We start from the raw sequence: 49,519 nt of genomic DNA, 5'->3' as shown, positions 1-49,519 counted from the left end.
GCGAAGGCTTCTATAATTGCGATTTGAGACATGGGACAGATGCATTAATATAGAATTTGCGCTGCATCTTACCATATACTGCCTACATTTAGAATGAAATAGCCCTGGTATGTCAAGCGCATATATCAATTTGATTCGTCACTCATCGCAGTTCACCTCAACCCAGCTATCTATGTACTTCAAACCTTCAGGCATCATGCGCCCTTCCTCTTGAAATCGACGGTATATTTCTTTAGTTTTACCGTCCTTAAATCGCTCGATTACCATAAATAACATTTTGTTTCCTTGCTCACACTGTAACTAACAAAATTCAAGGAATCATCGCTACTTTAATTACTCGACGCGCTTTCATCTCATAAAAAACTTGTTCTAAATCTTTTAATGGTCGCTGTTCGCTAATAAGTAATTCAAAAGGAATTTTCCGACTTGCTATTAGTGATAAAGCCGATCGCACATACTTTGGTGTATTATGAAACACGCCTTTGAGGGTTAGTTCGCTATAGTGTAACTGTTCAGTATTTACAGTTATGCTAGTATCCCGTGGACAGCCACCGAATAAGTTTACTGTTGCACCAGGACGGGCGCAGGCGATCGCAGTTTCCCAAACACTAGGCACACCAGTGGCTTCAATCACTACATCTGCACCCCATCCTTGAGTAAACTCTTTCACTACACTGGGAATATCTGGAATTTGATGATAATTAAAGGTGTGGGCTGCACCCAATTTTTTACCAATTTCTAACCTGCGATCGTTACCTCCCCACAGCAACACCTCAGCGGTATTTGCTAAAGCAGCTACAAACATCAACCCGATCGCTCCATCTCCCAAAACCACTACTCTATCTTTTGGCTTGATATTAGAACGCGCTATACCATGCAACACACAAGCTAGGGGTTCCGTCATGGCTGCTAATTCCCAAGGCAAATCATCGGGAATCTGTAATAAGTTATGCTGTACTATCGGTGCAGGAATTTTTAAATATTGGGCGAAAGTCCCGTTATTCCAAGTTAAATTTGGACACAATGAATATTCTTTTCGTTGACAAAAAAAACACTCCATGCAGGGAGCAGAATTATTAGCGACAACGCGATCGCCTATTTGCCAATCGGTAACACCCGCTCCCAAGGCCACAATTTGCCCAGCAGCTTCATGCCCAAATAGCGTTGGCGGTTTCAACATTTTCGCATGGCCGCCACGCCGCCAGACTTTCAAATCAGTACCACAGGTTGTTGCTGTTCCCACTTGGATGACAACTTCGCCAGCTGCGGGAGTGGGGTCAGCAACTTCTTCTAGGCGTAAATTTTCTTGCCCATAAAGTAATGCTGCTAACAAAATTTTTAACCTATCAATTAGATCCACCTGATTTTACCAGTTGAACCTATTTGATAGGTCTAAACTAAAATTTGGTTTTGATTTTTTAGTAGGTTTTTATCAAACTAAAATGCTGAAAAATTAGGAATTCGCAGCTGTTTGAGGAAGGACTCCAGTATTTCGGCTTTCCGCATTCGGCAAACGAGTAACAGTTAACAGCGGTACTTCTTGTCGGCACGACAGGCAAAACCAATATAGTTCACCATGACGGATATGACGCAGGAGGGAACCACCGCAGCATGGGCAAGTGTTGGCTCTCGTACTCATACCAATGTCCTCCTTAAATAAAAGTTGTTGTTTAAGCTAAGCAAAAAAACCTGTTGATTAAAAGCGGATGTTCCCAGCATGAATGCGGCCATTCGATTCTATGCGGTCTTTAATAATTTGTCTGTAAACAGCTTCATATCCGTTAACCATTTGGCTAACACTAAAATTGTTTTCCACATATTTTCGACAGGTTTTACGATCGAGTTCCAAAACTAATGGAATCATTGCCGCCATTTCTGTATAGTTTTGGCAGATAAAACCTGTTTTACCGTGAGCAATCACTTCAGGTACGGAGCCTAAATTCATGGCAATTACTGGTGTACCAGTTGCCATTGATTCAATCATTACTAAGCCAAAAGGTTCTTGCCAAGCGATGGGGAAAAGAGTAGTAGCAGCATTGCCCAGAAGTTCAGTTTTTTGGGCGTGGTTAATTTCGCCTAGATATTCAATTTGCTGACCATCAATATGGGGGGCAATCTCTTGTTCAAAAAACTTAGAATCTCCTAAGTCAACTTTTCCAGCCATCTTTAAGCGCCAACCGGTTTGTTTAGCAATGGCGATCGCATGTTGTGGCCCTTTCTCTGGCGAAAAACGACCTAAAAATGCCAAATATGGAGGCTCTGACGGTTGGGCTACAAATGGATAATCTGTTAACTCAATTCCGTTATAAACCGTGGCAATATAATTAAGATCGATTTGACGCTGCGAGTTACTAATGCTGACGTATGGTTGCTTTTGGTGGTAGCTAAACGCGTTACGGTTGTCCTTTGTAAAATTATTGTGTAGGGTATGCACTGTAGAAGTTGTTGTTATCAAACTCGCCAAAGGTAACGCCGAAATCCCTACATGAGAATGGATAATATCGAACTCGGCAGCACGTTGATAAACTTGACTCACTTCCAGCATTTCGTACACTATATACTCTTTGACATTTGGGTCTAAGCGTAATGCACGCGGATAAACTGCTTGTAATTGAGCCATAGTTTGAGAATCGCCGGAGGCAAATAAAGTTACCTCATGACCGCGACGAACAAGTTCATCAGTCAAGCGACTTACTACCAGTTCGATTCCTCCATAACTAGGAGGTGGAACCCTTTCCCATAAGGGGGCAACTTGAGCGATTTTCATAAGTTGTTTCGGTTCAGTCTGTAAACTTGTCCCCAACATAATGAACTACCTCATTATTTTATGAGAACAAAGCATTTGTACTTACTTTTTTGAAATTTAAATTAACCTAACAGGCTACCAAAAGCACAATATTCGGTTTACCCTACCCCAACTTTTCCACCAACAAATCTCTAGACTGTGGGCAAAAGTTACCTTTGAGCCATATTTATAACCTATAACTAATCAATTACTAGTTGCATCTGTCTTCAGAATCATAATCTAGTAGAATATTTTGTAGCAGAACTTACAAAAGTGAATATTTTGTAGCTCAAAATACTAAATTCTTAAACGGGATCAAATTATTCCAGCTTGATTTAAAGGCAATGAACAAATAGCATGTAAATTATAAAGATTAAATAATTGTAGAAAAATTACATAATTTGTAATTGGTAATTTACAAAAGTTTTGATAGCCAACTCATGAAAATCGCTACTTGGAACGTCAACTCAATTCGCATTCGTCTCGAACAGGTTACTGAGTGGTTAACTCATAATGCCGTTGATGTTCTGTGCTTGCAAGAAACCAAAGTTATAGATGCCGAGTTTCCGCGATCGCCTTTTGAAGAAATGGGCTATCACCTTTATCTATCAGGACAAAAATCTTATAACGGCGTAGCTATCATTAGCCGGCAACCACTCTTAGACGTAACTAGCGGCTTTAGGGCAATTTTGCAAGATTTACCGCCAGAATGGGATGAACAAAAGCGAGTAATTACAGGTGTAATTGACGGTATTCGGATTGTGAACTTATATGTTCCCAACGGTGCGGCGGTAGGAACCGAAAAATATGAATATAAACTGCGCTGGCTAACAGTGCTACGTGAATACTTGCGATTGCTGCTGCTGTCACAACCTGATATGTGTGTGTGCGGTGACTTTAACATTGCACCGGAAGCCAAAGATATTCACGAACAAGTGAGTACAGAAAATCATATTATGGCTACAGAAACAGAGCGCCAAGCCTTACGGGATATTCTGGCACTGGGATTTGCCGATGCGTTTCGTAAATTTACTAGCGAAGGTGGAAATTATAGCTGGTGGGATTATCGCGCTGCTGCCTTCCGTCGCAACTTAGGTTGGCGGATTGACCATCATTATCTTACACCCATACTTTATGAACGCGCTAAAAGTTGCATCATCGATGCTGCACCAAGGAAATTAACCCAACCCAGCGACCATGTGCCAGTGATTGTTGAATTTTAAATTGGGCATGGGGCATGGGGCATGGGGACAAGGGGAAAGAGTTATTGTTAAGTTTTCTTCTTTGTCTCCTTGTCTCCCGCATCCCCGCGTCCCCGCTTCTCCCATCAAGCGGCTAATTCAAAATCCCAAATCTACGGCAATGCGGTGAGCGCAGGCAAACCCGGAAAAAGCTACTGCGTTCAATCCTTGGCCGGGGAAGGTGCTATCGCCAACACAATAAAGCCCTGGAATAGCGGTGCGATTAAAGGGCATTTTCAACAATCCGGGCAACTTGCGTCGGGGAATTGGGCCATAGGTGCCATCCTCACGACCCAAAAAGCGGCGATGGGTGCGGGGTGTTCCTACCTCTAAATAATCTAATCCGGCATCTAAGCCTGGAAAAATCTTCTCTAGGCGATCGATAATTCGCCAAGCCGCCTTTTCTTTCTTCGCTTCGTACTCAGTCTGAGCAAGTCCTTGCCAATCATCAATCCAGTGAGGCGTAAACGCATGAATGATATGATATCCACTTGGTGCTAAATCGGGGTCAAGCAGTGTGGGAATCGAAACAAAAATTGTCCCTTCCACCGCCATCATCTTTTCCCACTCTTCCAGCAAAATATGGTGACACTCGGTTCCTTCAGCTAAAACTGACTGTTTTACCCCCATGTGTAAACTCAAGAAGCTGGGTGATTTTTGATAATTTTGTTGCCACTTTTTCTCATTATGAGGGATTTGCTCTGCTGGTAGTAATTGTTGAAATGTATCCCAGCGTGTAGCATTAGAGACTATGCGTTTACCCCGATATACTTTGCCATTAGCCAGCTGCACGCCTACCGCTCGTCCCTGTTCCGTGAGAATTTTCGTAACTCTGGCTTGGTACTGAATCTGACCTCCAGCTTTTTCTAGTCCCTCAACCAGTTTTTGGGCAATTTGTCCGACTCCGCCTTTGGGATAGTTCACTCCGCCGTAATGCCTGTCAGAAAAGACCATACCAGCATTAATCATTGGCGTCATATCTGCTGGAACCACCGACCAGCAATAACACTCTATATCGATAAATTTCAATAATTGGGGATCTTTGATGTAGCGTCGTGCTATGTCCCCTGCATTTTTGGGTAGATACTTAACTAAACCGAGACATGCCAAAGGATGCTGGAAAAATACTCGCAGTAGATACCGAGGTTCTTCTAGCGACAGTAAATCAATGTTATTGAGGCAGTTGAATACTTTTTGGCATTCGTCATAAAAGCGACGAATCCCATGTTCTTCGTGGCGAAAATGAGCAGTAAGATTTTGCAAAAATTTTTCATAAACCCGGTCAACCTTCAGGTCTAAACCTTGGGGTAGATGATAGTGAATTTGCACTGGATCTGCGATCGCTTCTTGACTAACATTTACAGCCGACAGTGCGCGGGTGAGTAAATTAGTAGTACCATTTTGCCCCAGCCCAAAAATCATTGATGCTCCAACATCAAATCGGTAACCTTGCCGTTCAAAATAACCAGCGCTACCACCTGGAATCGAATAACGTTCCAGTACCAGCACTTTCGCTCCCTTTGCTGCTAACTGAGTCGCTGTTACTAAACCGCCAATTCCAGACCCAATAACGATCGCATCAATTGTCATTTGTCATTAGTCCTTGGGTATTGGGTATTGGGTATTGGGCATGGGGCATTGGGCATGGGGCATTGGACATTTGTTATTCTTCCCTCTCCCCATCTTCCCATCACCGATGCCCAATCACAAAAAAGAGGGACAAGCCTGCTGCCGCTGGCTAATCCCGTCTGCCGATCCTTAAAGAGAGGAGAACACTGTATAACAATATAGCCTTGATTGAGAATTGATGTCAACTGCTAATGAAAATCTTTATCAATAAAGTTGGCGAATTAATTTTAGCCGTCATCGAAGAGAATGAGGGTGCACAGGGGCAAAAAAGTATAGGAAGCACCGGAAAAAACTCACAAATACCCAATGCCCAATGCCCCATGCCCAATGCCCAATGCCCTCTCCTAGTCAGTCGGATGCAGGAAAGAGTATCATGGTTTTTCAGTTCATGTACAATAAGCGCTGACTTCTGGCTATGACGCTACAATTGCGGGTTTATGTACCACCTCATCCCTTGATACAACACTGGCTAGCAGTCGCTCGCGATGCTGGCACGCCTTCAGTGTTATTCCGCAGTGCTATGACTGAGTTGGGAAGATGGCTGACTTATGAAGCTGCACGTGACTGGTTGCCTACTCAAGAAACAGCAGTGCAGAGTCCCTTGGATATGTGTCCAGCAACTGTGATCGATCCACAAATACCAGTGGCAGTAGTACCAATTCTCCGGGCTGGGCTGGGATTACTAGAGGGAGCGCAGACTTTACTACCTTTAGCATCAATTTATCATCTCGGATTGGCACGAGATGAAGAGACACTGCAACCTCATTGTTATCTGAACAAGTTACCAGAAAAATTTGACCCCCAAACACGAGTGTTAATTACCGATCCGATGTTGGCAACGGGAGGGTCAATTATGACGGCAATGGCAGAATTGACACAGCGGGGTGTCGATCCAAGCCTAACCCGGATTGTTTGTGTGGTGGCGGCTCCACCAGCTTTGCAAAAGTTGAGTGCTAGTTATCCAGGTTTAATAGTTTACACCGCTACCATTGATGAAAAACTGAATAGTCAGGGGTATATTGTACCGGGATTGGGAGATGCTGGCGATCGCATCTTTGGGACTTAAGTTAGTATGCAGCTAGGATAGATTCATGGCATAACTACTGTAATTGCAAGATTGTTCAAGGCGGTAAATATATGAGTCAGCGAGATGGTTTTGCCAGTGGTTTTTTAGCAGGGGCATTTGTCGGTAGCATATTTGGTGGTGTCATCGGCGCGGTAATTGCTTCTCGACGCGATCCAGAATTGCTAGCAGAGGAAGAGACAGAACAAACGGATAGCCAAACCGAGGCTAAAAGAATAGCAGCAAAGCGGCGTCAAATGAAAGCCTCCGAAAGTGACAGCGTTAGCATAGAAACAGCTCGGCGATCGTTAGAAGATAAAATTGCTCAGCTAAATGCCACAATTGATGAAGTGCGAAAGCAGCTGGGAAATGTCAATGGCGGTTCAGCACAGACAGTTGGCGATCGCCCCTTCACTAAAGATTCCTAAGCTGTTTTCCAGCATGGTGAAAGTGTGGTAAGTACTAAATCCACAGACACGATGGTATGGACTAAATTAAAATCAATAGATAAGACCTCATTTGAAACTTCGTAGGAAACCACGTTATCTATGGAATTACTGATTACCACTCTTGCTACTTTTACGCAGATTTATACTTTTTTGTTGCTAATTCGGGTTCTTTTAACCTGGTTCCCAACGATCAACTGGTATGACCAACCTTTTGCCGCTTTGAGTCAGATAACTGACCCTTATCTGAATGTGTTTCGCTCATTCATTCCTCCACTGGGCGGTATAGATTTTTCGCCAATGTTAGCTATTTTACTGTTGCAATTTTTAGGCGGATTTATCAGTCGTTTGGCCTACGTTGTGTAATACAGAATTTGCTATTTGGTCGATGTTTAGCTAAACAATTTCAGGTCTGGGCTGGTTAGCCCAGACTTATGTAACTTAAAATTTATTACTTACGCACCGCAGCGCTAAATCCAGCTGCCTTGAACTGCTTCAGCTTTAATGGAGTAGGCTGATTTGCAGGCACAGAAATTCTCAATTCAAAATCGCTAACACCTGGTGGTACCTCAGCAATCGAACCAAGACGGGTACGGTTTTGCATTACTGAGTCATTGTTGGCATCATAGATGCGTCCAAAAATATCTGCATCATAAACTGTTTTATTTGTACCATTTTCTGCCTTGCCAATAACGATAAAGCAATTAGCCGCAGCACTACCGCTACTAATAACAGCTCCTTGTGCCAGTTCTGGGGGACAATCGTTATAAGAGATATCAAATAGTCTAATCTGTGTCAGCGCTAGAGCCGGGGGAGTAAGCACCCACGATAGAAAAGTAATCAAAAAGCAAATAAAAACAATCGTGAGTGAGCGCAACCGCATACAAGACTCCGTAATTTAATTCAATAATTCTGTAACTTATAACCTCAGCTTACAACGGAATTACGATTGATTGATGACGATTGATTGACGAGTTCAGAGCGTAGAAGTAAGTAGTGAAGAATTATTTTCTTTGCCCCCTGTGGTTCGTCTGCCCCCTCCCCCCCCTTGTTGGCATCTTTACTAGTTCGCCATCCACTAATTCGTAGCGGCTATCTGTGCGATCGCCATAAGCCAGAAATTCCTCAAAACTCAGGAATTTTGTTGGATGCTGAGTTTGAGTCATAGCGATTTCCGATAGAAAAATGCTAACAATTGCTCACATTTTTTTCCTGTTTTTACCTGAAAGTGTTGGCACTATCCATTACACCCTAATGATAAGTCTTTAATCAAACCTGATATAACTACAGGTTGATTGGAAACTTTAATTTAACATTTGTAATAATTAAGTAAACAAACCTACGATTGCTATTAATTTTTATGACACCAGATGAGATTGAAACAGCTATGCAAGCAGCCTTTAATAGTTGTGATGCTGTAGGCTGTCCTCTCACTGACGCGCAGAAAGAGATATTATTGCAATTCGTTGAGCAAATTCAGGAAAATTCTAACTCTGGGGCGTCAGATATTGCTAATCCCTTGGACGAACTTAGCCCAGAGGAATTAGAAACCTTTTTAGAGTTTGTGAAAACCGAGGAACAACGTAACCGTACTTGGAAAGTACAATTACTCAATGATTGGCTGTTGGAAAATGACTCTGGAACAGTACAATTTATCCGTCAACACTACGGTTTAGAGTGGCTCAACCGTGTTGAGTCGTACCATTTTGATAAGTATTGTTATTTAGAAGATGCATTGAAGTTAAAAGTAGGCGATCGCATTGAAATTTGCAATGCATTATGGGAATGGGTGCAAGAAGATGGCCCATGTAAACCGGAGTGGTTTCCTTCCATAGTGATTCAGGTTAATGAAATTAGCGATGTCTACGATGGGCTACGCCTACCCGGTAACTCCTGTACTAATTGCGTCGTCCGCTTCTTCAACGGCGCTGAGTATGAAATTCAAGGAATCTACGAATGGAATCGCTATAACTGGCGCTGGTGTCAGAGGTAGCAAATGTGGGGAGATGAGGGGGATGGGGAGTGGGGAGATGGGGAAGTGTGGGGAGTGTGGGGAGTGTGGGGAGTGTGGGGAGAGAGGGGAGTGTGGGGGGAGAGGGGAGTGTGGGGGGAAAGAGAATTAATGCTTCCCCATCCTCCCACACCTCCCACACCTCCCACACCTCCTGCTTGCCCCATACCCTATGCCCCATTCCCAATACCCAACGCCCAAGCCAAAAACCTCTCAGTATGATACAGCGCTAATTGATTGCTCACACCATTAAATACAGCATCAAAAGCGTGTTCTGCCCAAGGGATTTCTAGGAAAATCGCAGTGTTACCAGAATCATGTAAACGTTCATACATCTGTCTGCCAAATCGAGCTTGTACCAAATGGTCGCGACTTCCGTAAATTAATAAAGTTGGCGGTAAAGGATGCGTTAAGTAATTTATTGGTGAAGCTATTCGATACTGATTAGGTAATTCTTCTAAAGAACCACCAAGAAATGCTCTTAAAACAGCGCGGCTATTAATAGGATCGGGACTTGGCGGTGTTTTGTATCCTTCAGTTAAATTAACAGGCCCGTAATAGCTGACTACAGCACGGATGGGTGGTGCATCGGGTTGATAAGCCGCTAGCATTGCTAGGTGTGCACCGGCAGAACGTCCTAAAAGTACAATACGTTCTGGATCGGCTTCATATTCGGCTGCATGTTTGCGAATAAAATTTAGGGCTGTACGCACGTCATCTAACTGAGATGGAAATTGATATTTAGGTGCGTGTCGGTAAGCGATCGCAAATACTGTATATCCCTGATGAGCAATATATTGATTAAACTCAGCATTAGCGCTAGGATTGCCACGCTGCCAAGCTCCAGCATAAATTACGATCGCTGCTGGATATTTTCCCACCTCCGGCGGTTGGTAAACTTCCATTTTTAAAGGCACTCCCGCAGGATTAGCAAAAATAATATCTTTTTGATGGCGCGTTTTTCCTAATGCAATACCCCGGAAAGAATTAACTAAGTTAAAAGGATGAGTTTGCATTTTGGCGCTTAGTTGAACTGGAATTTTTTCTAGATAATTTGCTCCTAATTCTTGTTTCATCGCTTTATCCATCTGCATTTGAGTGAAAGGAATATTCACTAGCACCCATCCACAAATTAGCAATCCGATTAAACTTGCAGTGCAAGCTAAACGCCGTATTTTACGCCGACGTATGGAGAAAAAAGAAAGCAATAAACAGAGTAAATTTAATAAAAATAACCAAGGACTGACTTCTGGTGCTCCTACTGCTAGGGTGAGTAAAAACATATTTGGAGCAGGAAGTATAATCCAAGAACTAAGAAATAGGTTTGTAAAACTTGCTAATAATGCAAGCCATGATAAAAGTTTTTTTGGTTTAAAGAACATGTATGAAACAAGAATAATAATGATTCCAAAAAGTACAATCTCTCCGCCAATGCTGTGAGTTGCAATATTTACAGCTTATTTCAGGTAAATGAAGAACGCGAATAGGAGCCTAGAGCTATCATTATGTCAATTTAGGGAGTTTAAAAAGTCTTTCTTTCGGTAGCAAAACGTTCTAAATTTCCGCTTGTCCCCTTGTTTGCCTATGCCTCGCTTTAAGACGAGCTGCGATCGCATTTACAACCTTTTTCATGTATTTGAACCACGTATGTCGTAGGGGCGCAAGGCCTTACGCCTCTACTGTGTGGTCTATTTACCTGAAAATAGCTACAAATCATAGAATTCTCAACATTTTAAGTATAATTGACTACTAATTCTCCCAGACAAATTGTGTTTGAGGCAAATTGATGCAGGAACTTTTGAAAACTCTTGTTGCTTATAAACAGTTTGTTCCCCACGGACATTGCTATCTTTGGAAACCAGAGTTAGTAGGGTTGCATATTGCGTCTGACTTTTTAATTGCACTTGCTTATTATTCAATTCCCGTCACATTAGTTTATTTTGTCCGCAAGCGTCGAAATTTGCCTTTTAACTCAGTAGTTTTACTATTTGCCATATTTATCCTGACTTGTGGTACTAGCCACCTGGCGGAGATTTGGACGCTCTGGTATCCAACTTATTGGTTAAGTGGTTGTATCAAAGCTATCACTGCCTTGGTATCGCTGTATACATCTCTGATGTTAATAGAATTAATACCAACTGTACTTGCCTTACCTAGTTCTGGACAAATGGAGGCTGCAAACCGAGAACTGGAGCGTCAAATCAGGGAACGCCAGCAAGCAGAGATGGCATTGCAAGAGCGTGAAGTTATGTTGCGAGGAATTGGGGATAATCTGCCCAATGGAGCGATTTATCAAGTAACTCGTGAACTAGATGGAAGCGATCGCTTTTATTATCTAAGTACGGGAATTGAAAAACTGACACAAGTTAAAGCGGAAGATGCACTTAAAGATTCAAGTTTGCTATATCGCCAAGTTATCCCAGAGGATTTGCCACCCCTCCAGGCAGCAGTTGATAAATCTTGGCGGGAACTGTCGGTGTTTGATATCCAACTGCGAATTCTAACGCCCAGTGGTCAGCTTAAATGGTTTCATTTTCGTTCTATGCCACGAAAGTTGCCGGATGGTCGTGTAGCCTGGGATGGATTGGTGGTTGATGTCACCGAATTGAAGCACACTGAAGAAACATTACGCAAAAGTAAAGCTTTATTAGAAGAATCTCAACTAGTTGCCCGTCTTGGTAATTGGGAATTTGAGATTGCCAGTCAAAAAATTAGGTGGTCAAAGCAGCTTTTTGAACTGTTCGGTAGAGATCCGGCTAAATCAGAGCCGAACTATCAAGAAATTTTGCAAATGTATTACCCAGAAGACGCAGGGAAATTAGCCCAAGCAATTGAGCAGGCAATCTCAACAGGGGAATCTTACAAACTCATTCTGCGTGCGTCTCCCAATGAGTCTACTATTTATATTGAGGAAATTGGCTATGCAGAATTCAATGGTGATGGAAAAGTCATTCGCCTTTATGGCACTTCCCAAGACGTTACAGAACGAGAAACCGCACTCATCAAAGGTCAAAAGGCAAAAGAACAACTCCAACGTAGTGAAACCCTGCTAGCGGCTGCTCAAAAAATTGCCCATATGGGCAGTTGGGAATGGCACTTAGCACCTCAAAAACAAATTTGGTCAGCCGAAACCTTTTGCATCTTCGGTCTGAATCCCTCTCAATCAGCACCCACACAAGCGGAATTTATCCAGATGGTTCACCCAGAAGATCGCCCAAAGTTGCAGAAGCAGTTAGTACAAGCGATCGCCAAGGGAAAACCTTTTAATCTCGAATATCGCATTGTTCGACCCGATGGCTCATTGCGCTACCTTGAGTCGAAAGCAGAGGTAGCTTACAATCCTCAAGGACAGACTATTAGGCTGTATGGAGCCATCCTAGATATTACAGAACGTAAGATTCTGGAGCGAGAACTAGCTTACAAACAACAGTTATTGGATGCTTTCATCATTAGTGCACCCATTGGCATAACTATTCTCGATCGGGAAACGCGTTACTTATTCATTAACGAAGCATTAGCAGAAATCAACGGCATTTCAGCAACAGGACATATTGGCAAGACACCGTGGGACATTATCCCCGACATAGCACCAAAACAGCAAAAGCTATTTGAACATGTTTTGACAACAGGAGAAGCAATTCTGGATTTTGAACTTAGCGGAGAAACTCCAAAACTCCCTGGTGTAATTCGGACTTGGCTAGCTTCTTACTTCCCTATTCTGTCTGAAGAAAGTCAACCCATAGGTATTGGTATTGTTGTAGTTGAGATTACTGAACGCAAACGCGTCGAACAAATGTTGGAACTGCAAGCAGTAATTACTCGCAACATCGCAGAGGGAATTTGTTTAGTGGGAGTTGATAATGGAATCTTTGTCTACGCCAACCCCAAATTTGAGCAAATGTTTGGCTATGACTCTGATGAGCTAATAGGTAAGCATGTGTCAATTGTCAATTATGGGGATGAACACACTACCCCTGAAGACGTGAATCAAGCAATTAGAAGCATTATCTTTGAACATGGTGAAGCTACCTATGAAGTTCATAATGTCAAAAAAGATGGTACTCCCTTCTGGTGTAGTGCCACCGCATCTATTTTCGATCATCCTGAGTATGGAAAAGTTATAGTCGCTGTTCATCAAGACATCACCGAACACAAGCAAGCTAAGGAAAAAATTAAAGCTTCTTTGAAAGAAAAGGAAGTATTACTTCAAGAAATTCACCATCGCGTGAAAAACAATTTAGGAATTGTCAGTAGTTTACTGCAAATGCAGTGTAGGCGCACGGAAGATCCTCAAGCCACTGCAATTTTGCGCGATAGCCAAAACCGCATTGGTTCCATAGCTTTAGTTCACGAAAAACTCTACCGCTCTGAAGATTTAGCGAATATTAATTTTGCTCAATACATTCCAGATTTAACTAGTAATTTATTTGATTCTTACAATGTTAAATCCAGTCAAATTAAACTAAATATTCAAGTTGATAATACTATTTTAGACATTGAAACTGCAATTCCTTGCAGTTTGATTATCAATGAATTAGTTTCTAATTCATTAAAATATGCTTTTCCTAACAATCGTATAGGCGAAATTGAGGTGAGGTTATATCAAGAAAATAAACCTCTTATACAGAAGCAGCACGAACGCAATTTAACGCTGATTGTTCGGGATAATGGCATTGGTCTACCTGCCGACTTCGATTGCAAAAAAACCAAAACACTTGGTATCAGCCTGATCCAAGGATTAACGAAGCAGTTAAGGGGAAACATTGAGATTAATAGCCACCAGGGAACAGAATTTAAAATTACTTTTATCCAGGGCAACGCAAGCTCGTCAGAAACGAACTATAAACCCAGGTGATTTTGTAAAGCTTGGCGCATGACTTCTACAGGCACAGTTTCTTGCTGTAACCAGATTTTTAATGCTGCTACCCCTTGTTGGACTAACATTTCTAAGCCATCGATGGCAATTGCACCTTGTTTTTCTGCTAGTTTGAGAAATTGCGTCGGTTTTGGAATATATATTAAGTCATAGGCGATGGCAGCTTGGGGCAATTGTGCTATCTCTTCTGCACTCAAAGGCGACTCATCAACATTAGGATACATGCCTATGGGGGTTGTATTTACTAGCAAATCTGTTTGAGGAATCAATTTTGCTAGTTCATCCCATGTACCTACTTGCAAATTATCTTCTATAGCTGAGTTATGCCAACTATCGCAAAATGCTTGTAATTTCTGCACATTGCGCCCCAATACATAAATTTTGGCAAAACCTAGCTGATGACAACCTGCCACAACTGCTCTAGCCGCGCCACCATTGCCTAAAATGACCGCTACCTTCTGACTCCAATCTTGCTTATAGGTTGTCTGCAAAGGAGCAATAAATCCTTCAATATCTGTGTTTGTACCTACCCATTTGCCATTTTTGCGGCTAACAGTATTTACTGCTCCAATCGTTTGAGCAATAGGAGTAATTTCTGCAAGCAGAGGCATGATTGCTTGTTTGTGAGGTATCGTCACACTAAAGCCCACAATATCAACAGCCGCAAAACCTGCGATCGCAATTTCCAAATTTTCTGGTGCTATGGGAAAAGGCAGATAAACATAATCTAACCCCAAATGAGCGATCGCTGCATTATGCATCACCGGCGACAGGGAATGTTCCACCGGATGTCCAATTACCCCCAATAGCTTAGTTTTGCCTGTAATTAATCTTTCTTTAGTCATTAGTTATTAGTTATTAGTCATTAGTGATTTCCCCCCAGCCTTCCCTGCTCCCCCACTCCTTTGACTAGCCTACAATTATTAAAGGCTACTTCACATTTGTTTAAATCATGCAGGCAACTACAGCCTCCTCTACAACTCCAATTCCTGGTAAATATTGGCAGTGGCGCGGGCACAATGTTTATTATGTGCGTGCCGGAGAAAAGCAAGGGCAACGTCCGCCTTTGCTTTTAGTACATGGATTTGGTGCTTCTACAGACCACTGGCGCAAGAATATCACGGGATTGTGCCAAGATTTTGAAGTATTTGCCATCGACCTTTTGGGGTTTGGGCGATCGGCAAAACCAAAATTACAATACAGTGGTGACTTATGGCGCGACCAACTTCACGATTTTATCAGTGAAGCGATCGGCCAAAAAGCAGTCTTGGCAGGTAATTCTCTAGGTGGCTATGCTAGCTTGTGTGTTGCAGCACAACGTCCTGAGAGTGCGGCTGGCTTAGTGTTACTCAATAGCGCTGGCCCATTTAGCGAAAGTCAGCCAACACCTGAACCTGAAGCTTTACAAAGCCAAATTCAGCCTCCCAAGCAACCCTCTTCCTTACAAAACCTCTTGGGTGACTCGGTTAAGTGGATGTTTCAACAACCTTTAGCCCAGTTTCTACTATTTCAATATGTGCGGCAACGTTGGGTAATTCGCCAAACTTTAGAAAAAGTTTATCTCGACAAAAGCGCAATTACAGACCAACTAGTAGAAGAAATTTATCGTCCAGCTTACGATCCTGGGGCATTAGATGTGTTTGTTTCAGTTTTTAGCACCCCTCAAGGTGAAAAAGTTGACACGCTACTCAAGGAATTAACTTGTCCTTTGTTAATGTTATGGGGAGAAGCAGATCCGTGGATAAATGCTAGAGAACGTTCTCGCAAGTTTCGTCAATATTATCCTCAACTGACAGAACATTTTTTAGCAGCCGGTCATTGTCCCCATGATGAAGTACCCGATAAAGTAAACCAATTGTTACGGGATTGGGTTTTCTCGCTCTCGTAATGATAAATGTTGAATAGAGACGCGGTTTACGCGTCTCTAAAAGTAAATTAGACAAATCAAAATATATACTAGACTTGAAATTATTTAAGGATGTATGATTTAATTTCTTGTTCTAGGCGATCGCTAATAATTTCAGTTCCAATACCCGGTCGATCTAAATTCACCCTGACAAAATTTGTGTTGTCTTCTCCAGTAAATTTTTTATCATTATTGGAATCTTTAATGATTTTGAGAAAAATAGCGTTTTGACTGGGAAGAACAACCCAATTAATAATTTGCGTATTGTTTGGTGTAATTTGCTGGAGATTCTTACCCGATAAATCAGAAATAAAACCAACAATCGCATCATCGGTGTTAATTTTTTTATCTGCGTTTGTATCTTGGTCAAGAATTTTATATAACCAAACTCTTGTAATTGGTTTATTTGCCGCTTTTACCTCTAGTAACTCAAAGGAGTTAATAACGGCTTTTTTGTTTAATAAAAGATGAGCTTCACCATCTTGCTTATTATAAAAGATGATGTTATACAAGTTATTGCTTCTTTCATAAGAACGTGAAAGACTTAAATTATTTTCCTTTTCTCTATCCTGGTCTGAAAAACTAACTGGAATCATTAGATAATCAGATTGTTCTTTAATAACTAAATCGCCATAGATAATATTTGATTCTGGCTTCGGTTTATCAGTCGCTTTTGCCTGTTCGCCGTTTCTAGTAACTTCAGGTTCGCAGGAAAAAGAAACGACGGCTATGATAATAGCTGTAGTAATTTTCTTTAAAAAAGTATAGTTTTTCATTAATGTGTCACAGCAGGGTGTATTGCTGTTCCATTTTATTCGCTGTTAGAAAATTACTAAAAGTTTTACGGCAAGGGACTGGGGACTTAGGCAAGAGGCAATAGCCAATAGGCAACAAAGTTGGCAGTTTTTGATGTCGGGGTTTTAAAATCATTCTTTAGTGGCTTCGCTTGTAACGGAAGCGACCTCGCTCATATCGTAAGTGACCTTGCTGGCATGGTAAGCGACCTCGCCGGTATTTATTCCCTTTGCCTCTTGCCTTTTGCCTTTTGCCTTTTTACATAAGTAATTAGATACCGAAATAATACTGCTATAACGTGAAAATTTTATGACGAAGAATAAAAATAGAGTATATAAATGTTCAAGATATTTTCATAACATATTTACACAATAGCGGAGCTAAAAAAGCTCCACCAAGGCGCGATCGCTCAGAATTCCAACAGGTTTTATAGCTAGTTATCAGATGAATGTTTGTGTATTTCACCAACTTTAAATCTGCTGTAGTTTTAGGGGAATATAAATATCTTGAGAATTCGGGTTAAGGTAGGGACGCTGCAAGTCAAGGGCGTGGCGTGTAAAGTGTTGGTTAATCACTCTCATGCGTTCTTCCATTGCGTTCTTACCTTTTTGCCAAGCTTCCAATAAAGCATTAGCAACGATTTGACACCGGTTCATGCCAAAACTTTCTTGTGCGGCAAATTTTTGACTTGGTTCTTCAGCTAAACCTAACCCTGGTGCTAAAAATTTTGTAAACAAAGGAATTTCGGGCTGGAAATAAAATTGATTTTCTGGATAAACTCTCTCAAGGATGGTGTGGATTGCTTGATAGTCTTGGAGTTGAAAGTAGAGTACCCCTGAATCATAGCGTCCGTATGCAGAGGGATTGTGGAGAACCTGAAAGCTAAAACGAATAGAGGCTGCATTCAGTTGCAGTGTTAGGCTCTCCATTAGAGCGATCGCACCAGATGGGGTTAAGTTAAAGTAGATTCGTCCTGCTCCTAAATCGCTGTCTGGATTGCTTTGCTCTTCCTGTGCCACATTACTAACTGCCACATAACAACCGTTTTGTAGGCGATTTTTAGGCATCCAAATTGCTACTTTGTCACCCACTTTGGTAGATTTTTTACTCGATTCTAAGTGACAGTCTGGCTCAATATAAAGTGTTAAACCGCCTTTTGTTACCGCCATCGTACCATCAGGTTCTTGCCGCAACACTTCCCATTTTGAGTCAAAGTAGCCTACACCGTGATTACTTTCGTGCAGTTGTCTGTAGAAGTCCCAATCAATATCCGAAATAGAACTATCTGCTAAATTATATTTATATGTGTGATATTTAGTATCGGTATTGACTGTCAAACTACTTTGTAGAGAGCCATTGTAATAGATCCCATAGAGAAAATTTCGCAGTAGTAGACTCAGATACTTTTGTTGCAAATCTGCCGGGGTTTGCTGAAATCTATCAGCTACTTTAGTCGGCAGAGCAAAGGGTTGATAGTTGGGGTGGTAAATACAAAAATTTGACTCAATCTGAATATTCCTAGCAATATCCAATAGAGAATTCAGCGGTTGATTGGCAGAATATAGCATTAATCCATTTAGAACTCAAAGAGATAAAATTTCAAATCATAAAACTACTATGGAGCAAAATCCTATGAGATTTATGATAAGAGAAATAATACGCAGAAGAATTTAAAATTTCGTAAGAATTCAAGACTCATAATTCAGAATTCAAAATAAATACACTGTGATTGCTGTATTCGTTTATCAAATATTTTGTTTATTTGGGAACTACTTTGACTCCTGAATTCTGAATTATTGCTGTTCGGTTTCCTCTGATTAGCAACCACGAAGTCGAGTTTTTTCGTAATAAATGCGAAGTAACTGCTGTTCTTTTTGAGGTTGAGGAAGTTTATGGATTTTGGCCACAGGGTTGACAATTTCTGATTGTGAGATCCCGAAAATAGTCAGCACAGCCTGTTCTGGCATAGTGAGTAAACTTTTAGCTACTTGCAGCATACATATCTCAGTATTGCTAAAGTATTTTCGGCAGGTAATTATATTCTGAATTTGATGAATCAGTGCCAGCCCTGCAAATTGGAGAACCCGCGAAATAAAGTCACTACGGTATTCCAAAATCATCGGGAAAGCATTGAGGTAAGACCTGATGAGGGCAATCATTGAAGGCTGTAAAATCTCTAGGGGTATCAACGCCAAATTCAGAGATTCTTCTAATTCAATGGTAGGGTCTACTACCAGACTCTTGAGCCAAATTTGTAAATAGCTTGCTAATAAAGTTCCTAAATCAAAAGCTGGATCTCCCCAACCACAAGCTTCCCAATCAATTAGCCGCACTAGGCAATTATCTAGTTGCTGCCAGCGAGAATGAACTAAAATGTTGTCCAATTTCAGGTCGTTGTGAGTTAAGCAGCAAGGGTTCCACTCATATGCCAAATCTGCGATCGCAGATTCCAAACTCTCGTATTGTTGATAGAGAACATAGAATTTCAACGCATCACTGGGAACAGTACCAAAAATCTCCGGACTAATCGATCCTACCCCTTGGGCTGGATTGTAAAAGCCATAGCGAAACTCTCCTTGGGGAGCAGCTGCCATAAAATCTTTATATTCTCGACGTTGGAAGGTTGTACGATGCAGTCCTGCCAAAGTCGTGCCGATAGCATAAGCAATTTCTGGTGGAAAAATTTCATTATTGTGGTATACTTTCCCAAGCTCTAGGTAGTCACTTAGGTAGTTGCGGACAAGGATAGAATTTTCTTCGTCAAAATGCACTACTAATGGTGCGATCGCCGAAACATTACCGAAAACTGGAAACTGCTGGAGCAATTGGTGAAACAGCCATTCTTTAAATAACTCATGGGGCTGGCCTTCACTGTTAACGTTACGTTCTTGTTTAAGGAGCAGTTTGCGATTATCAGCAAGAGTTACAACTAAATTGAAATTTTTCTTGCTACTCCCTGGCAAATTAGATTCATCCGTGCCACCTTCTGAGTTACACAGATCCGCATCTTGCAGATACTGGATAACGTTATGAGAAGACAGTGATAATACCATGTATTATTTCCTACTTCGTAAATTACCGTAAATTCATCCGTGTTAGAATTCGCCCAGCCTTAGCAGTTTTGAGTAGATAGGAACAAGAATAAACATTTGTACAATCTACTAATATCGCATATTTACGATTCAAACCTGCCAAAATGGCACCTAGCTCTTTATAATTGCTTTAAAATTGCCTCCATGACAGCGTGGCATCTTTACACTTCCTCAGCATAGTTACTTAGACACATCTAGAGTAAATTTTGTGGTAGAGCCTTTTTATATAGCTCTGTCTCCCTTGTTTGTAGCGGATTAGCAGCATCCCCAGCAAAAAAAACTGATTGGCGGCAGATGTTGTCAGTAGTCATCCTGAAAGCAGCGAAGAATTTCAGCAATTCTTCGGGGTACGAAGCATGACTTTCAACGTTATTATTTTTATTTATCATCACAAAGCTAAAAAAACCGGACATTTTGCCCGGTTGGTAATTATTTTTTGCTTAAATTTTCATAATTGATACCCCAAAGCCTTACTGCTAGGTGATTTATGTCGCTTGGAGGCTTGCGGTGATACAAATAATGGTTACTTATGGGAGTGCTGCTTTATGAAGCGATCGCCAGGCGTTAATTTTTGACATCCTCCCTTAGCAATAATCAGCAGTACCTGATATAGCGGGGGATTCCAATGCGATCGCCAATAATAAACTATAAGAAAATATGGGTTTTAATAATAGTTTGATTTACGTTTTGATATAAGTAAAAACATTTTTTATTCAATGGTTTTCTTCAAGATAAATTACTGGATAAAAAGCAAAATTATAGTTTCAAATAATAATAAATGCTCGATTGCCGCTGCAATTGTCCTGAGGACTTACGCACGAGTCACGGAAGAACGTAGACGCAAAGCGGCTTGCCGCAGGCTACCACAGAGGCACAGAGTTCACGGAGAAATGAGAGTTTGAGAGATATTTTGCGTAAGTCCTGATTGTTTAATTTTTATTAAAAATTTGCTTAAGTGTCTTAACTGTCTTATCTGTCCTTGCATTTTAATAATAAAAGCCAGAAGATAACCTCAGCGTTAAATGGTTCCGGTATCAATAAAAACACAAAAAGACTTAAATTATGAAGAATGCAATTATCAAACTAGTGGTTGTAGCTAGTGTTCTATTCTCTGTTGTCTTTTCATGGCCAGTAACCCCTGCTTTTGCTTTTAATTTCAGCAGTGCGAATGTCTTAATGACAACAGCTACTGATGAAACTGTAGATAATACAGTTTACAGAGTTATAGTAAATTATGAGGAGCAGTATTCGATATGGCCAGCCGACAGAGAGCTTCCCCTTGGCTGGAAAGATGCCAGCAAAACTGGCTCGAAAGAAGAATGTCTGGCTTACATCAAAGAAGTTTGGACTGATATGAGACCACTTAGCCTTCGCAAGGCAATGGAAGAAGCTGCGGGTAGATCCTAGTTAGGGCATTTCTTACCCAGTTCTAATTCCAAAACCTCATAACCCATCTACGCATTAACAAGAGACGTTGCAATGCAACGTCTCTACTTTTATTGTTTTGGGCTCCCCCTGCTCCCTGCCCATCCCTCCGCTACTCTTGCTCTAGACTCGACCTTAATCCATCATGAAGAATGATTAAGAAAAACGAGTGTGAACAAACATGATAAAAACATTTGCACAAAGCTGGATTGAAATTGGGGCAAATTTACAAATAAATTGGGTTTTAGTCAATGCCTGCTTACAGTTTGCGACTTGGGGGCTGTTCTCGCTTTTACTCGCTGAGGTCTTAAGAGACGTTTACCATGCTTTGTGTCACCAGGTGAATTGGCTTGCAAAATGGCACAATAAGCACCACATGGCTTATCGTCGGGATTTATCGGTTGTTTCTTTAAAAATTTACCAAGAATCTCAGCTTTATCACGACATTTTAGAATCAAGCTTACTGGTAGTAGCATCAACCTTAATTGCCTTAATTGTCCCACAAACGGGCTTATGGCTGGGAGTTGCTTATGCTTGCACGTTCTTGTATGGCGCATCTTTACGATATTTTCAAGGAAAAATTGATACAGATTACAATCACTTACCCGGCCCTTTAGAAACCATTCCCTCGATTTGGTGGGTAAATCGGTCTTATCATTGGCGCCACCATTTTGATGATGTCAACGCTTATTACAGTGGCGTCTTTCCCTTAGTCGATAAAATACTGGGAACAGCCCTATCTCTCAAGGGTAAAACTGTAGCTTTAACTGGAGCGTCAGGAGCTTTGGGACAAGCATTAACGGCTGAACTTGTCAAGTGTAATGCTAAAGTCGTGGCATTAACCACAAATCCAGAAAAATTAGCCGAGCAAACTGGGGTAAAGGTGATTTCTTGGCAATTGGGCAATGAAGCTGAGCTTAAGGAAAGTTTACAGAAAATCGATATTTTAATTATCAACCACGGGGTCAATGTCTACACGAGCCGTACACCCGATGCTATCAACTCTTCATACGAAGTGAATACTTTTTCCGCATTGCGGTTGATGGATATATTTTTGGCGACTGTCACAGGGCCACAAGCCAAAGCAACTAAGGAAATTTGGGTTAACACTTCTGAGGCTGAGGTGTCGCCAGCACTGAGTCCCCTTTATGAACTCAGCAAACGAGCGCTAGGAGATATTGTCACTCTCAAACGCTTGGATAGCAACTGTATCATTCGCAAGTTAATTCTTGGCCCTTTTAAAAGTCAACTTAACCCTTATGGAGTAATGTCTGCACAGCAAGTTGCTCGTGCGGTCTTGTTTTTAGCAAAGCGAGACTTCCGAAATATTATTGTGACAATCAATCCTCTAACTTATCTGCTGTTTCCCTTGAAGGAAACTAGTACTTGGCTATATTACCGAGTTTTTAGCCGCACAGTTAAGAGTGAGTAATATTTGGGTTGGGGATGGGCGGATGGGGACAAGGAAGAAAGAAGTCTAATTGAGTAGACAAATTGGATAATTTATTTTTTGGAGTTCCCTAAGGAAAGATAACAACTCTACTGTAATATAAATGTACTAATTAAAGTACTCACAACAGGGAGAGTAATACTGTGTTCAAAAAAAGAAGGATGCTTAGGGACTGGAGAACAGTTGTTACCTCAAGTTCGGATAATTACTTAATTATTCCAAACTCTCCCCATCTTCCCATCCCCGCCTCCCCGTAACGTTACCTGATGGCGACAATTTCGTTCAGCATCACCGCCAGTGCTAGCATACCTAAAATAGTCATCAATCCAGCAGGCATAAACTTGCGAGTTTTAGCCAGTCTAAAAGCAAAGAACACTACTAAAACAGTAGTGACGAAGATGGCTAAAATTAAACCCTGAGCTTGTCCTTGGAGTTGGAGGTAAGCGGCAATAATTAGTAATAAACCGCTAATGCTACCACTGACAAGTGAAACCTTGCTTCTAGCTTGAATATAACCAATAATGCCACCAGCGATCGCCAATATGCCGTAAGCAAAAGCAGCGATTATACTTAAATTCATTGTTAAAACCTATGTAGATTTTGTTTTTGCTGCCAAGGTCAGCAGACAATTTACCATAGCTGTTTAGCTACATCACCGAGTTGATTGATGAATAATTAAGCAATGCCAATGGCCAGTACTTCCTCCCATCCAAAAATTCAATATCTCCAGCGCCAAGCGGCGTCACTTTTACTTTACCAATCTGTTCTCCAAGGCGAAGTGGGGATGGCATTTATTGACCTGTTGCAAGCTATACGTTACACTGATGCCGATGCACGAGGTTGTCTACAAGCCTACGGCAGTTATTTTCATGCTTTGGCTGCGAGAAATCAAAATTGGGAAGATTATATAATCACTCAAATTCTCTTTTGTGATAACCCTTTTACAAAACTTGCTCAACAACAGAAATTTCAAGACTTATCCCCAGCTTTAGTAGCAGCAGTTGGGCACGATTTACAAGTATTGCAAAGCCTTTATGAATGTAGCAGTGCTGCTTTAAGCGAGTGGGTGCAAAATGTCGCTCATTTGCCGATTTCGCCGGTAGTGTGGTATGAGGAACCAAAAAAGCTGGCAAGAGAGACAAAATTTGCTGCATATCTACAGGAGTTAGATAATTGGGGTGATGCTGTAGAAGAGTTAGCAGCTTATTATCGGCAATATGGTTCTGGTTTATTTGCTCAATACCGGGCTTTCCGCTGGCGAAGTGGACAGTTTATCGGTATCCCATATCCAGATCCGGTTAAGCTTAGCACGCTTGTAGGTTATGAGTCTCAAAGAGATGCTTTGCTTAAAAATACCGAGTTTTTATTATCAGGAGAGGTAGCACTGCATGTATTACTTTATGGTAGCCGTGGTTCAGGAAAATCTTCTTTAGTAAAATCTTTATTGCATGAATATAAAGAAAGGCCTCTTTGTTTGCTGGAAGTTGCAAAATCCGATTTAAAAGATTTACCAGAAATTGTGGAACATTTACGGGGAGTGCCACAAAAATTTATTATTTTTGTCGATGACCTTTCATTTGAGGAAGATGATGATGCTTTTAAAGCGCTGAAGGTTGTTTTAGAGGGTAATTTAACCGCGAGACCGCAAAACGTAGTGGTCTATGCTACTTCTAATCGTCGTCACTTGATTCGGGAGTTTTTTGTGGATAGACCCGCGCCTAAAGATAACGATGAAATCCATGCTTGGGATACGATGCAGGAGAAGCTTTCATTTAGCGATCGCTTTGGTTTAACCTTGACCTTTGAACCAGCCAACCAGAAAACTTATTTAAACATTGTCAGTCATCTAGCAGCAGAAGCTGAAATTAATATTACCCAAGAAGATTTGGAATATCAAGCACTACAGTGGGCAACTCGCCACAATGGTCGTTCTGGACGCACAGCACGGCAGTTTATCGACTTTTTAAAAGCAGATTTAAAACTATTTCATGGAGCCAGTAACAATACATCTACCACTGAAGATTCAAATTGATTCCTTGAATATAATGCTTTTTTGTTTGTTAAATAACAATATTCTACACGAATAATTATGATTATAGATTTTAAAATACTTATGCTAACAAAAACCATAAATTAACAAGCAATTTTACTTATTATATTTATATGTATATTAAAATTACGAATTAAAAATTACTATGAAAACTGGTTATTCCGATCGCTCAAATACGCTAACAACCAGCAATATGCAATCAGTAACGATCAGTAATCGATTTATTTTAGGCATAGTTGCCTTTAGTGTGAGTTTTGGACTTAGCCTTGTTCCCAACTGGGATTTTAATAAAGCCTTTCTCACAGGTATAATTACTGCATTTATTATCTATGGAGCAGCATTATTCGTAGATAAACGGCGTAGAAATTATGAAATGTTTATTTTAGGTTCTCTCCGGAAGCGAATTAAAGAAATGGAGGGATTAAAAGCTCGTATTGTTAAAGAAATCAATCAAATTGAAGAACATCATAGTTTATTATACGCAGAGTCCCAACAACTCCAAAATCAAGTTATTGAAAACCGTAGCCAAAGGGATAGTCTGAATCGAGAAGTCAGAACATTGGCTGGTCAAAAAAAGCAATTAGAAACTGAAATCAGCAATCTCCAAATTGAACTGAGTAACTTAGAAAAAAATCATGCAGAATTGAGCAATGCTTTTACTAACCTCACAGGAGAAAAGCGTCGTTTAGAGTCGAATTGCCATATATCTCGTACGGAAATCGCTCAGTTGCAAAGTCAAATTTCCGAATTCCAGCAACAAAAAGAAGAAATTGAAAGTAACTTAACACTTTTAGGCAGACTCAAGCCCCAATTAGAAGAAAAATTATACGAACTGCGAATTGAAATTCAAGAACTAGAAATTAAAGTCAATAAAGAAAACGAATTACTGGTAGCGAAAACAACTGAAAGAGAAAATATCCAAGCTATTTTGAATTCTTCACAAACTCAAATAGCACAGCAAAAAGAAGAATTACAACAATTGCAAGGGCAAGTTTCATTATTGCAAGAAGAACGAGATTTGTTGCAAAATCAAGTTTGGGAATTACTCCAACAATCAGAAAACTTTAACTCAGAACCTTTGGTTGATAATTTTAAAGAAGATGATATTGAATTGTTTCCTTTTACTGAAATAATTGAACCTGCAACAAAAATCGATTCTCCAGAAATTAATACATTAGAGAATATACCAGAAGAATGGACTAATTTTTTGGAAAATTTACCAGGATATGAATTGCAAGTATTAAAAGCTATAGTCGAAGAAGATAATATCAAAGCTACTCTTAAAAAAATTGCTGAAGCAAATATCACCATGCCGAATCTACTAATTGATTCAATCAACGAACGAGCAAATGATACTATTGGTGAATTAATAATTGATGCAGATTCAGAAATTCCAGAAGTTTATCAGGAACACAAAGCCCATGTCAAAAAAATGATTGCAATATACGAAGATCTTATGGCTAGACATACTCAAATGTAACAATAAAGTCGTCAGAATCCAAAATCCAGAATCCAGAATTCATAAGACTTAGAGAGCAAGCTTAATAATTAATTTAAATAAATTTAATAACATATAGGAAACTTGATTATCCAATAACTCTGGAATCTTTACGTTAATTTTTGAATAACACAGTTGATTATTCCAAATTATTAAAGTTGAGTGTTAAAATATTTTAAATTCTGACTCCTGAATTCTGACTCCTGAATTCTGACTCTTGACTTCTAACGTTGTAAAATTATTAATAAGGTAAAAATACACCTTATCTTCTTACTGCGTGCTTCTGCGTTTAGAATAAAATAAAGTGTAATACATGGCAAAGCTGAAAATCTCGAAAAAAATATCCACTGCTTTGATTAATTCCCTTGGTGCTGGGGTAGTACCAAGAGTGGGAGTTGAACACATAGCAGTAGGTCGAGAAAAAGAACTCCAAAGGCTATTACAAAATCTGGATGATATTGCAGAAGGTGTAGCAGCATTTCGGTTTATAATTGGTAATTACGGTTCAGGCAAAAGCTTTTTACTACAACTCATTCGTAACCGAGCGATGGAGCAAGGGTTTGTGGTAGCTGATGCTGATTTATCGCCTGAACGTCGGTTAGCAGGAAGTAACAACGAAGGTTTAGCAACGTATCGAGAATTAATGAGCCATCTAGCTACAAAAACTCGTCCTGATGGTGGCGCTTTAGTCTCAATTTTGGAAGGATGGATTAATAAAATTCAACAAGAAGTGGTTAAAGAAACTGAACTGCGTCCCAATGACGATGGTTTTGATGACCAAGTTGAATCAAAAATTAGAGAAGTAGTTCAATATATTGAAGATTTGGTTCACGGGTTTGATTTTGGTAGTGTTATTATCGCTTATTGGCGCGGCTATCGATTAGATGATGATAATTTAAAAAATGCTGCAATGCGCTGGTTGCGGGGAGAATTTACTACTAGAATTGAGGCCAAAGCAGCTTTAGGAGTCCGCGTTATTATTGATGATGATAGTTGGTATGACTACATCAAATTGTTTGCTAAATTTGTAGCTGAGATTGGTTATAAAGGACTATTAATTCTAGTTGATGAAGCTGTACATTTATATCAAATATCTACTACGGTCACGCGGGAAAAGAATTATAACCGACTTTTAGCAATGTTTAACGATACCATGCAATGTAAAGCAGAACATCTTGGTATTTTGATTGGTGGAACAACCAAATTTTTAGAAGATCCAAATAGAGGACTTTTTGCAGACCAAGCTTGGCGAAGACGCACAAAAGAAAGTCGCTTTGTCGCACAAGCTAATGTGCAAGAAGTTTTAGGGCCAGTGATTCGGCTAAACCCATTAAGTGAAGCAGAAATTTTAACGCTTTTGCAACGTTTAGCGGAAATTCATGCACTCAATTTCAGTTATCAACAGACTTTGACAAATCGCGAGTTAAAAGAGTTTGTCCAAGAAATTGTTAATCGCTTGGGTGCAGAAGCGTTACTTACGCCAGGGGAAATTGTGCGGGATTTTATGAGTGTGCTGAATATTCTTTTTCAAAATCCAAAAATTTCATTTGGGGAATTAATTCATGACCCGAAATTTAAACCGACTGCTGTGGGGAAAGATGCAAATGTGGATGAGGATAATGCAGCCGAATTTAGTTTGTGATTTATTCCCTAGTAATTGGTAGTATTAGAAAACTAAAAAATACTTTCTTACAGCATAGATAAGAGAAATTTGATTTCACTTATCTGTTTGTCGATTATATTAAAATGATTATCAAGCATTGTTAGCATTCTCAAGAGTGTATCAGAACTTCTGTACATAATTCTAGTAAAATCCAAAATCAATATAATTAGTTCTATATAGCAGTCCTAAATCATTTGTGAAAATTATATATCTCTTTCTTCTTTCTTCCCTTTGCGTACTTTGCGTTCTTTGCGGTTCGTTTCCTTATTTATATTTTTCACGACTCATTTAGGATTGCTATATGGTGCATACTAACGGCATACTTTTAATGTAAATTCATGATATTAATAACAAAAGCCTGAAGCGTCAGTATTTCAACATATCTTATCAACTTATTCATTAGACTTCTTGCATAAATAAATAATTTTTTGTCTCACGCAAAGGCGCAAAGACGCAAAGAAGAAGGCGAAAATAAGGACTTTTGCAAGAGGTCTATTTATAACTTTGGGATAATACAACTATTATTTACACGATCGCCCTCTTTGAAAAATCCGAGTTCAATCAATTGATGGTATTCAGCGATCGTAAATCTTTTAGGTGTGACAACATTCATCTTCATGGCACTGATTTTACTTTTACTTGTACCCTAGCAGAGATTAAACTGACTGCGTTGTTTACCGCCGCAGCGATCGCAATACCTCAAACTCCCGCCAGCAAAGATACAACGCCCGCGGTACGTGAAAACACCCTTTCCATTTCCCGCCTTTGAGGTTTAACAATACTTCTCCTTGCCGATTGAGATAGCCAAACCACTCACCAAACTCGGAATCGGCAAAGTGTGACCAGGCGTAATCGTGCATCTTTTGATACCATTCCCAACACACATCACGCCCTGTCAAGCGATAACCCATTGCTAATGCAACCAAAGATTCTAGGTGAACCCACCACAGCTTTTGATCCCATTCGAGTTGTTGTGGAGGATGACCGAGTGCATCCATAAAGTAATACAAGCCGCCATACTTGCTATCCCAAGCAAAATTTAGGATATTTAGCACCACATCAACGGCTTGGTTAATAGTTTTAGTATCGTTTTTCCGACGGGCGATATCCATGATAAACCACATCGCTTCAATACCATGACCTGGGTTAATCAACCGCCCTTCAAAAGAATCGATGTGAGAACCATCAGGGGCGACGTTTTCATACATTAGTCCCCGTTCTGAGTCGAGAAAATCCGTCATCACTTCGCGGACAGTCTCAGCTAGGACATTTTCTAGGGTTTCCTTGGGCAACAACCATTCCATTTCTAAAGTCAGGTTGGCTAAAATCATCGGTACAGCCAATGATTTCATCGGGCGTGTACCGGGATAGGTTTTGTTATATTTCCCCTTGGGGTTATCCTTGCGGCGTAAAACTTTGTTGTAAGCTTGCTTGGCCACATCTGTCGCCCAATCTTCACCGGATGCGAGTGCATATTGGCTAAATGCCATCGCTGCAAAGCAATCAGAAAAAATATTGTAAGGCTCAACCAGTGGTTTTCCTTCACGAGTTAAGGCAAAATACCAATTACCATCACTATCTCTACCGTGTTGGGCAAGAAAATTAGCGCCATTATTAGCGATTTTCAGCCAATTTTCGCGTTTTTCCAACTGGTTGTAAAGCATGGAAAAAGTCCATACTTGGCGATTTTGCAGCCAGATAAACTTGTCTGTATCATAAACCTTGCCCTGGCGATCGAGGCAGGTGAAATAGCCGCCTTGTTGCCAATCGAGGGAGTGTTTTTCCCAAAATGGGAGAACATCGTTGAGGAGTGCATTTTTGTAAAGTTCAGCCAACGCTTGAAAATTGTACTCCATAAATCTCTCCCCTTTTCTCCCAAGAGCAAGTGCTTAAGAATCATCGTAAGTTACTAGTTAAAAAGAGGCAAAGGGGGGAGGTGGGGGGATAGGGGAGTGTGGGGGGAAAGATTTCTTCCCCATCCTCCCACACTCCCCACACCTCCCACACTTCCTAGAAACCCCCATGCCCTATGCCCTATTCGCCAATCGCATTTTTCGCGCCACACTCTTTGTCACCTCTAAAAATTCGCGCAAAACGACGGATGTATCATCGCTTCGCCAAACCACAGCTAATTCTGAAGTTAAGTTTTCTCCTTGAATTGGTCTGTAGACAACTCCCTTTCGCTGTAGACTTTGGGCATTAGCGGGAAGCAATGTTACTCCAAGCCCACCTGCAACGGAACTGAGTACGGTTACCATCCAAGTTGCTTCCTGTACTACTTTTGGGGAAAAACCTACCTGCTGACAAAGGTTAATTATTTGACTATATGATGGTACCAAGTCGGTTGGGGGTAAAACAAAAGGTTCATCTGCTAGGGCAATGAGTGGAATTTGGGACTGGGCTGCTAGAGGGTGTTTTTCTGGTAAAGCAACGACTAAAGGCTCTTGCAAAATCGGTAAAAAACTTAAAGAATTATCATTTAAATTATTGTTAGGTAGTCTTTCAAAAGCAATATCGATGTAGCGATCGCGCAGTTGGTTCACTTGCTGGGAAGAACTAACTTCGCGCAACACCAGTATCACCTCTGGAAATAGAGGATGAAAAGTTTGCAGAATATCTGGCAAAACGCTATTAGCAACGGAACTATTAGTTCCCACCACCAAGCGTCCAATTTCGCCCCGGCTGACTTTTTGTGCAGAGGTAATTGCTTGTTCTAACTGAGTTAATACCAAATGCGCTTCTGTTAAAAAGACTTGTCCAGCAGCAGTTAGCTGTAGGGGACGTTTTTTGCGTTCAAATAATTTTAGCCCTAGTTCTGCTTCTAGTGCCTGAATTTGTTGACTTAAAGGTGGTTGAGCAATATGCAATCGTTCAGCTGCACGACTAAAGTTTAATTCTTCAGCCACAGCAATGAAGTATCGCAGATGTCGAAGTTCTATCATGCTCTACCTATTATATCTTTAATATATATTGTATAAGCTCAATAAATATTGGACATATAGTAGTATTTTGTTTATTTTAATTCTTATAGCCGTTTTATATCAATAAACCAGAGTAGGGTGGGCATTATAATGTCTAGCCTACAAGCTTTGATTGCGAGGTTTTTATGAGTCAGATTGAACGAGTGGCGATCGTTGGAGGAACTCACGGAAATGAGTTAACAGGAGTATACTTAGTCAAAAAATTTCAACAATATCCAAATTTAATTAACAAACAAAGTTTAGAAACTTTGGTATTACTTGCTAATACTAAAGCGATCGCCGAAGGTAAACGTTATATTGACAAAGATTTAAATCGTTGCTTCAACAAGCAAAACTTACAAAATTCCAATTTTTTAAATTATGAAGATACGCGGGCGAAAGAAATTAAACAAATACTGCAACCGCAAAATCAGCCTTTTGTAGATGTGATCGTTGATTTACATAGCACAACTGCCAACATGGGGCTAACTTTAATTTTTTGCGATATGCATCCTTTTTTACTGCGGTTAGCTGCTTATTTAACTTCGATAAATCCTTTAGTGAGAGTATATGTTAATCCCCAATCCAAAGAAGGTGGTTTCCTGCGTTCTTTGTGTGAATTAGGTTTTGTAATTGAAGTTGGTGCTGTAGCTCAAAATGTTTTAAATGCTGAATTATTTCAACAAACAGAACAGCTAATGTATGCAATTTTAGAATATTTTGAATGGTTCAATCAAGGTAATATTCCACAGATAAACAATACCCTTACATTTTATGAATATATTGAAACTATTGATTATCCCAGAGATGAACGGGGTGAAATTCAAGCTATGATTCATCCCCGGCTTCAATTTCGAGATTATGAACCTTTAAATCCAGGCGAGCCAATATTTTTGACTTTTGCAGGAAAAGATATTTTATATGAGGGAGTATCTACTGTTTATCCAATTTTTATTAATGAAGCAGCTTATTATGAAAAAGGAATTGCAATGCATTTAACTCAAAAGTATCAAAAGGTAGTTTAATACAATTGGCAATTTGCAAGTAAGAAATTCAGATTATATCTTGGTTTCTGGCTTTACATCGTCGCTTGATTTTGGATAATTGGTAGAACATAATATCTTATTGTCATTAGCTAATGACCATTGTACAGACGCGATTAATCGCGTCTCTACTAATGACTAAATTACCTTAATAGCAATGGCGGTGGCAATTTCTATGCAGATAGTCATAGTTTCTGAGATAGTAACGGTATAGAGGGTCATGAACCCTTTGATGGTAATTTCTGTATCGATGGTGATACCGTCTACGGTAATAAATATCTTCGGGATAGTAAATCCTTTGACGGTAATAATTTCTGTGCCATTGACGATAGTACCTACGATGACGATAATATCGACGATGCCTGCGGTGATAGCGTCGGTATTTTCGATGTTTTAATTTTTCGCTATCAACATCTGAATCTTGTGGAACTGAATTTGGTAAAGAATTCAGGATATCTTGATTGCTTTCTTTCTGAACAATTGCGGTGCTTAATTCTTCAGGAGTTTGTAGCATCTGCAACTCATTTTTTTCAGAGGCTGCGGCTATTTCCAATCCCAGACAAGTGGGCAATAATAAAACACTGATTACAAATTTCCAAAACACTGTTTCACGCTCCTAATTTCTTGTTCCCTGTCTGAACTAGGGAATGCCAATTGATGTCAAGCTCTGGCTTAAATAGGAATTACGCAGTGAAACAAAAAATTAAGGCCTGTTTTTATTGAACGAAAAACATAGCCTTAATTAATAATATCACGTTCGCGAGAAAATCGATATAAATGCTCACCCTGCTAAGCGATACATAATCACTTTTCCTTTCCAATTTTCTTCTACAAATACTAAGTACTCGCCATTGGAACGTCGAAAAGCGCGAATACCGTAAGGTATATCAATCCAACCACTTTCGCTGCCAACTTCAGGGCCTGGTTTTAACTTTTTTACTTCCACTCCTGTGGTTGCATTGTAAACATATACCTCTGCGGTTTTAACTGTGACAGCAAAAACATAATCTCCCGCCACACTCATTGCTGCTGTGGAAACTTCACGTTTGCCGATGGTGTCGTGGGGAATTACAACCCGCCAGCGAGGGGTACGATTTCCTTTACTCCAATTGTCAAAACGGGCAATTTCAGATCCCACAACTCCGGTATCGTCTCCAAATGCAGGATGATCTACTGTGAAGCCTGACAAATACATGGTATCCGTTTGGGGGAAATATTCAATGCGCCGCAAATCGTTAAAAATCTCAGGGGTAGTTTGCTTTTCCATTGAACTATAGCTGTAGATGGGGTTACCCTTGGCATCAATTCCCTGTAATGGATAATGCCGGATACCCATACCATCTTGGGTTCGCAAAGCTTTCCAAACATCTCCTTTGCTGTCTACCCACCAGCCGCCGAGATGGGGATAATCTTTGCTGGTATCATATTCGTTGTTTTCAAATTTGCCATTACCGTTGCTGTCTCGCCAAATCCATTCGCCTTTTTGTGGTTGATAAGGCGGCCAATTTCCATCAAGAAATGGTTTATCTGCGCCATTTGTACCAACAAACATTCCGGCTGGGATGGCAATTTTACCGTCTGTGCCGGGATTGAAACGATATATTTGCAGAAAGCTGCTATACATATCTGTGAGGAACAAAAACGGCTTACCTTGGATGCGGCGTACAAAGGTTGCATCTGGGGATGTATGCAAACGCGGATCTTGAGGATATTTGAAGGGATTTAAGGTGTAGGCTTTGTAAGTCCATTGCTTACCAGCAGGCTTACTAAAATCCATTTGATATTGTTCTTGTTTGGTGAATAAATCTACACCATCAGTTTTGGGATCGGCGTCTGCATTATCAACGAATATTAATCCTAGCGATCGCCACAGTAGTTTACCTGATGGCGTAAATTTCCGCAAATCTGTTCCTGATTTGTTGAAACCGTTACTATTTATATAGATATTACCTGAGGCATCTGTGCCAACTCCGGTAAGTCCATAAAGTTTCAAATCTCGGACTTCACCTGAAACTCCTGCATAGACACCATTTTTATTGCCAAAATTGCCTACTTTTACAGGCTGATCTTTGATGTCATAAATCAAGATTTGCTGAAGCGAACCATTTTCCGCCACTAACAGCTTACCTTGAGGATTGATGGCGATCGCTGTTGGTTCAATAATGTCTGCAATCTGCTGGGGTAATTGCTTTCCACTTAGGGAATAATGTAAAATCTTCCCAGGATTACCACCATTTTTGTTTTGAATAATCCACAGATTTTTTTGTTTATCAACTGCGATCGCCCCTGGATTAGCAACACTAAAACCGCGAATTTCCTTCATCGTTTCAGTATCAAAAACCCGAATCCTGTTAGCAGCAGAATCACTCACATACAACTCACTGCCTACAATTGCTAATCCAGTAACTTCACTTTTATTACTGACAATTAACATACTTTTATCCCAGCCACGTCCCCCAGGAAACGGTGCAGGTTTTCCCGACAAATCATAGCGTCTAACGCTGTGCCAACTCGTTCCTTCTGCTGGATAATCTTCTTTTGTATTGCCAATTGAACCTTGAGTCATGGCAATATAAATATATTTATTATTTGCTGTTACAGCCTTGCCACCACCACGACCCCAACCGTGAGTATCACCAAGGGCATTGATAATTTTACCGTCTTTATATATTCCTGCTTCTGTTCCCGCTTCATCCCAATGGCTGTTAGTATACACAGTACCATCAGGCGTAACATACATTGCTTCTATATTATTTTGTATCCGCAGATTTCCGCTGCCAATACTATTACCTATCCAAGAAGTTTGATAGCTGAGTGTGGATGTTCGACCTGTTGCCCAATCTGTTGTAATACCAATGGTAGTAATCAAAACTCCAACGATTAGACTGATTAAAAATTTGAAAGTTTTATTTCTTTGCAAATATCTGAAATTAAATAACTTTCTCAACTCTTGATAGAGCCTTACTAAGCGCATCCTTAATTGATTATTCATATAATCTTATTTAATTCTCTACAAAAATCTCAATCTTCTTCTTTCTCTCTGCGCCTATGCGTGAGATTTTTTATCTATGTCCGCTAATTACAATAACTATACATACAATCATTGTTTTAAAAATCCGCACAAAAAATCTAATTAAATACAGAAAAAGATTTAAGGTATTAATATTTACTACTTTTGAAAGCTAAAATAGTAAATTTTAATACAAAAGTTGAAACTATCGATTAATTGATAGTGATTGTTTCCTGTCACTGTCTGCGATTCATCTTTCTAGAATAACGGGTATTATATTTATCATGTTAGGTATTTTAAAGTTAACTAAAACACAGGTTTTAGTTGCTTGTTGACGTGAAGATATAAATAGTTTATAAATTGGTGTTCTCTAAAATTTTTAAGTGAATGAGATAGATGATTAGGGGCACAAAAATTTTGTACCCTACGATAGACTGTACATAATCAAGCTGGAATCTGCTGTATTTCTGATTCTTAAAGTATGAAGTATGAATTTTTATTTTTAATATATTTATAGGAGAAATATCAGTGAACAATCAAAAAGAAAGTTTCACTTCAACATCAGCATCTATTCTCACTTTGGGATTAGGCTGGTTTCCTAAAAATCCCGGAGGATTGGAAAGATATATTTATGAAGTAACTCATAAATTAGCAGCAAATCAAGACAAAATCGAATTATGCGGAGTTGGATTACCAGAAGCTGAACCAAATTCGCCAATTAAGCTGACTAACTTAGCTGATGTTGATACTAATATTTGTCAAAGATTATGGTCAATTCGCAGAAACTTCCAGAAAACCAGAACAAATAAGCCAGATGCAATTAATCTGCATTTTGCATTATACAGCTTTCCTATTTTAGATATTTTACCAAAACAAGTACCAGTGACTTTTAACTTTCATGGCCCTTGGGCTTTTGAAAGTAAGCAGGAAGTGGTTAATAAAAATCTCAGTCTTTTGATTAAGCATTGGCTGATAGAACAAACAACTTATAATCGATGCGATCGCTTTATTGTTCTTAGCAAAGCATTTGGCAATATTTTACATCAAAAATACCAAGTACCGTGGAGCAAAATAAATATTATCCCTGGTGGAGTTGATATTAATTGGTTTCAACCAAATTTATCACCCCAGGAAGCTTGTAGACAATTAGGCTGGCCTGATAATCGTCGGATTCTATTTACATCACGCCGCTTGGTACATCGCACTGGAGTTGATAAATTATTACAAGCGATCGCCATAATTAAACCCAGAATACCAGATATTTGGCTAGCGATCGCCGGTCGCGGTCACATCCAATCTGCGCTACAACAACAGGCTACAGAGTTAGGGCTAGACGACAACGTTAAATTTCTAGGTTTTCTACCCGATGAACAATTACCGATAGCTTATCAAGCTGCTGAATTAACTGTCGTCCCTAGCCAATCTTTTGAAGGATTTGGATTAGTAGTAGTTGAATCTTTAGCTTCTGGCACTCCAGTTTTATGTACTCCCGTTGGCGGAATGCCAGAAATTTTAACAGAATTTTCACCCGATTTAATTACTACTTCTACCGAAGCATCTGCTATTGCTGAAAAATTAGAACAAGCACTACTAGGAAATATTCCCATTCCCTCACGAGAAGCTTGTCGCCAGTATGCAACTACACATTATGACTGGAATCAAATTGCACAGCGAGTACGGAAAATTTTATTAGCATAGAATTCTTAATTTAGAGGTTTTATGAAAATTCTTTTTTTAGACCAAAGTGGTAAACCAGGCGGTGCAGAATTATGTCTAATAGATATTGCTAAGCCCTATCAACATGATGCTTTGGTAGGTTTATTTGCAGATGGTTCATTTAAAGATTTACTACAGCAAAATAATATTCCAGTAGAAGTTTTGAGAACTGAGGCGATCGCAGTTCGCAAAGAAAGCAGTTTAATCCAAGGTTTAACTACTTTAGGACAACTTCTACCTTTAATTACTAAAGTAGTTAAAAAAGCCCGTGAATACGATTTAATCTATGCCAACACCCAAAAGGCGTTAGTTGTAGGAGCAATAGCGAGTTTTTTTAGTCGTCGTCCTCTGGTTTATCATTTACATGATATTCTTTCTACAGAACACTTTAGCCAAACTAATCTTCGTGTAGCCGTCAACCTTGCTAATCGTTTCGCATCATTAGTAATTGCTAATTCTCAAGCTGCCCAAACAGCTTTTATAGAAGCAGGAGGACGTAGAGATATCGTTGAAGTTGTCTATAACGGCTTTGAACCTAAAAATTATTATACCGATGAATCCGACATCAAAAAATTGCAGCAAAATTTAGAATTACAAGGAAAATTTATAATTGGGCATTTTAGCCGACTTGCACCTTGGAAAGGGCAACATATTCTAATTGATGCCCTTGCTCAATGTCCGCCACAGGTAACAGTAATTTTAGTCGGCGATGCATTATTTGGCGAACAAAATTACGTCCAACAGTTACATCAACAAGTTGCCAAATTGGGATTAGAAAACCGCGTCAAATTTTTAGGCTTTCGTTCAGATATTCCCCAATTAATGGCAGCTTGTGACTTAGTAGCACATACTTCAACATCTCCAGAACCTTTTGGCAGAGTAATTGTTGAGGCGATGCTATGTGAAAAACCTGTAATTGCAGCCAAAGCTGGCGGTGCAATGGAATTAATAGAACACGGATTTAATGGTCTTCTGGTAACGCCAGGAGAACCCCAGCAACTTGCACAAGCTATTATTACCTGTCTTCAAGAAACAGAAATAACTGCAACTATAGCGAAGAATGCCAGAATTACTGCTAGTCAACGTTTTAATGTTGCAACCATTAATCAGCAAATTGCTCAACTGCTGTCCCAGAAATTTTAGGTTGAGGCGGGGATGTAGAGACGTGGACATCAATCTGTTAACAGTGACAAAAATTAGTTAATGTACATCATCGCATGGAGCCGCCCTTGATAGCGATCGCGCCCCTGGTTCTGCTTCACTAGGTTTTCTCAGGAAGGAATCATTAAAAAGCAAGGCGCTTGGCCACTTTTGCTGCACTTTTTGGGCTGTCGAGAAATTGCCATTTTCATTAATACGACCAGTTAGCTTTTTCGGGCACTCCTCGCGAATTTCAGACAGGTTATTAAGTAAGCGGGGATGATTAATGTAAGTTGCCCCATCTGGTTGCCAAGCTGCTTCAAAAACCATCCCACTTTTGGGAGTTTTTTTTTGAATGCCAAGCACATCATACACATCAATTGAAACCCCCTCTTGTGTATGAGCTTGACCATTACCACAGTAATCAGCTCTTACCATACGCGTACAAGCCTGGTGAAAGTCTCGGAGTGATTTTCCTTGAACACTCTTCCACGGCTTATAGCCGAAGCGAACACACTTAGCAAGAGACCCACTTGTACACCCAAATGTGACTAAGTTATTTGATTCAATATGTGTTCCTGTCTTATCCCATGACCCAGATAATGGTATTGCTTTGGCAACATTTTCTCTATCAGGTTTACACGCATTCTTCCACTTAGAATCAGATTTATCTAAGTAGAAAACTGTATAAAGATAGGTCTCTTTTTCAGGATCTTTTGGATCTAGTTCGACATCCCTAATCTGAAAGTTCAGCGTTCTTCCTTGCTCATCTACTCCGGTCAACTGTGCGTTCTTTAAGTCTTTACCTCGAAGAATTACAGTTTGACCTCCGCTTGCACAACTAACAAGTAATATTGTGAGGATGAGAACAAAGACGGATAAAAGTATTTTTTTTATCTTGTGGATGAAAAAACTTAAATAAAGAAAGTTATGGGCATTCTCCTGAGATGTCCATAACTTTTTTGTTGTCTGATGGTGATACACATTAATTAACCTCCATAACAACCTTTAGTTATGTCAGTCTGACTGTGTTCACAACACTCGTTGTGCCAACATTTTTATTGCGACAAAACTGCCACAAGTTCTCCACCTTTAACTTCAAGCTGTTGCAGTGACGTACCTTTCCAATTCACACTGCTGACTTCACTGCCGTTGAATCTGAGACCATTACTATTGAGGCCATTCGTGCTGATACCGTTGAATCTGAGGCCATTCATACTCAAGCCATTGACGTTGATACCGTTGACACCAAGGCCATTCATACTCAAGCCATTCCCGTTGATACCGTTAGTACCGATGTGAGCGTTAGCAGCAGTTGAGAAGGTCGCAACACTTAGGGCTGTGGTCAAAGCAATTCCTATTATTTTTTGGTAAGCTTTCATGATCTTCACCCTCCTTTGTACAATCCTTCTCCACACACTATTAGCCTAACTCCGTCTACTAGAGTGAGGTTACATAATTTTAATTAAAAGTAATAATCTACAACTCTAAACTCGGCCAAGTTTTGATGAATTTAAAACTCATCGGTAAGCATTGAACTAAACGCTAACAAGGAGCGCGCAATCATGATTTCAAATTGGTGCTGCATTCGGTTGTAGAAAAAATTGAAGTTGGGTTAAGCCAAACGCAACCCAACAAAATCTGTTGTGAAATACTGCACCCTACCTCAAGCCGCTTCCCGCAGTTGTGACGGTACACTCACCTCTGGAAACGAAAGCGAGAGTTGTTCGGCTTGAGGTATCGCAGCTTGTTCTAACACTTGAACTTCGATATTTACACTCACCAAATAGCTGCCTGTGTCTGCGCCAACTGCTTCAGCAATTAATTTGGCAATATCCGGACGCTTAGCTGTCAAAGGATCGCGTAAAATGCAGCGATCCCATTCATGCTTAGCAGTCGGATTGAGGTTGAGAATATAATGCTTCATCATCGAACTAACCCTTTAACCCATCTTCCAGAAGGTTTTCACACAGCCATTGTGCCTTTGGCTAGGCTTTGCCAACGCTATCTATATTATAGTACTTTTGTACTAAATTGAAAATGGGCATTGGGCAAGCAGGGAGGGTGGGAGGTGTGGGAGGTGTGGGAGGTGTGGGAGGTGTGGGAGGATGGGGAAGAAATCTTTCCCCCCACACTCCCCACACTCCCCACACTCCCCTCTCTCCCCCATCTCCCCACACTCCCCACACTTCCCACCCTCCCTATCTCCTCATCTCCCTACTCCCTATTCCTAATTGGATTTGCCATTATCCTGTAATTTTAAGAACTCAGGATCGTTCACCCAAATTGCTTGTTGAGGTACAGAGATTGAAATTCCAGCTTCGTCTAGGGCGATTTTCAGGCGGCGGCGGAACTCTCGTGCCACATCCCATTGCTTAAGGGGTTGTGTTTTAATCCAAACACGAATAATTAAACCGCGATCGCCAAATTGATCTATTCCTAAAACTTGGGGGGGTTCTAAGATTTGAGCCCGCCATTGCAGTTCTTGATTCATCTTGTCTGCAACAGTTTTAATCAACTTCAAAGCTTCTTCTGTATCCGCTTGGTAAGCGATGGGAATCGTTAAATCGGCTCGCGACCAACGGCTAGAAAGATTGGCAACAACTTTTATTTCACTATTGGGAATGGTGATTAACCGCCCTTCGGAATCCCGCACCTGGGTCATTCGCAGATTTAAGTTTTCTACTAAACCTCCCACATTTCCCACATTAATCACATCGCCTAAGGCGTACTGGTCTTCTAGGATGATCAAGAAACCGTTAATCGCATCTTTAATCAAGTTCTGCGAAGCTAGCGATACGGCAACACCAACCAAACTCGCACCCGCTAGCAAGGGGACGATATCTATACCCAAGGATACCAGGGCTAGCAAAAAGCCTACTCCGACGCAGATAGCTGTAGCAATACTTTTAGTCACACCAGAAAATGTGGAAACTCGCAGTTGCAGACGCGCAGAATCTTCTGGGGTAATAAAAACAGTACTTCTGATCAAAGTGGAGGCGAAGCGGTCAATCAAGGCATAGCTCAGACGTACTGCTACGTAAGTTACCAATAACACAACACCTAATCGCAAAGGAAATTGGGCGGCTGTGAGAATTGCTACTTGAAATCCTCGCGTGTAGGGAAACAAACCCAAGATAAAAAAACTTCCGCCTCCCCAAATTCCTGCTTGAGTTAGCTGGAACAACCTTCTCTTCGCTTCTTCCACATGTCGGACTTGCTGTTGATTTAGTTGTGTTGTAATTGGTTGAGCCGTTGTTAAAGTTGGGGAATTGAAGAGTTCGTTTTGGGCTTGGGGGGTAACGGAGTCTGACTTTTTTCTGGAACGTTTCTGCCACCCATATACCGCCGAACTCATAATAATCATTGCCAGTGCGGTAGCCCCAGCAATTTTCCCTTGGTCGATTAAAAATTGAGTTTGTCTCTCTTGTCTTGCCTGTTGTAAGTCTTCTTTTAATGAGTCAGCAATTTGATTTGCGGATGTTGAAATATCCACCTGTCGCAGTCCAGCATCCTCAGAAGTGACGGTCATCAGATATTGGTCGTTGACATAAATTACTGGTAATTCGTTGACTTTGCGAACTTCTACCTTGACTGGTGTGTTTGCTGGTAACTGAAAATAATATTGACTAATTGCTTCGAGTTTCTTTTGAATGTCTTCTAAACGCTCAGGAAAGTTAGTTTTTGATGCGGCTATTTGAAATAAGCGACGACCATCCAAATAAATCCAGCCGGAAACAACTCTGTCATTGGAATCATTGCTCGTAGTGCTGGGAGCTTGCAAATCCAATAAAAAAGGAATCTGGGCGGTGGCTTTTGGCACAGCTACAACGGTTATAGCCATTGAAGTTGCCATCGCCATTATTACACCCGAACTTTTGCGACCTTTGGATAACACACTCTTTTTAGACAAGTGGGACGCTTGATTGGGAGCCTCCAAGTGTGGCACAGGCTTGGCGATCTTACCAAGGTATGTTCCTGCTGAAAATACCTGTCTCTGCTTTTTTGAACCATTAGCAAAGCTGGGCAATAGAACTTCCTTCGCGGCTGCCAAAAATTGAAAGCGCACTCAAACACCTCCTTGAGTAAAATTTACCATTGACTAATTTCATAACCATCCTGCTCAATAAATCTGAGTAAATGTGCCTATCTAAAGTTAAGTATTTCCCTGCAAATGATGAATTTTTGGTGTTTTTTTGATAATAATCCGTCTTTAGACAGATGACATTGTACTGATAATGGGCAATCAAAGCTAAGAATAGTCTTACTCTTACCAAAGATAAAACAAAAAGGAAAAAGCTGGCGATGAAGTTGACATTAGGCTAATCAAACGTCAAGCTAGTTTTGAGGACTCTTGACTAGTAATTTGCTTTCTTTCAAGCGAAAATTACCTGTCGTAGAATAACCTAGTAGAGTGCGTAAATTTTACGTAACTTTTTCACATTTTTGAGGTAACTTTTGATGACCGCAACTTCTCCCCGATTAAAGCACGAGGTTAAAGACCTCGGCCTAGCTGCCTTGGGAAGACAGCGCATTGAATGGGCTGGACGCGAAATGCCAGTTTTACGGCAAATCCGCGATCGCTTTGCTCAAGAAAAACCCTTTGCTGGGTTACGCCTTGTGGCTTGCGCCCACATTACAACCGAGACAGCACATTTGGCGATCGCTCTCAAAGCCGGTGGTGCAGACGCACTGCTAATTGCTAGCAATCCCTTATCAACACAAGATGACGTAGCTGCTAGCCTCGTTGTCGATCATGAAATTCCTGTATTTGCCCAAAAAGGCGAAGATAACGCAACTTATAACCGCCACGTTCAAATCGCTTTAGATCACCGCCCCAACATCATTATTGATGATGGTAGCGACGTGGTTGCTACATTAATTCAAGAACGCCAACACCAAATCGCTGATTTGATTGGCACCACCGAAGAAACCACAACGGGAATTGTCCGCCTGAGAGCCATGTTCAAAGATGGCGTTCTCACCTTCCCCGCAGTGAATGTTAACGATGCTGACACCAAGCACTTCTTTGATAACCGCTATGGTACTGGTCAATCGACCCTTGACGGCATCATCCGCGCTACAAACATTCTCCTAGCTGGTAAAACCATCGTTGTTGTTGGTTATGGCTGGTGCGGTAAAGGTACAGCACTCCGCGCCCGTGGTTTGGGTGGTAATGTAGTTGTTACCGAAATTGACCCCATCAAAGCAATTGAAGCCGTGATGGATGGTTTCCGCGTCCTACCAATGGCAGAAGCCGCTCAAGTTGGCGATCTGTTTATCACAGTCACCGGTAACAAACACGTGATTCGTGGCGAACATTTCGATGCGATGAAAGACGGTGCGATCGTTTGTAACTCCGGTCACTTTGATATTGAACTTGACCTGAAATATTTGGCTAGTCAAGCTAAGGAAATCAAAGAAGTCCGTCCCTTCACCGAAGAGTATAAATTAACCAGCGGCAAATCAGTCGTTGTTCTCGGTCAAGGACGCTTGATTAACCTCGCTGCTGCCGAAGGCCACCCCAGCGCAGTGATGGATATGAGCTTTGCCAACCAGGCTTTAGCTGTTGAATACCTCGTGAAGAATAAAGGTAAGTTGGAACCTGGTTTACATTCCATTCCTACTGAAGTAGACCAAGAAATTGCTCGACTCAAATTGCAGGCATTAGGAATTACCATTGATAGCCTAACACCTGACCAAATTGAGTACATCAACTCTTGGACTAGTGGAACTTGATGTTAATTGATTAACTGATTTTTTGGGGATAAGCTTTTAGGCTTATCCCTTTTTTGTTTTGGGGGGTATAAATTACTCTTTTTCTATCGCTATTTTAACCTCAGTTCGGGTTAAGAAGATTTTGCTGCTAAACTTCAGCACAAGTTCTGATACCAATTCTCCGTGAAGATGCACTTTATTTTTAAAACTTAGACGCGCAGCGGCTTGCCGCAGGCTACCGCCAAGTACGCCTTCTCTACGTCAGGCTTCCGCCAACGCGCAGCGTCTCGTTAGAGAAGTACGCCAAGTAAAGAGCAAGAAGAGAGATTAAATTATTTAGTGCAAGTTTATAGAGAATTGGTATGAAAAATCGAACCACTCCAGGCACAGAGGTCACAGAGGAATAAGAGTTTTAGAGGTGTTTTGCATAAGTCCTATAGGAGTTTCAGCCAACCAGAGCTCTGTCGGTCAAGCGCTTTTTACCCCAATTCCAATTATGGTATGGAAGAAAAAAACCTTCTGCCTCCTGCCTCCTTCAATTTTTGTAAGTCCCTTAATGTTTTTGCCAGTTGTGCTTTTGGAACTTTGTTTGCCACGACTCCATATATGTGTAAAAAACTGGCGTTAAATAAAGTGTCAGAAATTGCGAGAATAGTAACCCGCCAACTACTGCTAAACCAAGGGGACGGCGTGTATCTGCTCCGGCTCCAAATCCAAGGGCGATGGGTAATGTGCCCATCAGTGCTGCCATTGTGGTCATCATGATTGGGCGGAATCTCACTAAGCAGGCTTGATAAATAGCATCGTAGGGAGTTTTGCCTTCTTGACGGGCTGCGATCGCAAAGTCAACCATCATGATCCCATTTTTCTTGACGATGCCAACCAGCAAAATAATGCCCACGAAGGCATAAATATTCAAGTCAACTTTAAACAGTAACAAAGTCAGCAGTGCCCCAAACCCAGCGGAGGGTAAGCTAGAAAGAATCGTCAGTGGGTGAATGAAGTTCTCGTAGAGAATTCCCAAGACAATATAAATTACGAAAATGGCAACCAGCAGTAGCATTCCCAAACCCTGAATTGAAGACTGGAACGCCTGCGCTGAACCCTGAAACCCTGTACTAATAGTTGCTGGTAGCGTTTGACGGGCGAGTTGCTCAATTTTAGGAGTGACGTTACTTAGTGATATTCCCGGTTTGAGATTAAAAGAGAAGGTCACAGAGGCTAACTGCCCTTTGTGGTTAATGGTCAGCGGCCCTACATCCTTGGTCAAAGTTGCTACAGCATTTAGAGGTACGAGTTGTCCATTGGGGGCACGAATCGAGAGCAAATCTAGGGCTTGGGAATTTTGTTGATATTTTGGTTCCACACCCATAATCACTTGATACTGGCTATCGGAGGCGTAGATGGTAGAGACTTGGCGGGTACCATAGGCATTACTCAGGGCAGTTTCGATTTGATTGGCAGTCAAACCGAGAGCTGAGGCTTGGTCGCGGTTGATGTCTACTTTGACTTGGGGATTTTTGACTTGGAGGTCACTGTTGACATCTTGTAATTCTGACAAGTTGCGGAGTTGATTTTCTAGAAGTGGAGCGTACTGGTAAAGCTCTTGAATATTGGGACTTTGGAGAGTAAATTGATACTGCGCTTTTGTCTGTTGTCCGCCAATATTGATGGCAGGCGGATTTTGCAAGAAAACTTTAATTCCAGGCACAGCTGACAACTTTGGTCGCAGTTCTTCGACTATTTCATCAGCACTAAGACGGCGCTCATGGCGGGGCTTGAGTTCAATTAAAAGTCGTCCGCTATTAGCAGAGGCATTTGGGCCGCCAGCCCCGACACTGGAGTTAATGGAATCAATATTAGGATCGCGGTAAGCGATCGCAGCTACAGCCTGTTGATGTTTTACCATTTCATCAAAGGAGATATCTTCTGATGCTTGAGTACTTGCAGTAATTTGTCCCACATCAGCGTTGGGAACAAATCCCTTAGGCACAACTATAAATAGATAGACCGTCGCTACAAGAATCGCTGCCGAAATCACCATTGTTGTCCGGTGATACTTCAGCGATATCTTCAAACTCCAATCGTATCCCCGCAACAACAAATCAAAGAAGCTTTCCGAAATATTGTAAAGACGAGTCTGGAAATTGGGAACTGGGGACTGGGGACTGGGGACTGGGGACTGGGGATTAGGCATTTCTTCCTCCTCTGCCTCCTCTGCCTCCCCTGCTCCTCTGCTCCCCTGCTCCCCTGCTCCCTGATGATGAGGTGGACGCAAGAATCTGGAACACAGCATTGGCGTTAAGCTTAGGGAAATGGCGCCAGAAACTAAGATGGCAACACTGATGGTAATGGCAAACTCACGGAACAGTCGCCCTAAAATGCCTTCCATGAACAGCACAGGGATAAATACTGCTACCAAGGAAATGGTCATTGATAAAATTGTGAAACCAATTTCTCTAGAACCATTCAAAGCTGCTTCCATGCGGCTCTCACCCATTTCCATGTGGCGGACAATATTTTCTAGCATGACTACGGCATCATCCACCACGAAACCCACTGATAAAGTTAATGCCATCAGCGACAAGTTATCGAGTGAAAAGCCCAGCACCAGCATAACTGCAAAGGTCGCTACGATTGATAGCGGTACTGCCAAACTGGGAATGACTGTGGCCGAGATGTTGCGAAGAAACAGAAAGATTACTAGTACTACCAAAGCGATGGTGAGTAACAGCGTGAATTGTACATCATCTACAGATTCGCGAATTGATTGAGAGCGATCGTAGAGAATATTCATGTTCACAGCGGCCGGAATCTGTTTTTGGAAGCTGGGTAGCAGTTTTTTGATTGCATCCACTACCTCGACGGTATTAGTTCCCGGTTGGCGTTGAATTGCCAAAACGATCGCCCGCACGCCAGAATTTTGGACTTTGGATTTTGGATTTTGGATTGAAGATTTATCACTTACTCCTTGCTCTTTATTACCCTGCTTCGTAGGAAAATACCAACTGGCAATCTTGTCATTTTCCACGCTGTCCAGCACTTGACCGAGTTCGCCTAAGTGCACAGGTGCGCCGTTTTGATAAGTTACAACTAGGGAGCGATAGTTGGCGGCATCGTTGAGTTGACCGTTTGCTTGAATTGTATAGTTCTGTTCCTGCCCGTAAAGTGTGCCGGTTGGTAGGTTAACATTTCCGTTAGCGATCGCATCAGCTACTTCATCGATTCCTATACCTTTTGCACTCAATGATTCGGGATCGAGCTGAATGCGTACTGCATACTTTTGCGAACCGTATACCTGCACTTGCGCCACCCCATCCACCATTGACAGACGTTGTGCCAACAGCGTTTCGGCGTACTTATCTACAGTTGAAAGCGGCAAAATAGATGAATTTAAAGAGATGTACAGGACTGGTTGATCTGCCGGGTTTACCTTGCGGAAAGAAGGGGGATTAGGCATATTAGTCGGCAGTTGCCTCGCTGCTTTAGAAATAGCAGACTGTACATCCTGTGCTGCCCCGTCAATATCTCGATTGAGGTCAAATTGCAGTGTAATTTGTGCGCTACCTAAAGAGCTAGTAGAGTTCATTGAACTCAATCCGGCGATGCTAGAAAACTGCTGCTCTAAAGGAGTTGCAACCGAAGAAGCCATCGTTTCTGGACTCGCTCCAGGCAGGTTAGCCGTTACCTGGAGTGTCGGATAATCCACGTTGGGCAAGTCACTAACAGGTAGCTGTTGGTAACTCATTAACCCAAATATTAAGATGCCAACCATTACTAGGGTTGTCATGATTGGACGCCGGATGAATAGCTGGGAAATGTTCATCTGAGTTAGGAGTTAGGAGTTAGGAATGAGGAGTTAGGAGTTAGGAGTGAGCAGTTAAGAGTAGAGACGCGATTCATCGGGTCTGTTATTCTCCCCCTGCTCCCCCTGCCCCTTTGCCTCCTACTCCCGGTTTCACCTGCACTGTGGCCCCAGGTACTAGATTGAATTGTCCATCGGTGACGATTTGCTCGCCTGGTTGCAACCCTTGTTTGATTGCGGTTTCCTTGCCAATGGTGTCGCCTACGGTAACTGGACGCATTTGGGCTGTTTTATCAGGTTTGACTACAAATACAAATTGCCCTTGCTGCCCGCTTTGGACTGCTTGGGAAGGCACGGTGATGACATTGGGTTCTTCGGTTAGCTTAAGTACTACGTTGACAAATTGCCCCGGAACTAGTCGTTCATCTGTGTTGCTAAAGGTGGCTTTAAGTTGAATTGTGCCTGTTTGGGTATTGAGTCCGCTATCAACAAAGGTGAGTTCACCCTGTATCGGATGCCCTGTGTCTTTTGGAGGTATGGCACTGACTTCTAATTTGCCGTTAGCACTGTACTTCTTCAAATCTGGCAGCAACCTTTGAGGGATGGAAAAAGTAACGTAAATCGGCCGGATTTGGCTGATGGTAATTAATGGATCGGTGGCGTTGGCTTCTACCAAGTTGCCTTGATTGAGCTTCAAACTACCTGTGCGTCCGGTAATTGGTGAGTAGATGGAACTATAGGAAAGCTGAATTTTGGCATTAGCGATCGCCGCTTCATCTGCTGCTACTGCCGCTTTGGCATTTTGCACATCTGCTTGGGCTGCGGCTACGGCTGCTGTGGCATCTGCTACTCCATTTCGATCTGCATTCACTGTTGCCCGCTGAGCATCAGCTGTTGTCTGGAACTGATCCGCTTGTTCTTTGCTAATTGCCCCTTCCTTTAGTAAGCTGTTGTATCTTTTCGCCTGGACATCTGCGTTTGTCGCTTGAGCAACATCCTTGGCTACATTCGCTTTTGCTTGGTTGACTTGGGCGATCGCTTTTACCACATTTGCCTGTGCCTGTTTTACCTGGGCCAAATCTTTGGCTTTAGCAGCATTAGCTTGCATTAGCGCTGCTTCCAAAGAACGCGAATCAATTTTAAATAACAAGTCTCCTTTGTTCACATTCTGTCCTTGCTGAAAATAAACTCCAGTCAGTTGCCCACCTACTTGGGACTTGACAGATACTGTAGAATATGCTTCTACTGTTCCCGTAGCCGATAGCTGTACTGGAATAGTCTTTTGAGTTGCAGTGGCAACCACCACTGGCACAGCTCGCTTTTTACCTGCTTGTTTGCCACTTGATTGAGCGTCAGTGGCACTACAACTAGCACACAAGTAGGTCAAACCCAGCACCAGTAGCCATAACCGTCCTCTTGAAATCAAGCCATAAAAACGAGGAATGCTTTGAGCAACTGAAGATAAAGGTTTTGTCGTTTGAACTGAAATTAAACAACGCATATCGACAATCAGGGGAAAGGGAAAGTAGACAGATATAGTGGTATCTTATTAGTCTTACTAAAGTCAGCCAAAACCAGGCAACTGCATTAGCGTTCGCCTACTTTTAGTCGGTACTTAATTATTAGAACGAACTTCACCCATTCCCTGAAGGGTAGGGTTTGTTGCCAGACTTGCATTTTCCAAAAAATCGTTGCGATCGATTTTTAGTGGATTAACTTAATATTAGTTACTCTAACTGTTAGCATACTAAATAATTTATTTTTTAGCCTAGCTCTTAAGAGAGAAATTCGTGTGAAGCTGGCTTGACTTTCGTATGACTATATTGTGACATTTGTGAATAATTCAAGTCTAAATCTTCGAGCATTTATAGTTATTCTTAACTAAAAAATTTATATATAGTATTCTTCTTTTATTTTTGAAATTAGCTCTATAAACAAGGAATTTTAGGTGATTATAACCTTAGTAATTTATTTATTAGAGTTACTTTATATTCTGTAAAATATCAAAACAGATCGTCAATTTATAGAATGAAGATAGCACAGAAATTTCCGATTTTTTGGGGTTAGAAGTTAGGATATTAAACAACTATCCCTCTTCTGTCACTTTCCGGAATAAGCAAGTAGTAAAGAGGCTAAATTATCCAGAAGCATAACAAGGTTTAAATTGATTCATTGCGGCAATTAGATGATTGAATCC

Annotated in this window: 43 protein-coding genes and 1 pseudogene; 19 read left to right on the top strand and 25 right to left on the bottom strand. The window is 41.0% G+C overall.

Annotated elements, in window-relative coordinates; translation table 11 throughout:
• Nucleotides 1-138 precede the first annotated feature (138 nt).
• From H6H03_RS31515 to H6H03_RS31500, 4 genes are all read right to left on the bottom strand, one after another.
• Nucleotides 139-267, bottom strand: coding sequence for a DUF3303 domain-containing protein (locus tag H6H03_RS31515; protein WP_242058079.1), 129 nt, complete (start codon nt 265-267; stop codon nt 139-141).
• 43 nt (nt 268-310) lie between these two features.
• A complete protein-coding gene (locus H6H03_RS31510) occupies nt 311-1,333 on the bottom strand; it encodes a zinc-dependent alcohol dehydrogenase (RefSeq protein ID WP_190958977.1) in 1,023 nt (340 codons plus the stop codon).
• Nucleotides 1,334-1,453: 120 nt separating this feature from the next.
• Nucleotides 1,454-1,639 (bottom strand): hypothetical protein, encoded by a 186-nt coding sequence (locus H6H03_RS31505; protein WP_096534704.1) that lies wholly within the window; start codon nt 1,637-1,639, stop codon nt 1,454-1,456.
• Nucleotides 1,640-1,696: 57 nt separating this feature from the next.
• The gene (locus tag H6H03_RS31500) at nt 1,697-2,767 is read right to left on the bottom strand and encodes a glycosyltransferase family 4 protein (protein WP_190958976.1); all 1,071 of its coding nucleotides are present in this window, start codon (nt 2,765-2,767) and stop codon (nt 1,697-1,699) included.
• Nucleotides 2,768-3,225: 458 nt separating this feature from the next.
• On the opposite strand from H6H03_RS31500, the gene xth reads away from it, so the two are divergent.
• Both xth and H6H03_RS31490 read left to right on the top strand, forming a co-directional pair.
• Entirely contained in the window at nt 3,226-4,008 is a 783-nt protein-coding gene (gene xth, locus H6H03_RS31495; protein ID WP_190958971.1) for an exodeoxyribonuclease III, read from the top strand.
• A gap of 7 nt (nt 4,009-4,015) precedes the next feature.
• Nucleotides 4,016-4,156: a hypothetical protein gene (locus H6H03_RS31490; protein ID WP_190958970.1), complete on the top strand. Its 141-nt coding sequence runs from the start codon at nt 4,016-4,018 to the stop codon at nt 4,154-4,156.
• Here the strand turns inward: H6H03_RS31490 and crtH are convergent.
• Complete coding sequence (gene crtH / locus H6H03_RS31485) at nt 4,126-5,616, bottom strand: carotenoid isomerase (protein ID WP_190958969.1); 1,491 nt, start codon at nt 5,614-5,616, stop codon at nt 4,126-4,128. The genes H6H03_RS31490 and crtH overlap by 31 nt on opposite strands.
• 40 nt (nt 5,617-5,656) lie before the next feature.
• On the opposite strand from crtH, the gene H6H03_RS41555 reads away from it, so the two are divergent.
• From H6H03_RS41555 to H6H03_RS31470, 4 genes are all read left to right on the top strand, one after another.
• The gene (locus H6H03_RS41555; RefSeq protein WP_277926209.1) at nt 5,657-5,788 is read left to right on the top strand and encodes a hypothetical protein; all 132 of its coding nucleotides are present in this window, start codon (nt 5,657-5,659) and stop codon (nt 5,786-5,788) included.
• Between the two features lie 282 nt (nt 5,789-6,070).
• On the top strand, nt 6,071-6,721 hold the full coding sequence (gene upp / locus H6H03_RS31480; RefSeq protein ID WP_190958968.1) for a uracil phosphoribosyltransferase: 651 nt from the start codon (nt 6,071-6,073) through the stop codon (nt 6,719-6,721).
• Between the two features lie 71 nt (nt 6,722-6,792).
• A complete protein-coding gene (locus H6H03_RS31475) occupies nt 6,793-7,146 on the top strand; it encodes a hypothetical protein (RefSeq protein ID WP_190958967.1) in 354 nt (117 codons plus the stop codon).
• A 120-nt stretch (nt 7,147-7,266) separates the two neighbouring features.
• Nucleotides 7,267-7,530, top strand: coding sequence for a YggT family protein (locus H6H03_RS31470; protein ID WP_096534711.1), 264 nt, complete (start codon nt 7,267-7,269; stop codon nt 7,528-7,530).
• A gap of 85 nt (nt 7,531-7,615) precedes the next feature.
• Here the strand turns inward: H6H03_RS31470 and H6H03_RS31465 are convergent, their stop codons facing one another.
• Both H6H03_RS31465 and H6H03_RS31460 read right to left on the bottom strand, forming a co-directional pair.
• Entirely contained in the window at nt 7,616-8,047 is a 432-nt protein-coding gene (locus tag H6H03_RS31465) for a biotin carboxylase (RefSeq protein WP_190958966.1), read from the bottom strand.
• Nucleotides 8,048-8,168: 121 nt separating this feature from the next.
• Nucleotides 8,169-8,330, bottom strand: coding sequence for a hypothetical protein (locus tag H6H03_RS31460; RefSeq protein WP_313931971.1), 162 nt, complete (start codon nt 8,328-8,330; stop codon nt 8,169-8,171).
• A 194-nt stretch (nt 8,331-8,524) separates the two neighbouring features.
• Here H6H03_RS31460 and H6H03_RS31455 point away from each other — a divergent pair, with 194 nt between their 5' ends.
• A complete protein-coding gene (locus H6H03_RS31455) occupies nt 8,525-9,157 on the top strand; it encodes a hypothetical protein (protein ID WP_190958965.1) in 633 nt (210 codons plus the stop codon).
• Here H6H03_RS31455 and H6H03_RS31450 read toward each other — a convergent pair.
• On the bottom strand, nt 9,148-9,342 hold the full coding sequence (locus tag H6H03_RS31450; protein WP_190958964.1) for a hypothetical protein: 195 nt from the start codon (nt 9,340-9,342) through the stop codon (nt 9,148-9,150). The genes H6H03_RS31455 and H6H03_RS31450 overlap by 10 nt on opposite strands.
• 3 nt (nt 9,343-9,345) lie before the next feature.
• Nucleotides 9,346-10,557: an alpha/beta hydrolase gene (locus H6H03_RS31445; RefSeq protein WP_190958963.1), complete on the bottom strand. Its 1,212-nt coding sequence runs from the start codon at nt 10,555-10,557 to the stop codon at nt 9,346-9,348.
• A gap of 404 nt (nt 10,558-10,961) precedes the next feature.
• Between H6H03_RS31445 and H6H03_RS31440 the strand changes: the two genes are divergently transcribed.
• On the top strand, nt 10,962-14,030 hold the full coding sequence (locus tag H6H03_RS31440) for a PAS domain-containing protein (protein ID WP_190958962.1): 3,069 nt from the start codon (nt 10,962-10,964) through the stop codon (nt 14,028-14,030).
• Here H6H03_RS31440 and H6H03_RS31435 read toward each other — a convergent pair.
• Nucleotides 14,015-14,896, bottom strand: a complete 882-nt coding sequence (locus H6H03_RS31435) for a shikimate dehydrogenase (protein ID WP_190958961.1) — start codon at nt 14,894-14,896, stop codon at nt 14,015-14,017. The two genes, H6H03_RS31440 and H6H03_RS31435, sit on opposite strands and share 16 nt — an antisense overlap.
• Before the next feature lie 107 nt (nt 14,897-15,003).
• Here H6H03_RS31435 and H6H03_RS31430 point away from each other — a divergent pair, with 107 nt between their 5' ends.
• Entirely contained in the window at nt 15,004-15,939 is a 936-nt protein-coding gene (locus tag H6H03_RS31430; RefSeq protein WP_190958960.1) for an alpha/beta fold hydrolase, read from the top strand.
• Between the two features lie 80 nt (nt 15,940-16,019).
• Here H6H03_RS31430 and H6H03_RS31425 read toward each other — a convergent pair whose 3' ends face one another.
• The 3 genes from H6H03_RS31425 to H6H03_RS31415 all read right to left on the bottom strand — a co-directional run bounded on the left by H6H03_RS31425 (nt 16,020) and on the right by H6H03_RS31415 (nt 19,805).
• Nucleotides 16,020-16,733 carry a hypothetical protein gene (locus tag H6H03_RS31425; RefSeq protein WP_190958959.1) on the bottom strand — a complete coding sequence of 238 codons (714 nt, stop codon included), beginning with the start codon at nt 16,731-16,733 and terminating at the stop codon, nt 16,020-16,022.
• A 489-nt stretch (nt 16,734-17,222) separates the two neighbouring features.
• A complete protein-coding gene (locus tag H6H03_RS31420; RefSeq protein WP_190958958.1) occupies nt 17,223-18,320 on the bottom strand; it encodes a T3SS effector HopA1 family protein in 1,098 nt (365 codons plus the stop codon).
• 249 nt (nt 18,321-18,569) lie between these two features.
• Entirely contained in the window at nt 18,570-19,805 is a 1,236-nt protein-coding gene (locus H6H03_RS31415) for a phosphotransferase family protein (RefSeq protein ID WP_190958957.1), read from the bottom strand.
• A 1,215-nt stretch (nt 19,806-21,020) separates the two neighbouring features.
• On the opposite strand from H6H03_RS31415, the gene H6H03_RS31410 reads away from it, so the two are divergent.
• Both H6H03_RS31410 and H6H03_RS31405 read left to right on the top strand, forming a co-directional pair.
• On the top strand, nt 21,021-21,251 hold the full coding sequence (locus tag H6H03_RS31410; protein ID WP_190958956.1) for an MbtH family protein: 231 nt from the start codon (nt 21,021-21,023) through the stop codon (nt 21,249-21,251).
• A 199-nt stretch (nt 21,252-21,450) separates the two neighbouring features.
• Nucleotides 21,451-22,701, top strand: a complete 1,251-nt coding sequence (locus H6H03_RS31405; RefSeq protein WP_190958955.1) for a bifunctional sterol desaturase/short chain dehydrogenase — start codon at nt 21,451-21,453, stop codon at nt 22,699-22,701.
• Nucleotides 22,702-22,978: 277 nt separating this feature from the next.
• Here the strand turns inward: H6H03_RS31405 and H6H03_RS31400 are convergent, their stop codons facing one another.
• Nucleotides 22,979-23,299: a TMEM14 family protein gene (locus H6H03_RS31400; protein ID WP_190958954.1), complete on the bottom strand. Its 321-nt coding sequence runs from the start codon at nt 23,297-23,299 to the stop codon at nt 22,979-22,981.
• A gap of 102 nt (nt 23,300-23,401) precedes the next feature.
• On the opposite strand from H6H03_RS31400, the gene H6H03_RS31395 reads away from it, so the two are divergent.
• The 3 genes from H6H03_RS31395 (at nt 23,402) to H6H03_RS31385 (ending at nt 27,909) form a co-directional block, all read left to right on the top strand.
• Nucleotides 23,402-24,751: an ATP-binding protein gene (locus tag H6H03_RS31395; protein WP_190958953.1), complete on the top strand. Its 1,350-nt coding sequence runs from the start codon at nt 23,402-23,404 to the stop codon at nt 24,749-24,751.
• A gap of 163 nt (nt 24,752-24,914) precedes the next feature.
• Nucleotides 24,915-26,249, top strand: coding sequence for a tellurite resistance TerB C-terminal domain-containing protein (locus tag H6H03_RS31390; RefSeq protein ID WP_242058078.1), 1,335 nt, complete (start codon nt 24,915-24,917; stop codon nt 26,247-26,249).
• 331 nt (nt 26,250-26,580) lie between these two features.
• Nucleotides 26,581-27,909 (top strand): ATP-binding protein, encoded by a 1,329-nt coding sequence (locus tag H6H03_RS31385; protein WP_190958952.1) that lies wholly within the window; start codon nt 26,581-26,583, stop codon nt 27,907-27,909.
• 547 nt (nt 27,910-28,456) lie between these two features.
• Here H6H03_RS31385 and H6H03_RS40685 read toward each other — a convergent pair.
• The 3 genes and pseudogenes from H6H03_RS40685 to H6H03_RS31375 form a co-directional block, all read right to left on the bottom strand.
• Nucleotides 28,457-28,543 (bottom strand): annotated as a pseudogene (locus H6H03_RS40685) (Uma2 family endonuclease); the annotation flags it as partial.
• A 61-nt stretch (nt 28,544-28,604) separates the two neighbouring features.
• Nucleotides 28,605-29,786, bottom strand: coding sequence for an AGE family epimerase/isomerase (locus H6H03_RS31380; RefSeq protein WP_190958951.1), 1,182 nt, complete (start codon nt 29,784-29,786; stop codon nt 28,605-28,607).
• Nucleotides 29,787-29,957: 171 nt separating this feature from the next.
• Entirely contained in the window at nt 29,958-30,872 is a 915-nt protein-coding gene (locus tag H6H03_RS31375; protein ID WP_199339155.1) for a LysR substrate-binding domain-containing protein, read from the bottom strand.
• A 164-nt stretch (nt 30,873-31,036) separates the two neighbouring features.
• Here H6H03_RS31375 and H6H03_RS31370 point away from each other — a divergent pair, with 164 nt between their 5' ends.
• Nucleotides 31,037-31,915: an aspartoacylase gene (locus H6H03_RS31370; RefSeq protein ID WP_190958950.1), complete on the top strand. Its 879-nt coding sequence runs from the start codon at nt 31,037-31,039 to the stop codon at nt 31,913-31,915.
• Between the two features lie 166 nt (nt 31,916-32,081).
• Here the strand turns inward: H6H03_RS31370 and H6H03_RS31365 are convergent, their stop codons facing one another.
• A complete protein-coding gene (locus H6H03_RS31365) occupies nt 32,082-32,537 on the bottom strand; it encodes a hypothetical protein (RefSeq protein ID WP_190958949.1) in 456 nt (151 codons plus the stop codon).
• 177 nt (nt 32,538-32,714) lie between these two features.
• Entirely contained in the window at nt 32,715-34,925 is a 2,211-nt protein-coding gene (locus tag H6H03_RS31360) for a hypothetical protein (RefSeq protein WP_190958948.1), read from the bottom strand.
• A 546-nt stretch (nt 34,926-35,471) separates the two neighbouring features.
• On the opposite strand from H6H03_RS31360, the gene H6H03_RS31355 reads away from it, so the two are divergent.
• Together H6H03_RS31355 and H6H03_RS31350 are read left to right on the top strand one after the other, a co-directional pair.
• Nucleotides 35,472-36,641: a glycosyltransferase family 4 protein gene (locus H6H03_RS31355; protein ID WP_190958947.1), complete on the top strand. Its 1,170-nt coding sequence runs from the start codon at nt 35,472-35,474 to the stop codon at nt 36,639-36,641.
• A 21-nt stretch (nt 36,642-36,662) separates the two neighbouring features.
• Entirely contained in the window at nt 36,663-37,802 is a 1,140-nt protein-coding gene (locus H6H03_RS31350) for a glycosyltransferase family 4 protein (RefSeq protein ID WP_190958946.1), read from the top strand.
• A 57-nt stretch (nt 37,803-37,859) separates the two neighbouring features.
• On the opposite strand, the gene H6H03_RS31345 is transcribed toward H6H03_RS31350, so the two are convergent.
• From H6H03_RS31345 to H6H03_RS31335, 3 genes are all read right to left on the bottom strand, one after another.
• Entirely contained in the window at nt 37,860-38,783 is a 924-nt protein-coding gene (locus tag H6H03_RS31345; RefSeq protein ID WP_190958945.1) for an ADYC domain-containing protein, read from the bottom strand.
• A 74-nt stretch (nt 38,784-38,857) separates the two neighbouring features.
• Nucleotides 38,858-39,181, bottom strand: a complete 324-nt coding sequence (locus tag H6H03_RS31340; protein ID WP_190958944.1) for a hypothetical protein — start codon at nt 39,179-39,181, stop codon at nt 38,858-38,860.
• Nucleotides 39,182-39,465: 284 nt separating this feature from the next.
• Nucleotides 39,466-39,729 carry a hypothetical protein gene (locus H6H03_RS31335; RefSeq protein ID WP_190958943.1) on the bottom strand — a complete coding sequence of 88 codons (264 nt, stop codon included), beginning with the start codon at nt 39,727-39,729 and terminating at the stop codon, nt 39,466-39,468.
• Between the two features lie 117 nt (nt 39,730-39,846).
• Between H6H03_RS31335 and H6H03_RS31330 the strand changes: the two genes are divergently transcribed.
• Complete coding sequence (locus H6H03_RS31330; protein ID WP_242058077.1) at nt 39,847-40,056, top strand: hypothetical protein; 210 nt, start codon at nt 39,847-39,849, stop codon at nt 40,054-40,056.
• On the opposite strand, the gene H6H03_RS31325 is transcribed toward H6H03_RS31330, so the two are convergent.
• A complete protein-coding gene (locus H6H03_RS31325) occupies nt 40,030-41,661 on the bottom strand; it encodes a mechanosensitive ion channel family protein (RefSeq protein WP_242058080.1) in 1,632 nt (543 codons plus the stop codon). The genes H6H03_RS31330 and H6H03_RS31325 overlap by 27 nt on opposite strands.
• Nucleotides 41,662-42,260: 599 nt before the next feature.
• On the opposite strand from H6H03_RS31325, the gene ahcY reads away from it, so the two are divergent.
• Complete coding sequence (ahcY, locus tag H6H03_RS31320; RefSeq protein WP_190958942.1) at nt 42,261-43,538, top strand: adenosylhomocysteinase; 1,278 nt, start codon at nt 42,261-42,263, stop codon at nt 43,536-43,538.
• 532 nt (nt 43,539-44,070) lie between these two features.
• Here the strand turns inward: ahcY and H6H03_RS31315 are convergent.
• The gene (locus H6H03_RS31315) at nt 44,071-47,343 is read right to left on the bottom strand and encodes an efflux RND transporter permease subunit (protein WP_190958941.1); all 3,273 of its coding nucleotides are present in this window, start codon (nt 47,341-47,343) and stop codon (nt 44,071-44,073) included.
• A gap of 85 nt (nt 47,344-47,428) precedes the next feature.
• Nucleotides 47,429-48,823, bottom strand: a complete 1,395-nt coding sequence (locus H6H03_RS31310) for an efflux RND transporter periplasmic adaptor subunit (protein ID WP_190958940.1) — start codon at nt 48,821-48,823, stop codon at nt 47,429-47,431.
• Nucleotides 48,824-49,519: the final 696 nt, after the last annotated feature.

This window comes from Nostoc paludosum FACHB-159 (assembly GCF_014698835.1).
In the GTDB taxonomy this organism is placed as follows: domain Bacteria; phylum Cyanobacteriota; class Cyanobacteriia; order Cyanobacteriales; family Nostocaceae; genus Nostoc; species Nostoc paludosum.
This window is presented reverse-complemented; position numbering and strand designations above follow the sequence as displayed.

What these genes read in the sequence shown, in the direction of transcription:
- H6H03_RS31405 (WP_190958955.1), top strand. Translation starts at nt 21,451, where the DNA reads ATGATAAAAACATTTGCACAAAGCTGGATTGAAATTGGGGCAAATTTA.
- xth (WP_190958971.1), top strand. Translation starts at nt 3,226, where the DNA reads ATGAAAATCGCTACTTGGAACGTCAACTCAATTCGCATTCGTCTCGAA.
- H6H03_RS31340 (WP_190958944.1), bottom strand. Translation starts at nt 39,181, where the DNA reads ATGAAAGCTTACCAAAAAATAATAGGAATTGCTTTGACCACAGCCCTA.
- H6H03_RS31490 (WP_190958970.1), top strand. Translation starts at nt 4,016, where the DNA reads ATGGGGCATGGGGCATGGGGACAAGGGGAAAGAGTTATTGTTAAGTTT.
- H6H03_RS31425 (WP_190958959.1), bottom strand. Translation starts at nt 16,733, where the DNA reads ATGAAAAACTATACTTTTTTAAAGAAAATTACTACAGCTATTATCATA.
- H6H03_RS31460 (WP_313931971.1), bottom strand. Translation starts at nt 8,330, where the DNA reads ATGACTCAAACTCAGCATCCAACAAAATTCCTGAGTTTTGAGGAATTT.
- crtH (WP_190958969.1), bottom strand. Translation starts at nt 5,616, where the DNA reads ATGACAATTGATGCGATCGTTATTGGGTCTGGAATTGGCGGTTTAGTA.
- H6H03_RS31400 (WP_190958954.1), bottom strand. Translation starts at nt 23,299, where the DNA reads ATGAATTTAAGTATAATCGCTGCTTTTGCTTACGGCATATTGGCGATC.
- H6H03_RS31385 (WP_190958952.1), top strand. Translation starts at nt 26,581, where the DNA reads ATGGCAAAGCTGAAAATCTCGAAAAAAATATCCACTGCTTTGATTAAT.
- H6H03_RS31380 (WP_190958951.1), bottom strand. Translation starts at nt 29,786, where the DNA reads ATGGAGTACAATTTTCAAGCGTTGGCTGAACTTTACAAAAATGCACTC.
- H6H03_RS31395 (WP_190958953.1), top strand. Translation starts at nt 23,402, where the DNA reads ATGCCAATGGCCAGTACTTCCTCCCATCCAAAAATTCAATATCTCCAG.
- H6H03_RS31360 (WP_190958948.1), bottom strand. Translation starts at nt 34,925, where the DNA reads ATGAATAATCAATTAAGGATGCGCTTAGTAAGGCTCTATCAAGAGTTG.
- H6H03_RS31500 (WP_190958976.1), bottom strand. Translation starts at nt 2,767, where the DNA reads ATGAAAATCGCTCAAGTTGCCCCCTTATGGGAAAGGGTTCCACCTCCT.
- H6H03_RS31430 (WP_190958960.1), top strand. Translation starts at nt 15,004, where the DNA reads ATGCAGGCAACTACAGCCTCCTCTACAACTCCAATTCCTGGTAAATAT.
- H6H03_RS31505 (WP_096534704.1), bottom strand. Translation starts at nt 1,639, where the DNA reads ATGAGTACGAGAGCCAACACTTGCCCATGCTGCGGTGGTTCCCTCCTG.
- H6H03_RS31315 (WP_190958941.1), bottom strand. Translation starts at nt 47,343, where the DNA reads ATGAACATTTCCCAGCTATTCATCCGGCGTCCAATCATGACAACCCTA.
- H6H03_RS31415 (WP_190958957.1), bottom strand. Translation starts at nt 19,805, where the DNA reads ATGGTATTATCACTGTCTTCTCATAACGTTATCCAGTATCTGCAAGAT.
- H6H03_RS31470 (WP_096534711.1), top strand. Translation starts at nt 7,267, where the DNA reads ATGGAATTACTGATTACCACTCTTGCTACTTTTACGCAGATTTATACT.
- H6H03_RS31325 (WP_242058080.1), bottom strand. Translation starts at nt 41,661, where the DNA reads ATGGCGATGGCAACTTCAATGGCTATAACCGTTGTAGCTGTGCCAAAA.
- H6H03_RS31390 (WP_242058078.1), top strand. Translation starts at nt 24,915, where the DNA reads ATGAAAACTGGTTATTCCGATCGCTCAAATACGCTAACAACCAGCAAT.
- ahcY (WP_190958942.1), top strand. Translation starts at nt 42,261, where the DNA reads ATGACCGCAACTTCTCCCCGATTAAAGCACGAGGTTAAAGACCTCGGC.
- upp (WP_190958968.1), top strand. Translation starts at nt 6,071, where the DNA reads ATGACGCTACAATTGCGGGTTTATGTACCACCTCATCCCTTGATACAA.
- H6H03_RS31450 (WP_190958964.1), bottom strand. Translation starts at nt 9,342, where the DNA reads ATGGGGCAAGCAGGAGGTGTGGGAGGTGTGGGAGGTGTGGGAGGATGG.
- H6H03_RS31455 (WP_190958965.1), top strand. Translation starts at nt 8,525, where the DNA reads ATGACACCAGATGAGATTGAAACAGCTATGCAAGCAGCCTTTAATAGT.
- H6H03_RS41555 (WP_277926209.1), top strand. Translation starts at nt 5,657, where the DNA reads ATGGGGCATTGGGCATGGGGCATTGGACATTTGTTATTCTTCCCTCTC.
- H6H03_RS31445 (WP_190958963.1), bottom strand. Translation starts at nt 10,557, where the DNA reads ATGTTCTTTAAACCAAAAAAACTTTTATCATGGCTTGCATTATTAGCA.
- H6H03_RS31310 (WP_190958940.1), bottom strand. Translation starts at nt 48,823, where the DNA reads ATGCGTTGTTTAATTTCAGTTCAAACGACAAAACCTTTATCTTCAGTT.
- H6H03_RS31465 (WP_190958966.1), bottom strand. Translation starts at nt 8,047, where the DNA reads ATGCGGTTGCGCTCACTCACGATTGTTTTTATTTGCTTTTTGATTACT.
- H6H03_RS31515 (WP_242058079.1), bottom strand. Translation starts at nt 267, where the DNA reads ATGGTAATCGAGCGATTTAAGGACGGTAAAACTAAAGAAATATACCGT.
- H6H03_RS31440 (WP_190958962.1), top strand. Translation starts at nt 10,962, where the DNA reads ATGCAGGAACTTTTGAAAACTCTTGTTGCTTATAAACAGTTTGTTCCC.
- H6H03_RS31420 (WP_190958958.1), bottom strand. Translation starts at nt 18,320, where the DNA reads ATGCTATATTCTGCCAATCAACCGCTGAATTCTCTATTGGATATTGCT.
- H6H03_RS31350 (WP_190958946.1), top strand. Translation starts at nt 36,663, where the DNA reads ATGAAAATTCTTTTTTTAGACCAAAGTGGTAAACCAGGCGGTGCAGAA.
- H6H03_RS31335 (WP_190958943.1), bottom strand. Translation starts at nt 39,729, where the DNA reads ATGATGAAGCATTATATTCTCAACCTCAATCCGACTGCTAAGCATGAA.
- H6H03_RS31410 (WP_190958956.1), top strand. Translation starts at nt 21,021, where the DNA reads ATGACAACAGCTACTGATGAAACTGTAGATAATACAGTTTACAGAGTT.
- H6H03_RS31475 (WP_190958967.1), top strand. Translation starts at nt 6,793, where the DNA reads ATGAGTCAGCGAGATGGTTTTGCCAGTGGTTTTTTAGCAGGGGCATTT.
- H6H03_RS31370 (WP_190958950.1), top strand. Translation starts at nt 31,037, where the DNA reads ATGAGTCAGATTGAACGAGTGGCGATCGTTGGAGGAACTCACGGAAAT.
- H6H03_RS31435 (WP_190958961.1), bottom strand. Translation starts at nt 14,896, where the DNA reads ATGACTAAAGAAAGATTAATTACAGGCAAAACTAAGCTATTGGGGGTA.
- H6H03_RS31375 (WP_199339155.1), bottom strand. Translation starts at nt 30,872, where the DNA reads ATGATAGAACTTCGACATCTGCGATACTTCATTGCTGTGGCTGAAGAA.